Origin of the sequence: Flavobacterium aquidurense, from assembly GCF_031458035.1 — a bacterium.
In the GTDB taxonomy this organism is placed as follows: domain Bacteria; phylum Bacteroidota; class Bacteroidia; order Flavobacteriales; family Flavobacteriaceae; genus Flavobacterium; species Flavobacterium aquidurense_C.
Genome location: NZ_JAVDXR010000001.1, coordinates 1 through 57,671 on the forward strand (window position 1 = coordinate 1; position 57,671 = coordinate 57,671).

A 57,671-nucleotide genomic window follows, 5' to 3' on the forward strand; every position below is an offset into this window, starting at 1 on the left:
CCCGCTGCATCTGTAGCAGTCCAGGTTACAATTGTGTTTCCTATTGGAAAACTTGACGGTGCATTATTGGTAACTGTTACTGTTCCGGTGCAGTTATCTGAAGTTGTAGGCGTTTCCAAAACAACTCCTGCAGCTACGCATGAATTGGCATCGGCAACAGCCGTAACATTCGATGGGCAGGTAATTGTTGGCTTTTGCGTATCGCTTACTGTTACGGTTTGGGTGCAGGTTTGTGTATTTCCCGCTGCATCTGTAGCAGTCCAGGTTACAATTGTGTTTCCTATTGGAAAACTTGACGGTGCATTATTGGTAACTGTGATTGTTCCGGTGCAATTGTCGCTTGTCGTTGGAGTCCCCAAAACAACTCCTGTAGCAGTACATGAATTGGCATCGGCAACAGCCGTAACATTCGATGGGCAGGTAATTGTTGGCTTTTGGGTATCGCTTACTGTAACGGTTTGGATGCAGGTTTGTGTATTCCCCGCTGCATCTGTAGCAGTCCAGGTTACAATTGTGTTTCCTATTGGAAAACTTGACGGTGCATTATTGGTAACTGTTACTGTTCCAATACAGTTATCTGAAGTTGTAGGCGTTTCCAAAACAACTCCTGTAGCTACGCATGAATTGGTATCGGCAACAGCCGTAACATTCGATGGGCAGGTAATTGTTGGTTTTTGCGTATCGCTTACTGTAACGGTTTGGGTGCAGGTTTGTGTATTTCCCGCTGCATCTGTAGCAGTCCAGGTTACTGTGGTAACCCCGATTGGAAAACTTGACGGTGCATTATTGGTAACTGTTACTGTTCCGGTGCAATTGTCGCTTGTCGCTGGAGTTCCCAAAACAACTCCTGTAGCTACGCATGAATTGGTATCGGCAACTGCCGTAACATTCGAAGGACAGGTAATTGTTGGCTTTTGGGTATCGCTTACTGTTACGGTTTGGGTGCAGGTTTGTGTATTCCCCGCTGCATCTGTAGCAGTCCAGGTTACAATTGTGTTTCCTATTGGAAAACTTGACGGTGCATTATTCGTAACTGTTACTGTTCCAATACAGTTATCTGAAGTTGTAGGCGTTCCCAAAACAACTCCTGCAGCTACGCATGAATTGGTATCGGCAACAGCCGTAACATTCGATGGGCAGGTAATTGTTGGCTTTTGGGTATCGCTTACTGTTACGGTTTGGGTGCAGGTTTGTGTATTCCCCGCTGCATCTGTAGCAGTCCAGGTTACAATTGTGTTTCCTATTGGAAAACTTGACGGTGCATTATTGGTAACTGTTACTGTTCCAATACAGTTATCTGAAGTTGTAGGCGTTTCCAAAACAACTCCTGCAGCTACGCATGAATTGGCATCGGCAACAGCCGTAACATTCGATGGGCAGGTAATTGTTGGCTTTTGGGTATCGCTTACTGTAACGGTTTGGGTGCAGGTTTGTGTATTTCCCGCTGCATCTGTAGCAGTCCAGGTTACAATTGTGTTTCCTATTGGAAAACTTGACGGTGCATTATTGGTAACTATTACTGTTCCAATACAGTTATCTGAAGTTGTAGGCGTTTCCAAAACAACTCCTGCAGCTACGCATGAATTGGCATCGGCAACAGCCGTAACATTCGATGGGCAGGTAATTGTTGGCTTTTGGGTATCGCTTACTGTTACGGTTTGGGTGCAGGTTTGTGTATTCCCCATGCCATCTGTAGCGGTCCAGGTTACTGTGGTAACCCCGATTGGAAAACTTGACGGTGCATTATTGGTAACTGTTACTGTTCCACTACAGTTATCTGAAGTTGTAGGCGTTCCCAAGACAACTCCTGTCGCAGCGCATGAATTGGCATCGGCAATTGCCGTAACATTTGAAGGACAAGCAATTGTTGGCTTTTGGGTATCATTTACAACATCAACTATATTACTCGGAGATGAACAAGTAGTTGATGTATTGGTCCCTATCACATAATAACCATTCCCAGCTGAAAGACCTGTCCAGCTTAAGGCTGATCCTGTACCTGCTTTTGCTGTTTGAACTGCAATATTAGAAGAATTATATAATTGGTAAGTAATTCCGCTTACCGATGTCGTAGAAGTAATTTTGCCATTTCCTCCAGGTAATGTACAAATTGTACTTCCTGTTAATGAAAGTGCTACAGGTAATGAATTTACTGTAACCAAAACTGATCCGGAGAATTCTGCTGAACATATCCCATTCTTAACAATTGCTCTGAAATAGGTATTTGCAGTAAGATTTCCAATCGTTGACCCAAGTAATGTTGTTGATGTACCCGCAATGTCCACTGGAGTTGAGAATGCCACATCACTTGCTTTCTGCCATTTTACAACTGTTCCTGTATTACCATTAAGAACTAAATTTGCAGGAGAAGTTCCTGCACATATTGATGCTACCGATGCAATATTACCTCCTACTGAAGGAGAATTAACACTCAATGTAACATCTTTATTAACAATACTATTACAATTTGGAGTAGCGCTTGTTATTGTGATACCTGTTATTTTTAAAATCTTTCCATTAGCGGATGAAGGGAGGACAGCCGAATCAAATCCTACTGCTCCTGTTGCATCCGAAGAAATTCCAGAAATAGGTATTTGTGAAACTCCATCAATAGAATATGAAATTGTAAAAGTACTACTCGTCAATAAACCGGTTAAATTTATTCTTGCTGTAGAACCTGAACATACTGTAGCAGCTTGTGCAGCACTTCCTAATGTTGGATTAGGATTTATAGTTACTAAAATCGAAGGCGAATTTGTTGCTGGACAAGCACCGCTACTAACACTTGCTCTATAATAAGTATTCGCAGTAAGTACTCCCATTTGTACACTTGTCAAAGTTGGCCCTGTTGCTCCTGATATATCATTGAAGGTACTGTTATTTGCTGATGATTGCCATTGGATCGTACCCGCATATCCGCTTAAAGTAAGGTCTGCAGGCGAAGTTCCAGAACAAATTGTTTGTGGAGATGATACTGATCCGGGCACCGATCCCGAACCCACCAGAACCGTTATTGCATTTGAAGAAATAGCACTGGAACCACATGTATTTATTGCTACAACCTTATAATAATATGTAGTTCCTGTAGTCAAACCTGTAATTGAATAGGAAGTAGCAGTCGTTAAATTTCTACCATCATAATTACCCTCATGAGTAGAAAAATCAGAATTCTTGGAAACAAACAGCCCATAAGATTGCGCGTTTGAAACTGTTTTCCAATTTGCTGTAAAACCATCACAAGTTACTGTAGTGGCTGATGTCGCTGTTGGTGTGCTTGCTTGTCCAAAAATTATAGCAACCACATTACTAGTATTACTACAAGCTGCAGAAGTTACAATTCTTCTATAATAAGTGGTCGTACTCAATAAAGGCGGATCATAATTTACATTAGTTGCTCCCGAAATAGGACTAAAAGTTATATTATCTGAACTGCTTTCCCACTGATAAATTAAAGGATTAATTGTACCTCCAGTTGCTGCTAAACCATTAATAATATCCGGATTAGCCGAGCCTGAACAAAAAATTGCTTGTGAGGGTGCGGCGATAACATTGTCTGAAATTGGAGTGTAAGCAGTATATTTTATTTTAGAGCTACTTGATGTTTTTCCGTATGAATCATTAAAAGTATAGTCTATTTCAACCGGACCAACGATAGTATTATTGATTGGAGTAAAAGTAACGCTAGCTGTGGTCGAATTATAAGTAAATGTTCCCTGACCTACTAACGTTTTTGAAGTTTGAATTCCTGGAGTTAGAACATCTAAATCAACAGTTGATTTATTTATTGTTCCTAAAGTATTAACTGTCCCGTTATCATTGGCTGTTATATCCCCCGAAGTCGCCGCTAAACCAACACATCCTGAAAAAGAATCTGCAGAAGCTACCGGTGTTAGAAGTGTATTTGGGTCTACCGTAATATTCAAATTACGTATCTCATGAAAATTATTAGACCCCCCTGTTGAGGAAGAAATTGCAAATTTTAAATTCGATGGCGAAACTGTAGAATATTCATAATTATTAATAATTAAATCCCTGACACTACCATGGGTTAAGTAAACATCTATAAAGAAGCCCCCTCCTGAACGTGGTCGTAAAACCACTTCCATTTTTCTGAAACCAGCTTTAGTAATATCTGTTGCTGTTCTGTCGCCACCTGCCACGTTAAAAGGACTTGCTAAAGCTGTAGTCTGAACGGAAGTTAGATATGGATAACCTACAAGTCCTGTCCCCTTTCCTCTCAATGTAACATTACTTGAGCGGACAGCCACTCCGCCAGATTTCCCTTCATTATTAGCAGAAAAATTACCATATTCATCAATACCAATTCCTAAATATCCTTTAGAAAACCCCTCTTCTGAGTTTCTTTGTGCATAACCCAGAGAACCTCCAAATGCTCCAGCCGTTACGGGAGATGCCGTTGCATCAAATAATATAAAAGCTATACCATCGGCACCATTTCCGCCATGTGTATAATATTCAAATGAAATAGTCATGCCATAGGCTGACGGAAATGCATAAGTATCTGACCAGGTAATTCCCTTTTGATTTCCATCACTGTTCGTCAACCTCAGATATCCTGAACCAATTGGATCGTTGTAACCATTTTTTAGTCCAGCTCCGCCTGTTAAAAATGCCACAGGTGATCCTCCAAATTGAAGACCTGGTGCTGTATTATTTTTAAAAGATTGAAAAAAAGGAAATTGTGCCCTTGTTTGAGTGGTAGCAAACAATAATAAAACAATAAATATTAGTTTAAATGAATTAAACTTCCGAAAAGTAAAATTAAGCATAGGCAACAGGGATTTGGGGAATATAAATAACACCAGCCGAAAAACCGATTTCGATTTTCAGTACAAACATGATATACGATAAAAAACAAGGAATAGATTTTGACAAACAAATAAAAATCTTAGGATTTTTATTAAAATCATGTAATATTTGGACCATAGGGGCAATAGGTTCAAGACTCAAATTTGTCTTTTAGGTTAATTTCGTAGTTTTGGTGGGGCGAAAATATATAAACACCTCAATACTAGCTACATTAGTCGACGAACTACCTGTAAAATCGTTGAAATGCACTTTTATTCAGCTAAAAGGAACAATAAAGGAGACTTAAAATAATTATTTAGCAATAAAATAGAAGAAATTTCTCAATTAATTATAGATACCCCATTCTTTTGAGGTAATTATAAAGAAATGTGTAATTATTTCTTACAAAAGAAGAATACAAAAACTCACAGTTTTATAACAATTTTAAATTTTGATTTTGTTTAACTTTTGAGTTATGATTTTTATTCAAAAAAGGCAATTAAGAAAATTTACCCAGAGTACATTTCGCAAAATAAAATTGCTTTTTTTAAAGGATATATCTTTTTATTTTGAGAGATAAAAAAACAACTTAGAAAATATCAATGGCGAAAAGAAACTTCCAAAAAAAGTATTAGTACTATTATTTAAGTAGTGGTGTGTAATTCTTTCTTTTTAAATAAATATTTTAGAGTTAATCAAAAAACAACAAAATAGAATGATTAAACAATAACCGTAAAAAAATAAGAAAAGTAGTCGAATTTAGTTCATAAGTAACTGTAATACAAAATCGATACGATATTTTCATTAGATTTGAACTTATTTATCAAAATAATTGATTCCTACAAAAAAAAAGAAGAGATTATACGCAATTATTCTAAAAATTTAATATTGCGTTTTAAACCTTCAAATTTGGTTCTTTTGATTGGTGAATTTTTAAAAACTGCCCGAAAAGTTTCTTCTGTAATATCGACCCAATCCTTTTTGGAAAATGAGAGTAAATCAGGATTGGGATTAAACAAGGGTTCGGAATGCGCTTTCGAGAATCTATTCCATGGACAAACATCCTGACATGTATCACAGCCAAACATCCAATCATCAAACTTTCCTTTCACTTCATAAGGAATATTTTCCTTAAGTTCAATGGTGTAATAGGAGATGCATTTACTGCCATCAACCACGTACGGGGCAACAATTGCCTGCGTAGGGCAAGCATCTATACATGCCGTACAAGAACCGCAATGATCTGTCGTTGCATAATCATACTCTAACTCCAAATCAAGAATAAGTTCTGCAATAAAATAGAATGAACCCACTTTTTGAGTTAGCAGGTTACTGTTTTTACCGATCCAGCCCAAACCACTTTTTGCAGCCCAGGCTTTATCTAAAACTGGCGCTGAATCAACAAAGGCACGTCCGGAAACATCGCCAATATTTTCCTGAATCGAATGAAGAAATTCTTTTAATTTTTCTTTGATTACAAAATGATAGTCTTGTCCATAGGCATATTTCGATATTTTGAAACTTTCTTGATTTTGAGATTCCGCAGGGTAATAATTCAGCAATAATGAAACCACACTTTTTGAATCATCTACCAATAAAGTTGGATCTAAACGCTTATCAAAATGATTTTCCATATAAGCCATTTGCCCGTTATGATTATTCTTTAACCATTTTTCCAACCGAGGAGCTTCTTCTTCTAAAAATCCAGCTTTAGATATACCACAAGAAAGAAAACCAAGCCTTTTTGCTTCTTCTTTGATGAATTTAGAATATGTTTCTTTAGAATTGATTGTCATCGTTTTGAGAATGAAACTTCTACTCTTACTGGTTTTAAAGTAATTAAGGGATTAAACTGAATCTCATTTTTTGCAGATGTAATATGATATTTTTTGACAACATGAGAAATAGTCAGACACATTTCGTAAATGGCAAATCCAGCCCCTATACACATTCTTGGACCCGCTCCAAAAGGATAAAAATATTGCATTGAATGTTTCTTTCTTTCCCCAAGAAATCGTTCCGGATCAAAATCTTCCGGATTCTCCCAATATTTAGGATTACGATGCAATTCATAAAAAGAAACACCAATCAGAGTTCCACTTTTTATATTGTAATTTCCAACACAATCATCTTCCATATTTTGCCTGTCCGTGATCCAGGCAGGAGGATATAAGCGCATTGATTCATTTAAAACAGCATTCGTATAGGTCATTTTCTGAAGCTGTTCAACTATATCTTCTGTTTGAGATTCTATTGTAAAAATCTCATCAAAAACTTTTTGTTGAATTTCCGGATTTTTACCTAGGAGATAAAGTGTAAAAGTTAAAGCATTGGCAGTTGTTTCATGTCCGGCAATAAAAAGAATCTTTATTTCATCAATCAATTGTTTTAATGACATTCCTTCGCCAGTATCTTCATATCTGGTTTCCAAAAGCATATTAAGCAAATCATTAATTTCAATTTTAGAAGCGAGTCTATATTCAATAATTTCCTGAATAATATGATTGTTTTCTTCCGCTAATTCAAGATGTTTTTTCACCTGCCCACTTAATGAGAACCATAAGGCTTTATGAGGAAGTCTAATTTCCTTAATTAAAAAATTTTGGACTTCTTCTAAAATAAATTTAATCCGATGTAATTTTTCTTCTGAAATTGAAAGTTCAAACAAAGACTTAGCAACAACATTAAATGCCAACTGGCTCATAACCGGAAAAAGATCTAATGGTTTTTCTTCTAACAAATCATCCAATTCCGAAACAATAGTCTGATTCATGTTTTCAACCAGCTGATTCATTTTTTGTTTATGAAATGCAGGTTGAATTAATCTTCTTTGTTTCAACCAAAAATCACCATCAACCGTTAAAAGACCATTTCCAAGATATTTAGCAAGATAAACCGACTGAAACTTAGATTTATGATAATTCTTCTGATTCTTCAATAAAATATGCTGAGCAATATCATTATCTCTCGATAGAATTAGATGTTTTGAAAAACCTATTTTAAGAGAAAAAGAATCCCCTAATTTATCAAAATATCTTTTATGAAACGGAATAGGATTTCGGCGCACTCCTTCTGAATCCATAAAGAATCTAAAGATGGAGAGTTTGTTTGGATAAATATATTTTATATTCCTAGACATGATGAAAGATTAAAATAATCCGCCTTGAATATTGGTGTTTATTTTTCCTAAATGTTTATAAGCTTTGTCCGTAACTTCTCTTCCACGAGGTGTACGCATTATAAATCCTTCCTGAATTAAAAAGGGTTCATATACTTCCTCAATCGTTTCGCTGCTTTCAGAAACTGCAGTAGCCAAAGTTGAAAGTCCAACCGGACCTCCTTTAAATTTATTTATAATGGTCAATAAAATCTTGTTATCCATTTCATCAAGGCCATGGGCATCCACATTAAGCGCTTTTAAAGCATAACGAGCAATTTCCAGATCGATAGTTCCGTTACCTTTAATTTGTGCAAAATCACGAACTCGACGCAATAATGCATTGGCAATACGTGGTGTACCTCGGCTTCTTCCTGCGATTTCAATGGCAGCGTCAAGAGCAATTGGCATTTTAAGTATAGAGGAACTCCTTTCGACAATACTCGTTAAAAGTTCAGTAGTATAATACTGTAAACGTGAAGATATTCCAAAACGGGCACGCATAGGAGCGGTCAATAAACCGGAACGTGTTGTAGCGCCAATTAAAGTAAACGGATTTAAATTAATTTGAACAGTTCTGGCATTTGGTCCTGACTCAATCATGATATCAATTTTGAAATCCTCCATTGCAGAATATAAATATTCTTCAACTATAGGACTTAGACGATGAATTTCATCAATAAACAAAACATCTCTTTCGTCAAGATTAGTTAGCAAACCCGCTAAATCACCAGGTTTATCTAAAACAGGTCCAGAAGTAATTTTAATTCCAACTTCTAATTCGTTAGCTAAAATATTAGCCAAAGTAGTTTTTCCTAATCCCGGAGGTCCATGAAAAAGCGTATGATCAAGTGCTTCACCACGTTGATTGGCAGCAGCAACAAAAACTTTCAGGTTTTCTAAAACCTGATCTTGTCCGGCAAAATCATCAAATGACAGCGGACGTAATCTTTTTTCAAGATCCAGCTCTTCTGGATTGTAACCCTTGGTGGTGGGATCTAAATTTTCATTCATCTCACAAAGATATGCAAAGTAATCAGTTTGTAAAACAGTAAAATTGAACCAATAAAACTTTAACTAAAACAAAAAAGACTATCATTTCTGATAGTCTTTTTTAAAATATTTTTAGTGGTGTAAAACTTCTTCACCTTCTTTCATCGGTACATTTTGCGGTACAAAATCTACATCATGATTTGGGTTACTGTAGTCATATGGCCAACGGTATACATGAGGAATTTCACCTGGCCAGTTACCGTGGATATGTTCTACTGGAGTTGTCCACTCTAATGTCGTTGATCTCCATGGATTCTGAACAGCTTTCTTACCGTAGAAAATACTACTAAAGAAGTTGTATAAGAATACTAATTGGAACGCACCCCCTATAAGAGCAAATGTTGTAATTAAAACATTCACATTTTGCAAATCATCAAATAATGGGAAGTTTGTATTTGTATAATAACGTCTTGGCAAACCAGCTAATCCAATAAAGTGCATCGGGAAGAATACTCCGTAAGCACAAACTGCTGTTACCCAAAAGTGAATATAACCTAAGTTTTTATTTAACATTCTTCCGTACATTTTAGGGAACCAGTGGTAAATACCAGCAAACATTCCGTAAAGTGCAGAGATACCCATTACTAAGTGAAAGTGTGCAATTACAAAGTAAGTATCGTGAACGTTAATATCTAGAGTACTATCTCCTAAAATGATTCCGGTTAAACCTCCAGTGATGAAAGTAGAAACCATTCCGATAGAGAATAACATTGCAGGGTTGAATTGTAAGTTACCTTTCCATAAAGTTGTAATCCAGTTGAACGCTTTTACAGCAGATGGAATTGCAATCAATAAAGTAGTAAAAGTAAATACAGATCCTAAGAAAGGATTCATACCTGAAATAAACATATGGTGACCCCAAACAATAGTAGATAAAAATGCAATCGCAAGAATTGACATAATCATCGCTCTGTATCCAAAGATTGGTTTACGAGAGTTTGTAGCCATAATCTCAGAAACAAGACCCATTGCTGGTAATATTACGATATATACCTCAGGGTGTCCTAAGAACCAGAATAAATGTTCGAATAAAACCGGAGAACCACCTTGGTAGTGTAAAACCTCTCCCGCAATATAAATATCAGATAAGAAGAATGAAGTACCAAAACTTCTATCAAAAATCAATAATAATGCAGCTGATAATAATACTGGAAACGAAATAACACCAATAATAGCTGTTACAAAGAATGTCCAGATTGTAAGTGGAAGTCTAGTCATAGACATTCCTTTAGTTCTTAAGTTGATTACAGTAACGATGTAATTTAAAGATCCCATTAAAGAAGATGCAATAAAGATAGCCATTGAAACTAACCATAAAGTCATCCCTGTACCAGAACCTGGAATAGCCTGTGGTAAAGCACTTAATGGAGGATAAATAGTCCAACCTGCAGAAGCTGGTCCAGCCTCAACAAATAACGAACTTAACATTACTACAGCAGATAAGAAAAACAACCAATATGAAATCATATTCATAAAACCAGATGCCATATCTCTTGCTCCAATTTGAAGTGGAATAAGTAAGTTACTAAAAGTTCCACTTAAACCAGCCGTCAGTACAAAGAATACCATGATAGTACCGTGAATTGTAACTAGAGCCAAATAAATATCATTTGCCATTACACCATCAGGTGCAAATTTATCTCCTAATAAAACATTAAAAATTTTAAAAGACTCTTCTGGCCAAGCCAATTGCATTCTGAAAAGCAAAGACATTGCAATACCAATAATACCCATAATGATACCGGTAATTAAATATTGCTTAGCAATCATTTTGTGATCAATACTAAAAATGTATTTAGTAATGAACGTGTCTTTATGATGATGTTCGTGCTCGTGATCGTGTCCGTGATCGTGACCGTGCGCTTCTGCTGACATATATGTGTACTTTAAATTTTCTTAATAAATATTATTTCATAGCAACTTTAGCTACAACCGCTTTTACAGTATCAATAACTGCTTTTACAGTATCCTTAGCAGTACTATCTTTAGTAGGCTCAACTCCTTCAGCAGGTTTTTCAGCAGCAGCTGCTGCTTTTATATCCTGTGCTAAAGTTGTTTTTTCGCTTAACCATTTTTTATAATCTTCCGGAGTATCAACAACCACTTTCATTTGCATATTGTAGTGAGATGCTCCACAAATTTTATTACATAATAATAAATAATCAAATGTATAAGGATCTAAAGCTGTACCTCCTTTAGCAACTAACTCAGCACTTTTTTCAGCTCTTAGTTTATTGATATTTGCCACTTTTTCAACCATAAATGGCAACTCTCTGTATTCAGAAGTTGTGTAAGTTGGAATAAAAGCAAATTCAGTAACCATTCCAGGAACACAGTTCATTTGCGCTCTAAAGTGAGGCATATAAGCTGAGTGCAATACGTCTTGAGAACGCATCTTGAAATGTATTTTTTTACCTTTTGGAATATGTAATTCAGAAACTACAATATCATCCTGAGCATTAGGATCAGACATATCAACACCTAAAGTGTTTACACCTTCGATTAAACGAACGTTAGCTTTTCCTAAAACATTATCCTGTCCAGCATATCTTGCAGTCCATTTAAATTGTTGAGCATATAATTCAATTTCAATTACATCTTCATCTTTATCAACAAACATAATGTTGTTCCAAGCGTACAATCCGTAAAGAATTAAACAAGCTAAAACTACAGATGGAATAATACTCCAAATTGCTTCTAATTTATTGCTATCGGCAAAGAATAATGCCTTCTTATCTTTATTTCCTCTATTTTTAAAAGAAAACCAGTATAATAAACCTTGCGTAATAAATTGAACTACAAAAATTAAAACCCAAGTAATATTCATCAAATTATCTACTAAAAGACCATGCTCTGAAGCAGGAGTATGAAGCGCTAAACCACCCCATTTTAGTAAACCGTAAATAGTAAATATATAGATGAAAGCTAAAAAGCCAAACATAATATATCCCTGAACATTATTATCATTATCTGATGCAACCTGAGAATCGTCCGAAGAAGATCCTACTTGTGTAAGATCAAATATCTTGGTCAATTGCCACAATGCAACTGCTAATAAAACTAAAACTATAATTACCAACAAACTTGTCATCTGTTTACTTCTTTAAATATTAATAATGAAAATGTTTACTTTCTTCAATGAAAGGATTTCTTTTTGCTAACAGAGGTGCTTTCGTTAATGCAGTAAATACAACAAAAATAAATAAACCTAAGAAGAAAAGAATAGATGCAATTTCAGGAATACCAATAAACCATCTGTCGCCAACAGTACCAGGCATAATCATATTAAAGAAATCAACATAATGACCTAATAAGATAACAGTACCAGCCATTACAATAACCCAGCTAAGACGTTTAAAGTCAGTATTGATTAATATTAATAATGGGAACACAAAGTTCATAACTACTGCACCAAAGAATGGTAAATTGTATAATTGAATTCTTGTTACGAAGTAAGTAACCTCTTCCGGAATGTTAGCATACCAGATCAACATGAATTGAGAGAACCATAAATAAGTCCAGAAAACACTAATACCAAACATAAATTTAGCTAAATCGTGAATGTGGCTTGTATTTACATATTCTAAATATCCTTTAGATTTTAAGTATATTGTAACTAAAGCTATAGTTGTAATACCACTTACAAAGAAAGAAGCAAAAACATACCATCCAAATAATGTACTGAACCAGTGTGGGTCAAATGACATAATCCAATCCCAAGACATAATTGACTCAGATACGATAAAGAATACTAAGAATCCAGCAGATAACTTAAAGTTCTTTTTGTAATTCAAATCATCATTAGCTTCGTCTTGAGCTAAACAATTTTTTCTTGAAAAATGACGGTATAAGTTCCATCCTAACAAAAATACAAACGCTCTAGCAAGCCAAAATGGGAAATTTAAATAACCCGCTTTACCAGCTATAATTTCATCGTAATTAGCATTTGTAGGATCCGTAACACCTTCCCCTAACCAAACAAATATGTGATTAAAATGTAATCCGCAAAGAATTAAAATTATAAAGAAAATTACAGAAGCTACTGGTAAATAAGCCGTGATTCCCTGCATAACTCTAAACAAAACCGGAGACCACCCTGCCTGAGCAACTTGTTGAATAGCATAAAATGCTAAAACTCCCATAGAAAGTAGTAAAAAGAAAATACAAGCAACGTACAAAGCAGACCAAGGTTTGTTTTGCAATTGATGTAAAATATGTTCAGCATGAGCTTTAGGATCATGTTCAGCAGAAGCTTCAGCATGTTTATCCTCTTTTGCATCTTGAACAACTGCAGCTTTAGTTTCGTGCGCTTCTTCAGCTTTTACTACATGAGTAGTATCTTCATTAGCAACAACCGAATCTTTACTTACAGCCTCATCAACATTTGCATCTTTTGCTTCTTCATGATGAACTGCTTCAACTGTTTCTGCGTGTTGTGCAGCTTCAGCTTTTTCTTCATGATGTGCCGCAGCGGCCTCACCATGTCCCCCACCGTGCTCTGATGCTTCTTTTTTCAGAAGAGTTTCTACCTCTTCAATATTTTTAGGAGCAGTTAAAAAACCATATCCAATTCCTAATATACCAAGGGCCATTAGGATGATAGAAAAAGTTTTTAATTTACTTGAAAATGTATACATATCTATTACGATCAGTTTGTTCAACAATTATAATTGGCTTTTTAGTTTTAGAACATAGTCAGCAACTAACCAACGTTCGTGGGCACTTAATTGATTTGCATGTGAACCCATTGCATTTAAACCATAAGTTTCAACGTGAAAGATACTTCCTTCAGTAATTACTCTGTCTTTATAGCTAGGTACTCCAAGAAATTTCTCTCTTTCAACCAATTTACCTTTACCGTTTCCAGCTGCACCATGACAACTAATACAGTAAATTTCGAAAAGTTCTTTCCCTTTTCCAGAATTTCTATCCGCTTCAGTTAAAGGTGATTTTAAATTAGCTTTAGCCAATTCATAACCAGCAGTTGAATTTTCGTATTCATAAGGTTCAAAACCTCTATTAATAGTTCCTTCTACAGGAAGCTGTCCTTCTTTTCCACCTTTAAATATCTTTGCTTCTGAGTACGTTTCATAACCTACAGATTCATACATATTAGGGAAGTACTGATAGTTTGGTGCCGAATTATTGTGGCAAGATGAAACTAAAATAGTTATACCAACTAAAAGTGTTATTTTATATATCCTTTTCATAGCTACAATTAATTCTTTTCAATTACTTTAACTTCAACAGCTCCTGTACCTTCGAAAAAAGAAACTAGTTCCGCTTCGTTATCGTTTACAGCAACTTCCATTAAGAAATGGTCATCTGTTGTTCTTACATCAGGATTTTCAGCTTGCTTAAATGGCCATAATCTACTTCTCATGTAAAAAGTGATTACCATTAAGTGGGCAGCGAAAAATACAGTCATCTCAAACATAATTGGCACAAATGATGGCATATTCTGAATGAAACTAAAACTTGGTTTTCCACCAATATCCTGTGGCCAGTCATGAATCATGATATAACTCATCATTGTTGTTGCAACAGAAATACCAACACATCCATATAAAAAAGCACAAATTGCTAATCTTGTTGGTGCTAAACCCATAGCTTTATCCAATCCGTGAACTGGGAATGGAGTAAAAACCTCTTCAATATGATGATGAGCAGCTCTGGTTTTCTTTACTGCATCCATCAAAATATCATCGTCATTATAAATGGCGTATATTACTTTATTACTCATGATGTGAATCTTTATTTGCTCTTTCTCTAATGTAATTATCTCCTGTTCCTTTCAAAATTGTTTTTACCTCTGCCTGAGCAATTACAGGGAATGTTCTTGAGTATAATAAAAACAATACGAAGAAGAAACCAATTGTTCCGATGAAAATTCCAATATCAACAAATGTTGGTGAGAACATTGTCCAAGAAGATGGAAGGTAATCTCTATGTAAAGAAGTAACAATAATTACGAATCTTTCAAACCACATTCCGATGTTTACCACAATCGAAATAATAAAAGAGAACATGATACTTGTTCTTAATTTTTTGAACCACATAAATTGTGGAGAAAAAACGTTACAAGTCATCATTGACCAATATGCCCACCAGTAAGGTCCGGTAGCTCTGTTTAAGAAAGCATATTGCTCATACTCTACTCCTGAATACCAAGCTACAAATAACTCAGTAATATAAGCTACACCAACGATAGAACCAGTGATCATAATAATGATGTTCATCAATTCGATATGTTGTAATGTAATGTATGCTTCAAGATTAGAAACTTTTCTCATAACGATCAACAATGTGTTCACCATTGCAAATCCAGAGAATACCGCTCCAGCAACGAAGTATGGAGGGAAAATTGTGGTATGCCATCCTGGAATTACAGAAGTAGCAAAGTCCATAGATACAATCGTGTGTACAGAAAGTACAAGAGGAGTAGCTAAACCAGCTAATACCAATGATACTTCTTCAAAACGCTGCCAATCTTTAGCTCTACCGCTCCATCCGAAACTTAGGATAGAATAAACTCTTTTTGTAAAAGGAGTTACCGCTCTATCACGTAGCATTGCAAAGTCAGGTAATAAACCAGTCCACCAGAAAACTAATGATACTGAAAGATACGTTGAAATTGCGAATACGTCCCAAAGCAATGGTGAGTTAAAGTTTACCCATAAAGATCCAAATTGATTTGGAATAGGTAAAACCCAGTATGCTAACCATGGACGTCCCATGTGAATAATTGGAAATAGACCTGCTTGAACTACTGAGAAGATAGTCATTGCTTCTGCAGAACGGTTAATCGCCATTCTCCAACGTTGACGGAAAAGTAATAATACCGCAGAAATTAATGTTCCAGCGTGACCAATACCAACCCACCAAACGAAGTTCGTGATATCCCAAGCCCAACCAACTGTTTTATTTAATCCCCATGTTCCGATACCGGTAGATACGGTGTAAATGATACAACCTAACCCCCAAAGGAAGGCTATTAATGCGATTGAAAATACAATCCACCATTGTTTGTTTGCAGGCCCCTCAACAGGTGCAGCTACATCTACTGTTACATCGTGATAAGATTTATCACCTATAACTAAAGGTTTTCTAATGGGTGCTTCGTAGTGAGACGACATAATCCTTTATATTGTTTCTAATTAATAATTTTACTAAGTATTTCTAACTTTAACATGGTAAACCACATTAGGTTTTGTTCCTACATGCTCTAACAAGTGATATGATCTTTCATCAGCCGCTAATTTGGCTACTTTGCTTTCAGTATCATTCACATCACCAAATATCATTGCTCCAGAAGAACAAGCATTAGAACAAGCTGTTTGGAATTCACCATCAGCAACTGGGCGACCTTCATTTTTAGCTTTTAACTTAGTTGCTTGTGTCATTTGAATACACATAGAACATTTTTCCATAACTCCACGAGAACGAACGTTTACGTCTGGGTTTAACACCATACGTCCTAAATCGTCATTCATATGGTAATCGAATTCACTGTTTTTGTTGTACAAGAACCAGTTGAAACGACGTACTTTATATGGACAGTTGTTCGCACAGTAACGAGTACCAACACATCTGTTGTATGCCATGTGGTTTTGACCTTCACGACCGTGAGATGTAGCAGCTACAGGACATACTGTCTCACATGGTGCGTGATTACAGTGTTGGCACATAACTGGTTGGAATGAAACTTGTGGATTATCTCCAGCTTTTTCCATTTCATTAAATGTAGATAATGAACTAGATAAACCAGCAATATTTTCTTTTCTTTCATTATCTCCTTCAAAAGTACTTTCAGAAGAATAATATCTGTCAATACGCAACCAGTGCATATCACGACTTCTTCTTACCTCCGCTTTACCTACAACAGGAACGTTGTTCTCAGCGTGACAAGCAATAACACATGCACCACAACCAGTACAAGCATTTAAGTCAATTGAAAGATTAAAGTGATGCCCTGTTGTACGATCAAATGATTCCCATAAATCGACAGTTGTAGCTTCAACTTCCTGGTGATCTAAAGATACCATTGGTTTTTCGTTCCAATGTTCAGCATCTTTAGTATTAAAGATTTCAAGAGTAGTTTCTTTAATAATATCTCCTCTACCCATTAATGTTTTCTGACCCTGTACACAAGCAAACTCATGAACTCCATTTGCTTTCGCAATAGAAACAGATTGAACACTATTGAAGTTTTTATACAAAGCGTAAGCATTTAAACCTACTTGCATTTCGTCTTTTAAAGCCGCTTTACGACCATAACCAACAGCTAAACCAACTGTACCAATAGCTTGCCCTGGCTGAACAATTACTGGAACATTTTCTAATTTAGCGCCATCAGCAGTAGTAATAGTAGCATAACTACCATTCAAACCACCATTAGCCACAATTTCGTTAGTTAAGCCAAGTTTCTTAGCATCAGCATTCGAAACTGTAACATAGTTATCCCAAGAAACTCGTGTGATTGGATCTGGAAACTCTTGCAACCAAGGATTGTTTGCTTGTTGTCCATCACCCATACCCGTTTTAGTATATAATACTAATTCGAAATTTCCAGCTGATCTTGATTTAGAAACTGCACTTGCAGCAGCAGCATAATCAACAGAACCAGCAGATAAAGCTGTAGAACCAATTACAAAAACACCATCATGTAAAACTTTATTCCAAGAAGAACCTGCAATAATCCCAGCTGAAGAAGCTTTAAGATAATCGTAGAAATTTCCAGGAACGCCATTTAATGATAATAAAACGTCTTGAAATTGTTTTGTATTGAATATAGGACGAATAGTTGGCTGAGTCAAACTATAAGTACCTTTTGTAATCATAATATCCCCCCAAGATTCTAAGTAATGAGGAGCTGGAGCAGCAATAGTAGTAATTGATGCAGTTTCGTCTTCTTTTAAAGAAAAAGCAACTGAAGTTTTTACTTTTTTCAATCCAGATACAAAAGAAGCTGAATCAGCTAATGTATAAACAGGATTGACACCACTCATGATTAAAGTATGAACACTACCAGCATTCATATCTTTTATTAATTGAGATACAACCGCATTAGAACCTTTTCTAATTTGTCTTGTACCAGCAGTATTAAAAGCTTCACTAGCCAATATCTGATTGATAGCTAAAACTAGTAATTGTGCATTTTTATCTTCAATCCCAGAAACTAAAACTCCTTTAGAACCAGCAGCTTTTAACTGTTGGGCAGCTTTAACAGCTTCTGCTTTAAAGTTACCATCTAAAGTAACTGCAATAGAAGCACCTGCAACTATATTATATATTTGAACTAAAGCTTGTTTTTGATCAGCAATAGTCATTGGAACACGCTTATCAGCAGCAGCTCCAGATAATGTCATATTTGATTCAAACTGAAAGTGACGAGACATTTTTCCGTTTTGAGGAATACGTCCTTGTGCATATCCAGCATCGTATCCACCACCTTGCCAGTCTCCTAAGAAATCAGCACCAACAGAAACAATTAAAGAAGCTTTTGAGAAATCATAATCAACTAAAGCTCTTTCACCGTAAACCGTTTCAAATGCATCTAATGCGTCAGATGATGAAACTGCATCATAAACAACATGTTTTGCATTAGGGTTTTTAGCAATGAATTCACCAATTAATTTTTCAGTAGATGGACTCGCCAAAGTATTAGTCAACAATATCACTTGCCCACCTTTTGCTTTTGCATCAGCAAGACTTGATTTAATTTTTAAATCAACAGCAGACCAGCCACTATTTTTTCCTTCCAATTTAGGCTCTTTCAAACGCATGCTATCATATAATGATAATATAGACGCATGAATTCTAGCATTGGCTGAAAATTTAGCTCCAGAAATAGTATTGTTATCAATTTTAATTGGACGACCCTCACGAGTTTTCACTAATAAGTTAGCAAAATCAAAACCATCAAAAACAGTAGTTGCATAATAATCTGCAACACCAGGAATGATTTGTTCCGGTTGTAACACATAAGGGATAGACTTGTGAACAGGACCTTCGCAAGCAGCTAGTGTAACAGCTGCAGTACTAAACCCTACGTACTTTAAAAAGTCACGACGTGAAGTTCCAGATTGAGCTAAAGCATCTGCATTCCCTAAGAATTCTTCTGTAGGAATCTCTTCAACGAATTCGTTATTTCTAAGCGCCTCAACAATAGAACTATTCTCTAGTTCCTCAACACTTTTCCAGTATTTTTTGTTTGATGACATTGTATATAAATATTAAAATCTTAATAATTCGATTAATAGTGGCATTTACCGCATTCTAAACCTCCCATTTGCGCTGCAGTCAATTTTTCTACACCGTATTTTTTAGAAAGTTCAGCATGAATTTTATCATAGTATGCATTTCCTTCCATCTTAACATCAGTTTTTCTATGGCAATCAACACACCATCCCATTGTTAATTTAGAGTACTGCTTCATGATCTCAAATTCTTGCACAGGACCGTGACAAGTTTGACATTCAACTCCGGCAACATTTACGTGCTGAGAGTGATTGAAATATACAAAGTCAGGCAAGTTATGAATACGAACCCATTTTACAGGCTGTGTTTTTCCAGTATAAGCCTGTTTAGTTTTATCCCAACCAACAGCATCATATAACTTCTGGATTTGAGCATCATAAAAAGCTTTACTGTACTCAGGAGTAGCAGTAGATTCAGCAACTTCAGAAATGTTTTTATGACAGTTCATACAAACATTCAATGAAGGAATACCCGCATTTTTACTCACACGCGCAGCAGAGTGACAATATTTACAATTGATCTCATTATCACCAGCGTGAATTTTGTGAGAATAATGAATTGGCTGAATTGGCTCATAATTCTGATCAACACCAACTTGCATCAAATAAGCATACACAAAATAACCACTTGCCAACAACAAGAATATAGAAGTTACCAATACCAGAAATTGGTTTTTAGCAAAAGCCTTCCAGATTGGCAATCTGGTCTCTTTTGGACCAACCTCAATACCATTTTTACTAGCAACTTTCGTCAATACTTTATTAACCATTACCAACATGACAACTAAAATAGCCATCACAAGAGCAAGAGCACCTAAAATGATATTGTTAGAAATTCCACCTTCTTCAACTTTTGTTCCCGGAGGAGCAGCAGAACCAGGTGCGCCAGCAGCAGGCTCAGCTTTTACTTCAGAAGTATAAGCGATAATATTATCAATATCAGCTTCAGCTAATTGAGGAAAAGCAGTCATTACAGACTTATTATTTTCTTCAAAAAGTTTTACAGCAACAGGATCACCTGATTTAATTACTTCAGAACTATTGTGTACCCACTTATAGATCCAAGCCATATCATGCTTATCAGCAACACCCCTTAAAGCAGGACCTGTTGATTTAGCATCTAATTTGTGACATGCAGCGCAATTTGCATTAAAAAGTTCTTTCCCTTTTACCGGATCACCACCTGATGTTGCTGCAGGAGCAGCAGCTGCAGGTGCCGCAGGAGCAGCAGCAGGATCTTGAGCAAATGAAGTTAGGGAGAAAATCAGCGTTAGCGATAAGCTAAGCAGCAATTTTCTTGAGATCGAATTATGGTTACCCACCTTTTTCATATAGTATAATAATTATCTACTAATTTTTGGTATGATTTTTTCTGTAGTAAATCAGAGAAAACCGAACACCTTCTTTTAAAACTTGCACAAAAATACGACTTATGAACTATTCTCAAAACCTTAAAATACTCTTAAATATCAATTTATATCAATTCTAAATAATATTAAAATTTTACATACAGACTTTAAATACTATTTTTGCATAAAAACCATCACATTATGAGAATTTTAACCCCTTCAAAAAGAGTTTTATTAACATTCACAATGTTAACATTAGCCTATAACATTCATGCTCAAGACCAAAATTTAACACTTAACCAAGATCCAAAATTCGATCAGTTATTGAATGATAAACGCAAAATTAACACGTCAATCAGTACAAACGACACTTATAAAATTCAAATTTTCAGCGGCAAAAGCGACGAAGCCAAAAAAACATTATCCGATTTTAAAAAAGAGAACAACAATATTGATGGTACAATAATTTTCAATACACCAAATTACAAAGTTATTGTTGGGAATTTTAAAACCAGAATTGAAGCTGAAAGAAATTTGGCAGAAATAAAGAGAAGATATAAAAGTGTATTTTTAGTAAAACCAAGTAAATAAAAACAAGAAAAACGTATAAAAAAAGCGAGATTTAGATCTCGCTTTTTTTATGCATTAACATTTTTTTTTAAGATTTACAGGGTCATTCTTTTTTCAAAAATTAAAATACTTTTTATAAAAAACTTTCTTATCCGCAGCTGCTCTGGATGTTCTTCTGTACTCTTTCAACAATTCTTTGTTTGCAGAAAGCAAATTAACCATATATTTATTAGTCAACAACACGGGTACACCAGACACTCTATCTAAAAGCAAAGGAATTTCTGTTTCATTCAAATCAGGAAACAATAAGGACGCGAGACCTCCTCCATACAAAACTGCAATCGCAGCATAATCAACAGAATTAGTTTTAATCGAATCAATAAAATAATAATCTCCCATTACTTCGGTTTTTGCATACAATTTAACCACAGAGAAACGAAACAAATTAATATAAAAACTCTGTCCATCATTGAAACCGTAAAAACTATTTTCTAATTTTCCAGTTTTATTATTTAGAAGACACTTTCTTCCATCGTAACTAGTAACGGTAAAAGCTTCAAGATTTAATGATTTACCTTCAAATAAATCCATATAATTCACATACACCCCTTCTTTAATATCATTTGGCATTACATCATCAATCTTTTTTTCAGGATCAAATATTATATTTATTTTATCAGCATCATTTAGTTCCTTGTAAAACCTGAAACAATTATTTATCGCCTCTATCAATCTCTGACCATGTTTACTTGTAACATCTATCCCGTTCCCTTCAACAGTTGAAGAAAAATTACCTACGATAATATCCTGACCATTTCTATTTTCAATTATGTCTAAAACTACATTTGCATAACCCGTTTCTTTATTAGACTGGGTAACTTCAGAAACATATAACTCATCAATTCTAATATCGATTGCTTTCTTATTATCCGTTTTTGGATAACAGACATTCAAAAAATCACTTAATTCTTCAACAACGGGCTTTTTAAAATCAGCCAAAACTTTAGTATTAAAAAGACTTCTTTGCACTGTTCCAATATTACCTTTCACTTGTCTGCCATCATAAATTTTATTGATATAAAAATCGCCTTCGATTTGTGTATTATTTGAGCTTTCTAAAGAAATCAAAAACTTAGAATCATTTTGTGAATAAGAAACAGAAATAAGGAAGAAGAATATAAAAACGAAATTTTTCATGGGATAAAACAAAATTAACTGAGACGAAAATAAATAAAAAAGTCCCAATTTTCATTGGGACTTTAAAATATAATTATTGAATATTATTTCAATTTTTTCTTAATTGCAACTTCATGGTAAGCCTCAATAACATCTCTTTCTTCGATGTCGTTGTAACCTTTTATCTGAATACCACAATCGTAACCTTTAGAAACTTCCTTAACATCATCCTTGAAACGTTTTAATGCCACAAGTTCACCTGTATGTACTACTACTCCATCTCTGATAACTCTAATTTTAGAAGATCTCATGATTTTACCATCCATTACCATACAACCAGCGATCGAACCAACTTTAGAAATTTTGAAAATCTCACGAATTTCAGCTGTTCCTAAAATTTCTTCTTTCATCTCAGGAGCTAACATTCCTTCCATTGCATCTTTCAAGTCATCGATAGCAGCGTAGATAATAGAATAGTAACGGATATCGATTTCTTCTTTATCAGCAAGTTGTCTAGCATTTCCTGCAGGACGAACATTAAATCCGATAATGATTGCATCAGATGCAGAAGCCAACATAACGTCAGTCTCCGTAATTGCACCAACACCTTTATGGATAATATTAATTTGAATTTCTTCAGTAGAAAGTTTAGAGAACGAATCTGATAATGCCTCAACAGATCCATCAACGTCTCCTTTAAGAATTACGTTCAATTCTTTAAACTGACCAAGAGCGATACGACGACCAATCTCATCAAGTGTAATATGACGTTGTGTACGTACAGATTGTTCACGCATTAATTGAGAACGTTTAGAGGCAATTTGTTTTGCTTCTTTCTCATCTTCAAAAACGTTGAATTTATCACCTGCCGTTGCAGCTCCATCAAGACCTAAAACAGATACCGGAGTCGAAGGACCAGCTTCTTTAACAATATGCCCTCTTTCATCATGCATGGCTTTAATTTTACCATGATGCTTACCAGCCAACATATAATCTCCAACTTTTAAAGTTCCGTGTTGAACTAAAATCGTAGAAACATATCCTTTTCCTTTATCTAAGAAAGCCTCAACCACAGTTCCCTGAGCTGCTTTATTAGGATTTGATTTTAAATCTAAAATCTCTGCTTCCAATAATACTTTCTCTAATAATTCTTTTACACCTGTTCCAACTTTTGCAGAAATATCATGTGACTGAATTTTTCCACCCCAATCTTCTACAAGTAAATTCATGCTAGCTAAACGCTCTTTGATTTTCTCAACATTAGCATTTGGCTTATCAATTTTATTGATTGCAAATATAATTGGCACTCCCGCAGCTTGTGCGTGAGAAATAGCTTCTTTTGTTTGTGGCATGATATCATCATCCGCAGCAACAACAATAATAGCAATATCGGTAACCTGAGCTCCACGTGCACGCATCGCGGTAAACGCCTCGTGACCCGGTGTATCTAAGAATGCGATTTTTTGACCATTATCTAAAGTTACGCCGTATGCTCCAATATGCTGTGTAATACCTCCAGACTCACCAGCGATAACATTTTCTTTACGGATATAATCCAGTAAAGATGTTTTACCGTGATCGACGTGACCCATTACAGTAACAATTGGCGCTCTAACCACTAAGTCTTCTTCTTTATCTTCAACTACCTCGATAGCTTCTTCGATATCAACTGTGATAAACTCAACTTCGTAACCAAACTCATCAGCTACAATAGTTAATGTTTCAGCATCTAAACGCTGGTTCATGGTAACCATGATACCAAGAGACATACAAGTTCCAATTACTTTAGTAATCGGCACATCCATCATAATTGCAATTTCACCTACAGTAACAAACTCAGTAACTTTAATAGTTTTACTTCCTTCGTCAAGCGCTCTTTGCTCATCATCAGATTTCTGACGGTGTGTTTCTCTTTTATCTCTTCTGTATTTAGCAGCTTTAGATTTACCACCTTTACCCTGAAGTTTTTCAAGAGTCTCTCTAATTTGATTTTTTACTTCCTCTTCAGTAGGCTCCACTTTAGCAACAATAGCAGGACGGTTTCCTTTTACAAAACCTGGTCTTGCACTTCTGTTAGCATTAAAACCTCCGCCACCGGTATTTGGTGTAATTTTATTAGGATTTGGAGTTCCCGGTGCATTACCTGTTGCAGGTTTTGGTGCACCCGGTGCTCCTGGCTTAGGAGCAATTCTTTTACGCTTATTTTTATTAGCGTTGTTTCCAGCCCCTGGAGCTCCCGGTTTATTAGGAGTTATCTTTGGATCTTCTTTCTTTTTCTTAGGCTTGTTAAATTGAGATAAATCAATTGTTTGCCCAGTTAAAGTAGTTCCTGATAATTTTTGATATTGTGTAGTGATAGTTTCCTCAGCAGTTGCAGGGTCAGTTGAAACAACAGGTTCTTGCGCTACTTTAGGAGCTTCAGCTTTTACTTCTTTTTTCTCAGTAATAATTGGCTTTTCTACCTTTTTCTCTTCAGAAACTACAGGAGCAACTGGCTCAGGCTGTACAATTTCTTTTTGAACAGGTTCTTCTGGTTGAGTTGGAGTAACAACTGCTTTTGGCTCTTCAGTTTTAACTGGTTCCTCAGAAGGAGTAGAAACAGCTGCAGGTTTCTTCGGATTTAAATCAATTTTACCAACTTGAACAGGTCCGGTTACTACAGCTCTCGCTTTTATAATCTCTTGCTGTTTTTGGCGCTCTTCGTCTTGTCTGCGTTTGTCCTCAATTTCTTTCTCACGTTCAACACGTAATGCTTCTTTCTCTTTTCTTTTCTCTTCTCCTACCTCTTTAGAAGCTTCCTTATTCCCCTTATCGCCCGCAAATTGGCTTTGTAGGATATTAAATTCGCTATCAGAAATTTTCGCATTAGGATTTGCATCAATGGCAATTCCCTTATCTTTTAGATAATCAACAGCTCTTTCTAACGAAATATTTAATTCCCTTAAAACCTTGTTTATTCTTATTACTCTCTCTTCAGACATATAACCTTTTTATTATTACCTTTTTCGTTGTGTTGTTAGAGCAGATAATTAGTTATCAAACTCTTCTTTTAGTATTTTCATAACGTCAAGAATAGTTTCCTCTTCTAAATCCGTTCTTCTTACTAAATCTTCTACTTCTTGTTTTAAAATACTTTTTGCAGTATCCAAACCTATTTTAGCAAATTCTTCAATTACCCAGTCTTCGATTTCATCTGAAAACTCTGTTAATTCAACATCGTCTTCATCAGCCGTTGCTCCTGCAACATCTCCTTCACGAATAACATCTAATTCGTAACCTGTTAGCTGGCCCGCTAATTTAATATTGTGACCTCCTCTACCAATTGCTTTAGAAACTTCTTCTAATTTCAAGAAAACTTCAGCTCTTTTATTTTCTTCATCAATTTTGATAGAAGAAACTTTTGCAGGACTTAAAGCTCTTGTAATAAACAATTGAATATTGCTTGTATAATTGATAACGTCAATATTTTCGTTTCCTAATTCACGAACAATTCCGTGAATACGAGATCCCTTCATACCAACACAAGCTCCAACAGGATCAATTCTGTCATCATAAGAATCTACCGCTACTTTAGCTTTTTCACCAGGAATACGCACTACATTTTTAACTGTAATCAATCCGTCAAATACTTCAGGGATTTCTTGTTCAAACAATTTCTCTAAAAACTTCTCAGAAGTTCTAGACATGATAATTTGAGGTTTATTTCCTTTTAATTCAACGCTTTCAATAATTCCACGAACATTATCTCCTTTACGGAAAAAGTCAGATGGAATTTGTTTTTCTTTCGGAAGCACAATTTCGTTTCCTTCATCATCAACTAAGATAACTACTCTAGGACGTACATGGTGCACTTCGGCAGTATAAATATCACCGATAATATCTTTAAATTGCTTGTAAAGATTTGTATTATCGTGTTCGTGAATTTTAGATATTAAGTTTTGACGCAAAGCCAAAATAGCTCTTCTTCCTAAGTCAATTAATTTAACCTCTTCAGAAACTTCTTCACCAATTTCAAAATCCGCTTCGATCATTCTTGCTTCAGTCAAGGTAATTTCTTCGTTTTCAAAATCAAGATCTTCGTCAGCAACGATTACTCTTCTTCTCCATATCTCCATATCTCCTTTATCAGGATTTATAATGATGTCGAAGTTATCATCAGAACCGTATTTTTTCTTTAATGCATTTCTAAACACGTCCTCTAAAATTGCCATAAGCGTTACACGATCAATAAGTTTATTATCTTTAAACTCTGAGAATGAATCGATTAATGCTAAATTTTCCATGCGAATTCTTTAATTAAAATGTTACTGTAACAATTGCCTCTTTAATTTCTGTATAAGGTATTTGTTGCTCTTTTTGAACTGTTTCTTTTCCTTTTCCTACTTTTTTCGGTTCTCTTGCTTTCCAAGACAAAATTATAAAAACATCGTTAGCTTCTACTAATTCTGCTTCAATTTTTTCAGTATTTGTAGTAACAATCAATGTTCTACCAATATTTTTCTTGTATTGCCTTGTCATTTTCAGAGGTGATCCTACTCCCACCGATGCTACTTCAAGCGAAAAATCCTGCTCTTCACGATCCAGATTATTCTCGATTGCACGACTAACATCAATACAATCCTGCAGCGCCACTCCATTATCTCCGTCTAAACCAACACTAATTTTGAAAGAATCCGAAATAGACAAGTCAATCAAAAAGATTGATGGCTTTTCCAGAATAGCTTCTTCAATTAATCCGTTTACTTTTTCTTTAAATGTCATAATTTTATAAAAAGAGGGGACACTTAGTCCCCTCATTATTTAGATTTTAATAAATAACGGTGCAAATATAGTGTTTTTTTTATAAATCAAAATAAATAGATTGCTCTAAAAATATTTCTTATCTTTATGGAAGCATTAAAATAACGGATTTTTCAAATAATTTAACCTCAAAAAATTATGAAACGAATTTTAGTCCCTACTGACTTTTCAGAACATGCTGAAGATGCCCTAAAAGTTGCCGCCCAAATTGCCCAAAAAAATGATTCGGAAATAATCGTTTTACACCTGCTTGAGCTCCCACACCAAATGAACGATGCCATATTAGGCAGCACAAGCATTCCAGAGACAATGCTATTCATGAAAAAAGCAAACGAAATGCTGGACGAAATCTCATCAAGACCCTATTTAGATGGAATTCCAGTAACAGAAATTGTCAAAATAGATAAACCAATTCATGGAATCACACAAGTAAGCAAAGATTATGATGTTGACTTAATTATCATGGGCTCGCATGGCTCTTCTGGCGTTGAAGAATTATTAATTGGCTCTAATACCGAAAAAGTTGTTAGAAATTCGGAAATCCCAGTTTTAGTTATTAAAAAAGAAATTTCAAGTTTTAAAATAAACAACATTGTTTTTGCATCGGATTTTTCTGAGGAAACCAAAAAACCATTCGAAAAACTATTAAACTTCACTAAATTTTTTGAATCAAAAATACATCTGGTTACAATCTGTACACCCAATAGCTTTAAACCAACTCACGTAATTGAAAAAGCCATGAATGAATTCATAACTGAATTTAACATAAGCGATTACACCACCCACATCTACAACGACACTAATATTGAAAAAGGAATTATCAATTTTGCAAACAGCATAAACGCAGATATTATCGGAATGTGTACACACGGCCGAACTGGTTTTGCACATTTCTTTAACGGAAGTATTAGCGAAGGCTTAGTAAATCACGCCGTGAGACCTGTTATTACGTTAAAAATCTAAATAATTCCCTTCACTTTCGGGATTCACTTAAATTTATTGCATAAAAAAAGCCTCTCGATTGAGAGGCTTTTACGTTGGTCTACTAGGACTCGAACCTAGAAAGACTGCACCAAAAACAGTTGTGTTACCATTACACCATAGACCAGCAGCGCTGTTAAGCGAGTGCAAATTTAAAGCTTTTTTTAGTTTGCGCAAACTTTTTCAACAGAAGCATCAACAAAGATTCACAAAACATTGCTTATCAGCCTGTTCTTGCATTTATTTTTTTTTGTAAACCACAATCCGATCATCCCATACGTTTCCTTGCCTCATCTTTGTTCTACCAATCCTCCCTTTAATACTGAATCGCAAAAAAAATTAAAATTATCCAGAAAAATTAGGACATAAAAAAAGCCTCTCGATTGAGAGGCTTTCATGTTGGTCTACTAGGACTCGAACCTAGAAAGACTGCACCAAAAACAGTTGTGTTACCATTACACCATAGACCAGCAATGCTGTTAAGCGAGTGCAAATTTAAAGCTTTTTTTAGTTTACGCAAACTTTTTTGCTAAAAAAAATCTTTTTCCCTCATTTTTTTTCCTCTAAAACCCTTACTTATTCCGCAAGTATTTCACAAACAACACGTTACTTTTATCAAATAGTTTTGCAGAATTTTATGTTAATGCTCGTTTCTTTAAACAAAAAAACATTTTCTTTGTAGAACAAAAAACAAACAAAATTTTAACACCTAAATATGGCACAATTCAATTTCAATAAATGGAATACAATTATTGGTTGGTTTGCATTTGCAATCGCTCTAATTACCTATACACTAACTGTTGAACCTACCATGAGCTTTTGGGATTGCGGCGAATATATCGCAACAGCCGCTAAACTAGAAGTTGGTCACCCTCCGGGAGCGCCTTTATTCCAGATGATGGGCGCCTTTTTTGCAATGTTTGCTATAGATAATCAGCACATCGCATTAATGGTAAATATGATGTCTGTTTTTTCAAGTGCCTTTACTATTCTATTTATGTTTTGGTCATCCTCTATGATTTTGAAAAAAATCGTCGCTCGTTTTGCCGAAATTGATCAAAATAATTCAATTGTTATTTTAGGAAGTTCTTTTGTTGGTGCTTTAGCCTATACTTTCTCAGACAGTTTTTGGTTTAATGCTGTTGAAGCCGAAGTTTACGCAATGGCCTCACTATTAATTGCATTGCTTTTTTGGCTTGGTCTTCGTTGGGAACAGGACATGGATCAACCAAAAGGAAATAAATGGTTATTAATCATTTCGCTTGTTGTCGGACTTTCATTTGGAGTTCACTTCATGGCATTATTGACAATTCCCGCAATTGGTTTCTTATACTATTTTAAACACTATGAGAAAGTTACCATCAAAAATTTCATCATTGCAAATGCAGTAGTAATTGCGATTTTATTATTTATCTTCAAATTGCTTTTACCTTTAACTATGGCATTCTTTGGTAAAACTGAAGTTTTCATGGTGAACAGCATGGGATTGCCTTTTAATTCAGGAACTATTTTTGTTGGTTTAATTTTTATCGCTTTCTTTTATTTTGGATTGAAATACACAAAACAAAAAGGATTGGTTTTCTACAATACTATTATACTTTGTATTTTATTCATTCTAATTGGTTTTTCAACCTGGATAATGCTGCCTGTTCGTGCTAACGCAAACACCGTAATCAACGAAAACAAACCATCTGATGCAACTGAAGTCCTAGCATATTATAATCGTGAACAATATGGTGTAAACCCATTGTTCTACGGTCCTCAGTACACAGAAGTTTTTGCCGGTCTTGATGCAAAAACACCTTATTTGGATAAAAAACCAAACTACGAAAGAGATTATAAAACTGGTAAATATATCATTACCAATAACTACAAAAACGCAGAACAAAACTCTGACGACAATCAAAAAACGATTCTGCCAAGAATGTGGAGTACCGAAACAAACCATATTCAGAATTACATCAATTTTACAAATCCTCCAAAATTCAGAATAAATCCTGAGTATGATTATGAGCAGGAATTAGGAAAATACGGAATCGATCCAGCACAGCTAAGCGAAGAAGAATACAACAAAGCTATTGCTCAGATTCGTAATGAAGTTGAAAAAACAATTTCTGAATTCAGAACAGCTTATGCTCAAAAACAAATTGACAACGAAGGTTACGTTAAGTTTTTAAGAAGCTACAGCGACTATTTAATTATCGAAAAACCTACAACTGTAGATAATTTCAGCTTTATGTTCGAATATCAATTTGGATACATGTACTGGAGATATTTAATGTGGAATTTCGTTGGACGTCAAAGTGACGAACAAGGTAAATACGATAATTTAGATGGAAACTGGATCAGCGGAATCAAAGCTCTTGATTCGTTACACTTGGGATCTCAGGATAATTTACCTAGTGATGTTTTAAACAACAAAGGAAGAAATGTTTACTTTTTCTTGCCGTTTATTCTAGGACTTATTGGCTTAATGTATCATGCAAACAAAGACCTTAAAAGCTTTTATGTGCTTTTAGCGTTATTTTTATTTACTGGAATTGCATTAAAAATCTACCTGAACGAAAGACCTTTTGAGCCTCGTGAAAGAGATTATGCACTTGTGGGTTCATTTTATGTATTTGCCATCTGGATAGGATTTGGAGTTTATTCATTATATGAAAGCATTCAGAAATATATTGCTCCAAAAATTGCAGGACCAGTTATTATTGCGGCAAGTTTTTTAGCTGCCCCAATTTTAATGGCATCTCAAAACTGGGATGATCACGACAGATCCAATAGATATACTGCGGTTTCAATGGCAAAAGCCTATTTGAATTCATGTGATAAAAATGCTATCCTGTTTACCATTGGCGATAATGATACTTTTCCCCTATGGTATGCGCAAGAGATCGAAGGTATCAGGACAGACGTAAAAATTGTAAATACAAGTCTATTTATGACGGATTGGTATATTGATCAGATGAAAGCAAAATCGTACGAATCTGCTCCACTACCAATATCATTCCAACATGATGAATATGTAGGGGACAAATTGGACTACGTTGCTTACATTCAGAAAATAGATACTCGCTGGAACATTAATGACTTTATTAGTTTTATTAAAAACCCGAAATCGACAGTAGGTTTACAAAACGGACAAACGATCCATTTTTATCCAACTAATAAGATTAGAGTCCCAGTTGATAAAAATCTAATCATCAAAAACAAAGTTGTCAACCCTAAATACAACGATTCTATCGTTCCGTACATAGATATTGACATCAAAGGAAGTGCGATCTATAAAAATCGTTTAATGATGCTTGATATTTTAGCCAATAACAACTGGAAAAGACCAATTTATTTTAGTGGTGGTGCTTTTGACGATGAAGATTATTTATGGCTAAAAGATTATTTACAATTAGACGGAATGGTGTATAAATTAGTTCCAATTAAAAACGTTCCATCAAAAGATGGCGGACCAATGGATATGGGACAAATTGACGCCGATAAAATGTATGATATTGTAATGAAATGGGATTGGGGCAATAGTGATAGTAATAAAATATACCACGATCCTGAAACCAGAAGAAACAGCATTACATACCGCACTAATTTATCTCGCTTAACACAGGAATTGATTGCTGAAGGTAAAATAGACAAAGCAAAAAATATTATCAATTTGGCAATGACCAAATTACCTGTGGATAAATTTGGATACTATTCACTAGTTGAACCATTTGCAGATAACTATTACAAAGTCGGAGAAACTGCTAAAGCTCATGATCTGCTTAATAAACTAGTTCAAAAGTATAAAGAGAACCTAAATTATTACGCAACACTGACGCCAGGAGACCAAACCGATTTAGCAATGGATATTATTACTGATATCGAACGCTACAGAAGCCTTTTACAGGTTATGGAACACAATAAAGACAAAGCATTTTATGAAAAGCATAAAGTCACTTTTAATACTTATGTAAATGTTTTCGAACGTTTTGGAAGAGAAAAAGAATAAAATACGAAAAATATACTGATTAAAAAAATGCAACGCCTATAGTTAAATAGCGTTGCATTTTTTATTTTTACATATCTCTAAAATTATCTCATCATGAGCTTTTATTGGGTAAAAACAAATTCATTCATAAAAACGGTGTTTTCTAAATATTGTTGGGACATTCCAAACAATGAAAAGAAAATATACCTCACATTTGATGATGGGCCAACTCCTGAAATTACAGACTGGGTTTTATCAGAATTGAAAAAATTTGACGCAAAAGCTACTTTCTTTTGTATTGGAAAGAATATCAAAACTAACTTTTCATTATTTAAAAAAGTAATTACTGAAGGGCATTGTATTGGCAATCACACCATGAATCACATTAATGGATGGAAAAGTCAAAATGACGAATATATCGAAAATGTAATAAATTGTGCCAGTATTTTAGCCGAAGAAAAAAGCACTGAAACCCTATTATTTCGTCCTCCTTACGGGAAAATTAAAAAACAGCAATCTAAAATATTGCGAAATTTAGGTTACAAAATAGTAATGTGGGATGTTTTGAGTGCCGATTTCGATCAGAGTATAACTCCTGAAAAATGTCTTGAAAATGTAACTAAAAATGTGAAATCAGGAAGTGTGATTGTATTTCATGACAGTATTAAAGCATCGCAAAACTTAAAATTTGCGTTACCTAAAACTTTACATTTTTTAAAAGAAAACGGATATAAGTTTGATATTATTCATTAAAACAATACCAACTAAGAGGAAATTTTTAATTAGATACTGAATTGATCCTGAACAATTCCGATAATCGTATTGGCATCCAGTTCTCCTGATTGCCTCCAGATCATTTGCCCTTCCTTATAAATCATTAAAGTCGGAAGACCTTTTATACGCAAGGCTTCAGCAAGTTCCTGATTTTTATCTACATCAATTTTTATCACTTTAGCTTTATCGCCAAGTGCCGCAGCTACATCCTTGATAACTGGATGCATTGATACGGATGATTCGTTCCAATCTGTGTAAAAGTCTATTAACACTGGAACTTGAGCATTTATAAGTTCTCCAAATTTTGACATAAACCAAAAATTTAATTCTTTTAATCTATTAAAAAGAGATAATTAATACAAATGTAGCATTTTTAACGAATTAAGCCACATTGTTGCCTTTTTTTAGTTCAATGACTGTTATTTCAGGCATAATACCAACTCGTCCCGGATAGGCATGAAAACCAAAACCACGATTAACATAAACGTAACGACCAACATTTTCGTACAATCCAGCCCATTGTTTGTAAATATATTGTGCAAGACTCCACTTAAAATATCCCGGGATTTCGATACCAAACTGCATTCCATGCGTATGGCCTGCCAATGTTAAATGAAAGTTTTTAGGATGGTTTTTAATTTCAGCTTCCCAATGACTTGGGTCGTGGCTCATTAAAACTTTAAAATCATTCTGATGAACATCTTGAGATGCTTTATTTAGATCACCGGCTTTTTTAAAGTTAACGCCCCAATTCTCAACTCCGATCAAAGCAATTTTATCCTCACCTTTCTGAATATAAGTATGTTCGTTTAGCATTAATTTGAATCCAATTTGACCATAAAGTTTCTTGATTGCTTCAAAATTTTCTTCTTTTTTCTGTTCAGATGGCCAGGTAACATATTCTCCATAATCATGATTCCCTAAAACTGAAAATTTCCCGTATTTATAATCTTTTATGCGATTAAAAGTTTCCAGCCACGGATGCATTTCCTTCGCATGTGTATTTACGATATCTCCTGTAAACAAAATCATATCAGCTTCCTGGGCATTAATCAAATCTATTGCGTAATTGATTTTTTCAGGATTATCAAAACTGCCACTGTGAACATCAGAAATCTGAGTAATTCTAAAACCGTCAAAAGCATCTGGCAAGTCAGGAAAAAAGACCGTTTGTTTGATTACTTTAAAATTATATTTTCCTTCAAAAATTCCGTAAATCAGAGACAAAAATGGTACAGCTGCCAAACCTAACGCGATTTGACTAATAAACTTTCGTCTGTCTGGCATCATTTCTTTTCTTGGCGTATTATAAATGAAATAATTCAAAATACTTGCTCCAATTCTGAAAATATCTTCCCCAAACATTACAAGAGTAAGCACAATTTTCGGCACATAAATCATTAACATCAAACCAGTGGTAAACATGAATTGCTTTGTCTGCCCCACAGAACGATCTACTTGCGAAAAAGAATAAATGATAAAAATCAGCAGCAGTAAACTTATAACCTGATAACTGATCAAAACCCATCTTAATTTGATTAAGGTTCGGAAGGCTTGATAAGAATAAAACTCAATAAATAAGAAAAAGGTACAGAGAATTACAAAACGAAGGATCATTAGTTATATGTTTTAAGCAAAGTAACAAAGAATGAAAATTCTATTGCTTTTTATTATAAAAAATTTAACTCAAATAATACCCAATAGTCGCAAGTCAATCCCGATCCTGAAGCTTCGGGACGGGACAAAGCCAAAAGACTTTGTCAATATTGACTTTACACGCTTTTGAGTACACTTTAAGGTGAAAATAAAAATGAGCACAAGTCAGTAAGTATGGGACTTTAAAAAATTTATGACATTTGACTTGTGACTTTATGATAAAGCAAAAAAAGCTGACCGATTTCTCCGCCAGCTTTTCTCCTACCAAATTTTTTAAAACCTTTTAATCCACAACAAAGTCTACGAAGAAACTTATGCTATATTATTTTTGAGCTTTTTCCGCTGCTGGCTTAGCTTCTGCTTTTTTAGCTTTTGTGTCTGCTTTTTTGTCTTTTTTAGGAGCTTTAGCTTCTTTTACCGGAGTTGTTTGAGCTGGAGTTGTTTGAGCGCTTACCATTGCAGTTGTTCCTAAAACAGCTACTGCTAACATTACTAATTTTTTCATGATTCAAGTTTTTATGATTGTTATTATTTCATTTATTATACCTCAAAGATATAATCGTGAAATGAAGACAAGATGAAGATTGAATCTTTCAGGAAAAATTAACTTTTAATTATATTTTGCCGTTTCCGGAAACATCAATGTAAAAGTCGTTCCTTCATTAATTTGAGAATTAACTATAATTTTGATATGATGAAAAACAGCAATACTATCCGCTATCGCAAGCCCTAACCCTTGACCATCCTGATCTGAACTAATTCGTGTAAATCTGTTGAATATGTTTTCGATTTGCGAATCATTCATCCCGATACCCGAATCTTTTATTGAAATAAAATATTGATTGTTGATAAAACCATCTGCACCTATAATACTACCATTTGGTTTATTATATTTTATGGCATTGATTACCAAATTATAAATCAGAATATGAAGCAGCGTCTTATTTCCTTTAAAAATAAAATCATGTTCCATATTATTTAAGAACTGAATTCCCTTATCATCAATTCGGTCCTGCAGATCTTCTTGTAAATCGGTTATAATCTCTTGAAAATTTACATTTTCATTTGCCATATATTGATTGTTTTCGATTCTGGAAATCAACAATAAATTATTGATGATTTTCTTCAGCATATCTAATGTTTTTAGAGAACTTGCAATTTTATCCACAGCATTATCATCTAAAGAATCATTTTGAAGCAAATTCTCGAACTTGTTTTTAAGCAAAGCAATTGGAGTGAGAAGTTCGTGCGAAACATTTGATATAAATTGTTTTTCTTTTTTGAAAAGTTCCGCAATTCGATCCATCATCTGATTTAACACCAAATCAAGCTCACGAAAATCTCGTGATCTTGCATTTATTGGTGTATGATCAAAAGCTTCCGGTTCATTGACACGTCTGATTTTAGTATCAATAATTTTATAAAACGGCTTAAGCAGATATTCGATATAAAATGTATCTGCCAGAAAAGTAAACAAAAGAATGACCACCAGTACAACAATAATAAACAACCTAATAATAAATGTAAGATCATTAACCTCACTTAAACTGCTTCCAATTTCTAATTGATATCCTTGATTTTGATATGTAAATTGATATTGGAGGATTCGGTATTCATTGTCTTCACCTTCAATAGTCCTGAAGTCATTACTGAAAGTTGTTTTTTTCTCATTTGGTTTTCCTGAAATCTTCGAAAGCACTAAAAATTCGCTGTGCAGTGTTGAAAATTGCGAATATGTTTCGGTAGAATCACTGGCATTTTGGATAAAATCATTAATCTCTTCCTGATTGAGATTGTCAATGAATTTTTTCTTTTTCTCCACCAAACCATTATTGATATGCCTGTAAACAACATTTTCGACCAAAATTGGCAGCATCAGCCATAAAATCAAAATCACCAACAATCTTGTCAGTACATTAAAAATGGCCAATTGATGCTTTATCTTCACAATAATTATTTATTCATTAATGCGATATCCTACGTTTCTAACAGTTTCAAACCAATCTATTGCGGTGTGTTTATCTAATTTTTTTCGGAGATTTCGAACATGGACATCTATAAAATTTGAATCTGAATTAACTTCCAGAATATCTCCCCAAATATGCTCCGTAAGCTGTAATCGTGTAATTACCCTGTTTTTATTCAAAACAAGATATTGAAAAATGTCAAATTCCTTTTTGGTTAAATTAATTGGAACTTCATCATAACTCACTTTATAATCCTGAAGCTGTAAAAGGAATCCGTGAACTTCTAAATTGTTCAAGGTAAAACCATGAATTCTTCGAATAACAGCAAATAATCTGGCACTCAATTCTGTCAAAGCAAAAGGTTTTGTCAGATAATCATCAGCACCCAAATGCAATCCATTAATTCTGTCATCAAGTTCACCACGAGCTGTCAAAACAATTACTGCCATTTTTGATTTGGTTTTACGGATGGTTTTCAAAATTTCAAAACCATCTCCGTCAGGCAAACCAAGATCGAGCAGCATCGCATCAAAATCGTTACTGCTAAATTCTTCGAGAGCATCGCTGCAATTGTTGGCTATTTTGCATATGTAACCAACATTACACAAAAAATCATAAACCTCTACAGCAAGTTCCTTATTATCTTCAACAATTAAAACATTCATAAAACAGCGTTTAAGCGCAACTAAATTTAAGCAATTAAAAAAAGTCCTGTTGCGAATTATTAAAAAATTAACTGAATCAAAAAAAGCTGATAAATTACTTCATCAGCTTTCTTCCACCACATTCTTCATAACCATTATTCCTGTTTTGTCTCCTTCATCATAATTCGAAAACAAATCAAAAGCAATCCTTATTTTTTTTCTTTTGCGGTTTCTGTTTTTGGAGCTTCAGCTTTTTCTGATTTTGCTTTTTTGTCAGATTTGTGTTTTGGGTGTTTTGTCGCTTTTACTTCTTTTGCAGGAAGTTCTTTCACTTCTTTTGCAGGTCCAACTTTTACAGCAGGCGGAAATGCATGTACCATTACACTTGTTCCTAAAACTGCTACTAATAACATTAATAAATTTCTCATGATTTCTAAGTTTTAAATTAATACCTTTTATTTTACAGATCAAATGTACTCTCGTAAAATGAAGGTTAAATGAAGAAATCGCTCAGAAAAATACTTTAACTTGACATTAACGTTTTGTGTATTTTCCACCATATAAGTAATATAAGCTCATTTAATTTTATCATCACAAACGAGACGCACTGCTGTGCGCCTCTATAGTATGCCTCTATTGAAATGAGCTTATATTACTTATATGGTTTAAAACAAATTTCAAGAACCGAATCATTTTTAAAACCCAATTGTTTATTTTTACAGACTAATATTTTTTTTATGTCAACTCAAAAACGTCTTTTTCTTCTCGATGCGTACGCGCTAATTTTTCGTGGTTATTATGCTTTTATAAAAAACCCGCGAATTAATTCAAAAGGAATGGATACATCAGCGATCATGGGATTCATGAACTCGCTTTTGGATGTTATAAAACGTGAAAAACCAGATCATTTGGCTGTAGCTTTTGATAAAGGCGGAAGTCATGTGAGAACAGAAATGTTTGTCGAATACAAAGCCAATCGTGACGCTACTCCAGAGGCGATTAAAATTGCTGTTCCTTATATTCAGGAATTATTAAGAGCAATGCACATTCCGATTATTGAAATAGAAGGTTGTGAAGCCGATGATTTGATTGGGACAATTGCCAAACAAGCCGAAAAAGAGAACTATAAAGTTTATATGGTAACTCCTGATAAGGATTTTGCTCAATTAGTTTCTGAAAACATCTTCATGTACAAACCAGCCCGTATGGGTAACGGAATTGAAATTTGGGGCGTTCCTGAAGTTTTGGCAAAATTTGAAATCGAAAGACCAGATCAGGTTATCGATTTTCTTGGAATGATGGGAGATGCTGTCGATAATATTCCAGGATTGCCAGGTGTTGGAGAAGTTACAGCCAAAAAGTTTTTGAAAGAATTTGGTACAATGGAAAACCTTTTGGACAACACGCATTTACTGAAAGGTAAAATGAAAGAAAACATAGAAGCCAATAAAGAAAAAGGAATTTTATCTAAAAAACTGGCGACGATTATTTGTGATTGCGATGTTACTTTTAATGAAGATGATTACGAACTTTCTCGTCCTGATATCGAAAAAACGGATGCTATTTTTCAGGAATTAGAATTCAGAAGAATGGCGGAACAATTTGATAATTTATTTAAAATTGGTGGCGGAAATGAATTAGCAGCTTCTGCGCCAACAGCACCTTCGGATGCCAAATTATACAAAAAACCACAACCTAAAAATGACGATCAGTTTGATCTTTTTGGCGGAGGAAGTTCAGATGAAGGAACAGAAACCGAAAGAACTTCTTTTTACAATACTTTAGAAAACACACCTCACTCCTACCAGCTTATTCAGGGTGATTTAGGAATAAAATTGCTTTTGCAAAATTTACAAAACCAAACTGAAGTTTGTTTTGATACCGAAACTACTGGTTTAGATGCCTTACATGCTGAGTTAGTAGGAATTGCTTTCTCTTACGAAAAAGGAAAAGGATTTTACGTACCGTTTCCGGAAAGTCAGGAAGAAGCTCAGGTTTTAATTGAAAAATTCAGACCGTTTTTTGAGAATGAAAATATCGAAAAAATAGGTCAGAATTTAAAATACGATTTAAAAATCCTTTCTAATTATGGTATTAATGTAAAAGGAAAACTTTTTGACACGATGATTGCACATTATCTGATCAATCCGGATATGCGTCATAATATGGATATTTTATCTGAAACCTATTTGAAATATTCTCCAAAATCAATTGAAACTTTAATTGGTAAAAAAGGCAAAAATCAAATTACGATGCGCGATGTTGCCCTTGAAGATATTAAAGAATATGCCGCCGAAGATGCCGATGTTACTTTTCAATTAAAAGAAATCTTCACAACCGAATTAGATAAAACCGAAACTAAAAAATTATTTGACGAAATTGAGATTCCGTTAGTAAGCGTTTTGGCTGCTATGGAAACTGAAGGAATTCGCTTGGATGTTGATTTTTTAAAACAGATGTCAACTGATATGGAGGTTGAGATTAAATCATTGGAACAAAAAATCTACGAAACTGCCGGCGAGAAATTCAATTTGGCTTCTCCAAAACAATTAGGAGATATTTTATTTGATAAAATGAAAATTGGCGGTGCGAAACAAAAGAAAACCAAAACCGGACAATACGCGACTGGTGAAGATGTTTTGACGTATTTGGCCAATGACAATCCGATTATTAAAGAAATTCTGGATTGGCGCCAAATGGTGAAATTACAAAGCACTTATATTTTGGCTTTGCCGGAACAAGTAGATAAGAAAACGTTACGCGTTCATACGGACTATATGCAAACCGTTGCCGCAACAGGCCGTTTGAGTTCTAACAATCCGAACTTACAAAACATTCCGATTCGTACAGAAAGAGGTCGTCAGATTCGTAAAGCATTCGTTGCACGCGATGAAAACCACACTTTAATCTCTGCCGATTATTCTCAGATAGAATTAAGAATTATTGCTGCTTTAAGTGGTGAAGAAAATATGATTAAGGCTTTTCAGGATGGAGAAGATATTCATAAAGCAACGGCTGCCAAAGTTTTTAATGTCGCTTTAGAAGAAGTAACGCGTGAACAAAGAAGCAATGCCAAAACAGTAAACTTCGGAATTATTTACGGTGTTTCTGCTTTCGGATTGAGTAACCAGACTTCATTATCACGAAGCGAAAGTGCTGCTTTGATTGAAGCTTATTACAAAACTTACCCAAGATTGAAATCTTATATCAGTGAACAAATTGAATATGCACGCGAAAAAGGTTACGTACAAACGATTTTAGGCCGTCGTCGTTATTTAAAAGATATTAACTCGGCAAATGCTGTAGTGAGAAGTGCCGCTGAACGAAATGCCGTGAACGCACCAATTCAGGGAAGTGCTGCCGATGTTATTAAAATTGCGATGATCAACATTCACAAAAAGCTAACAGAAGAAAACTGGAAATCTAAAATGTTGCTTCAGGTTCATGATGAGCTTGTGTTTGATGTGCACAACGACGAACTAGAAAAAATCCAGCCCATGATTAAACACGAAATGGAAAACGCTTTTATGATGAGCGTTCCTTTGGATGTGGAATTAGGCATGGGTGCAGATTGGCTGGCGGCACATTAAATTTATTTTAGATTTTTGACTGTAGATTTTAGATTTTAAAAAAATAAGCTCTTAATGATAGATAATTTTAAACCTCCTATAAAAACCCGAACAACGCAGGAACTATTAAACATTGTTAGTTCTCCAAAAAAATGGAACAGGGATGCAATTTATCTTGCCAAATACGAATTAACTAACAGAAATGTTGACACATCTGAAATCGAAAATGCTATTCGAATAGCGAATGAAAAAGAAGAACAAGAAAAATTAGAAAAGGCAAACAAAAGCTATCACATTTTAGATTTTATACTAAAACCAAGACACACTTTGTTTGAATTGCTATTTACATGGGAATTGAAAAAAGATGGTTACCTATTAAAAGCTCAGCAACAAAAGTCTTTTAGAATTGCCCTTATTCTTGTGATACTTTTTGTATACTTAATAAAATTCATTCAGGAGAATTAAAATAAAAAACCATCAGTTTTAGCTGATGGTTTTTTAAATCTTATTTTTTTCTAGTAGACTCTCGTTCTTTCAACTTCGTCTTAATAACGATGGTTTCGTAATCAGAAGTTTCATCTTCAGATTCTTCGAGTCTTTCGATTAGTTTTTTTGCAGCTACTTCTCCAATTTCAATTCCGTGTTGACTTACGGTTGTTAAACTTGGCGATAAACGTCTTGATGCTAAAATTCCATCGGCAAAACCAATTATCGAAATATCTTCAGGAACCTTGTATCCTTTTTTCAAACTTACGCGTAAAGCGGCAACTGAATCATTTTCATCCAAAGCAAAAATTCCGTCAATTTTATTGTCAAAAAGAGCATCGATTTTACTTTTCATATCATCTTCAGAATCGGTACGAAGAATAATCTTTTCGTTAACCGGAATATTATTGTCTTTTAAAGCCTGCAAATATCCATCAGCTCTCAATTTACCAACGCTTAAATTATCTACTGAAGAAATCAAAGCGATATTTTTACATCCCAAATTAATCAAATGCTGCGTAGAATTTAAAGCCGAATCAAAATCATCAACTACAACTTTGTCACATTCTACTTCATCTGCGATTCTGTCAAACATTACAATTGGAGTTCCATCACTAATGATAGCTGAAAAATGGCTGTAATCTTGTAGTTTTTGTGCTTCCTCAGAAACTGAAAGAATAAATCCGTCAATAGTTCCGTTGCTCAGCATTTCAAGCGTATGAATTTCTTTCTCTAAAGATTCATTGGAGATACACGTAATTACATTATATCCTTTTTTATCGGCTACTTTTTCGATACCGCTAAAAACCTTTGCAAAAAAGGAGTTTAATATATTAGGTATAATAACACCGATTGTTTTGGTTTTACGATTTTTCAAATTCAAACCAATAACATTAGGCTTATAATTTTTGAGTTTGGCATACTCCTTAATCTTGACCTTCGTTTGCTCACTGATTTCCGGGCTATCATTCAATGCCTTAGACACTGTAGACACAGAAACACCAAGTTCTTTCGCAATTTGTTTTAGAGTTGCTTTAGCTTTCATTTAATAAAATTTTATCTAATTAATACAAATATAGTAGAATTACCTAAAATAAAACAAAAAACAGCTACCAGTATTTAAAATTATACTGCTTTTTAGAATAAATTTAAAAATACATTGGTTTTTCAAAACCGCACCTCTTTAAATCTCGTTAATACCTTAATATATGTTATTAACCTTTTAAAAGACCTTGATTATGAAAAACGAAGTTAAAATTCAGGAGGTTGACCCTTCCTTGAATAACAGAAGGAGCTTTCTAAAGCTCAGCGGCTTAACATTAGTTAGCGCAGGTTTGGTTTTAGCTGGCTGCAGCAATAATGATAATGAAGATGACATGCAGGACAATACCCTGCCCGGAATAAAAAATGGTGTATTTGATTTAGGCTCCGGAGATTTTGGAGTTTTGACTTATGCCTATGCTTTAGAACAATTAGAAGCTGATTTTTATACTAAAGTTGTAAATGCCTCCACTTTCAATACTACTTTTAATGATATCGAACGTCAGGTTTTGACTGACTTATATCATCACGAAGTTATTCACAGAGATTTTTTCAAAGCCGCTTTGACCGGAGCGCTTCCTGATCCAGGTTCACAATTGCTTCCTTCATTAGCTTTCAATTATGGATCAATGAATTTTAACAGCCGTACCGAAGTTCTTGCTACTGCAAAAGCTTTGGAAGATACTGGAGTTGCCGCTTACAACGGAGCCGGAAAACTAATTAAAAGTGCCGACTATTTATTATTGGCCGGAAAAATCGTTTCGGTTGAAGCCAGACACGCATCTGCGATAAGAAGTTTGATAAACCCGAATTCTAGCGATTTTGCGGGTGATGACATTGTCAACTCTACTACAGGTTTAGATGTTGCCAAAGATCCTTCAAAAATTCTTCCTATTGCAGGCGGTTTCATTACAACAAAATTCACTGCCAAATATTTACCTTAATCCTAACCAGTTAAAACTTAGAAATTATGAATATTTTAAAATTTATAGAAACCTTCACTGATGATAGTTTAATGAGAAGTACTGGTTCACGAAGAGACAGTTTTAATCAGTTTGGAAATATCGGTAAAAATCTGGCAATGGCCTCCATCCCATTCGGATTATCGGCTTTCGCCAATAAAGCACTGGCAAAAGACATCACTGCGACACCGGCAACTCCCATTGGAGCATTGCAATTTGCATTGACCTTAGAATATCTTGAAAATGAATTTTATGCTATGGCGCTAGATTCAGGAGTAATTCCGGCATCAGAAAACGGTGGGCGTGACAGAAAAGTATTTCAGCAAATCGCAGCACACGAATCAGATCACGTGAAATTTTTAATTGCAGGCTTGGGCGGAACGATGAGCGCGAATTTTGTTCCGAAACCAACTTTTGACTTTACCGTTGGCGGTGCATTTAACCCTTTTGGAGATTATCCAACCTTTTTAGCTTTGGCGCAAGCTTTTGAAGATACAGGCGTAAGAGCTTACAAAGGACAGGCCGCTAACTTAATTACAACTCCCGATTTATTAACAGCTGCTTTGCAGATACATTCTGTAGAAGCACGACATGCGTCAGAAGTTCGCAGATTGCGTGGATTAAAAGGATGGATCTCAAATGCCGAAAGAGGAACGGGAATGCCGCCAGCAACACAAGGTGTTTATGATGGTGAAGGCGTTACCGTGCAGGCAGGTTACAATACCGCGAGTTTATTTGGAGCTGCCGCAGGATCAGAAGCTTATGATGAGCCACTTACAACACAACAAGTTGTAGATATCGCAAATTTATTTATTGTTTAATAAAACAATTCTAAATATTGAACCACCTTCGCGTTATTGTGAAGGTGGTTTTTTTTTATTCATTTAAATAAAAAACTGAAGGCCTGATTTTCAACAGATAAAATATTCTTTTCAGGTATTTGGTTTTAAAATAATTAATTGTACTTTTGCATCCCCTTTATTGGGGATGGAATGTTTAATTAAAATAATATTATGGACGCATTAAGCTACAAGACAATTTCAGCTAGCAAAGCCACTGTAACTAAAGAGTGGATTGTTGTTGATGCTGAAGGGCATAACTTAGGACGTCTTGCTTCAAAGGTTGCGATGATCTTAAGAGGTAAGTACAAACCAAGTTACACACCGCACGTTGACTGTGGAGATAACGTAATTGTTATCAACTCAGAAAAAATTAACCTTACAGGTACAAAAATGAATGACAAAATTTACATGCGTCATACAGGTTACCCAGGAGGACAAAGAACTTTAACTGCTAAAGTATTGCAATCTAAAAATCCTGCATTATTAGTAGAAAAAGCTGTAAAAGGAATGTTACCTAAAAACAAATTAGGAGCTGAACTTTTTAGAAATCTAAATGTTGTTGTAGGTGCTGAGCATACTCACGGAGCTCAAAAACCTAGAACTGTTAACCTAAACGATCTTAAGTAATGGGAGTTATTCACAAAATCGGTAGAAGAAAAACCGCTGTTGCACGTGTATATGTTTCTGAAGGAACAGGAAAAATCACTGTAAACAAAAAAGAATTCGCAACTTACTTTCCAACTGCAACTTTACAATACAAAGTTTTACAACCAATGTCTATGACAGAAAATGTAAACAACTTTGACGTAAAAGTAAACGTTTACGGAGGTGGTTCAACTGGTCAGGCAGAAGCTGTAAGAATGGCATTAGCACGCGTTATGTGTGAAGTAAATGCTGAAAACAGAGCTATCTTAAAACCAGAAGGTTTATTAACAAGAGATCCAAGAATGGTTGAACGTAAGAAATTCGGTCAGAAGAAAGCTCGTAAGAGATTCCAATTCTCTAAACGTTAATATTACCTGTCTTGTACATTTGGTACAAGACACGATCAATTATTTATTGAAATTAAAAAACACAGTTGTTGTTGCTCTCCTATCGAGGTAGGAAATAGTTTAGCATCTAAATGAAACTGGGATTGAAATATTAAAAGATTGAATAATTTAAAAATTACATACTGAAATTTTTAAATCTTTGAATTTTTAAATCATTGAATCCAAAACGGGACATTGCTAATCAACAGAACGTAAACTAGTACAAAAATGGCAAACAAAATAGAAGTAAAAGACTTACTAGAAGCAGGTGTTCACTTTGGACACATGACTAGAAAATGGGATCCAAACATGGCTCCTTACATTTATATGGAGCGTAATGGTATTCACATTATCAATCTATATAAAACTGCAGCAAAAATTGAAGAGGCTAATGAAGCTTTGAAAAAAATCGCTGCATCAGGTAGAAAAATCTTATTCGTAGCTACCAAAAAACAAGCTAAAGACATCGTTGCTGAAAAAGCAAAGGCTGCAAACATGCCTTACATCACTGAAAGATGGCCTGGTGGAATGCTAACTAACTTCGTAACTATCAGAAAGGCAGTGAAAAAAATGTCTTCTATTGATAAAATGAAGAAAGATGGTACTTTCATGACTCTTTCTAAAAAAGAGCGTTTGCAAGTTGATCGTCTACGTGCTAAATTAGAGAAAAACTTAGGTTCAATTGCTGATATGTCTAGACTACCAGCTGCATTGTTCGTAGTAGATATCAAAGCTGAACACATCGCAATAAAAGAAGCTCAAAAATTAAACATTCCAGTTTTCGCAATGGTTGATACGAATTCTGACCCAAGAGAGGTTGATTACGTTATTCCTGCAAATGATGATGCTTCTAAATCAATTGACAAAATTTTATCTTTAGTTACTGCTGCTGTAATCGACGGTCTTTCTGACAGAGGTTCTGATAAAGAAGCTGAAGTTTTCACAGAAGAAGCTCCAGCTACTGAAGCTGCTGCTCCAGCTGTTGAAGCTGCACCGGCTGTTGAAGCTGCTGCTCCTGCAACTGAAGAATAAATCAAATTTAAATTCCAAATTTTAAATTCTAAAATCCAACCACAAATTAAAAACGTTATGTTGATAATTTAATAAAATTGGAGTTTAGAATTTAAAAGATGGAATTTTTACTTTTAACATTAAAATTCAAAATATTATGGCAACAATTACTGCTGCAGACGTAAATAAATTAAGACAAACTACAGGTGCCGGAATGATGGACTGTAAAAAAGCTTTAGTTGAAGCTGATGGAGATTTCGATAAAGCTATACAAAACCTTAGAGAAAAAGGACAAAAAGTTGCTGCTAACCGTTCTGACCGTGAGTCTTCTGAAGGAGCTGCTGTTTCTTTTGTTAATGCTGAAAAAACTAAAGGAGCTATCATCACTTTAAACTGCGAAACAGATTTCGTAGGTAAAAATGAGGCTTTCGTAACTTTGGCTAAAGAATTAGTAGAAAGAGCTATCAACTTCTCTTCTAAAGAAGAATTTTTAGCTTCAGATTTCAACGGAATTACTGTTGCTGAAAAATTAATCGAGCAAACTGGTGTTATCGGTGAAAAAATCGAAATCGGTGGTTTTGAAATTTTAGAAGGCGCTTTCGTTGGATCTTATGTTCACGTTAACAAAATTGCTGCATTAACTGCAATTTCTGCACCAATTGCTAACGCTGACGTTTTAACTAAAGACGTTTCTATGCAAGTTGCTTCTATGGGAGCTGATACATTATCTTACAAAGATTTTGATCCTGCTTTTGTTGAATCTGAACTTGCTGCTCGTATTGCTGTAATCGAAAAAGATAATGAAGAAGCAAAACGTTTAGGAAAAACTTTAAAAAATGTTCCTAAATATATTTCTTACTCTCAATTGACTGAAGAAGTTTTAAAACAAGCTGAAGAAGATGCTAAAGCTGAATTAAAAGCTGAAGGCAAACCAGAGCAAATTTGGGATAAAATTATTCCAGGAAAAGTTCAGCGTTTCATCTCTGACAACACTACTTTAGATCAGGAAAAAGCTTTGTTAGATCAAAACTTTATCAAAGATGATAGTAAAAAAGTTGGTGATTATGTTAAAGGATTCAACGTTGAAATCACAGGTTTCAAAAGAGTTACTCTAGGTTAATATATTATTTCAATATAAAAAGCCCGAATATTAATTTATTCGGGCTTTTTTTATGCAATCAATTATTGAGAGTGAGACGCACCGCAGTGTGTCTCAACTTATTATTTTTTCTTCGCTACAATTGGAAAATTTCTCGCACGCATTAAGGCATCAGATTTAGGAGCTCTTCCTCTAAAGTTCTCATAAGCTTTCTCCTGATCAATTGTATTTCCTACGCTAAAAACTGTTTCATAAAGTTTTTTGGCGACGGCTTTATCATAAGGTCCTTTTCCTTCCGCAAAAGCTTCATAAGCATCTGCATTGATAACATCAGCCCATAAATAACTGTAATATCCTGCTGCGTATCCATCACTTGAGAAAATATGCCCAAATTGAGGAATACGGTGACGCATTACAATTTCTGAAGGCATATGAAGCGCATCTAAAGTTTCTTTTTCAAATTTATGAGGATCAATAGGTGTTGTTGTCAAATGCAGCTTCATATCAATTAAAGAACTTGAAATGGTTTCTACAGTAGAAAATCCTTCATTAAAATTAGCCGCTTTTTCAATTCTATCAACCAAAGACTGCGGTAAAGGCTCACCTGTTTTATAATGCAAGGCAAACTTATTTAAAACCTCCGGAGTTGAAAGCCAATGCTCTAATAATTGAGAAGGGAATTCAACATAATCTCTGGCAACAGAAGTTCCTGCTAAACTTGGGTATGTAACATTTGAACATAAGCCGTGAAGTGCGTGTCCAAATTCATGAAACAAAGTTGATGCATCCTCCCAAGAAATTAAAATTGGCTCATTTTCCGCTCCTTTGATAAAGTTACAGTTATTAGATACAATAGTTAAAACATCTCCACCTAATTTCTGCTGGTCTCGATACGAGTTCATCCATGCACCTGAGCGCTTTCCTGCACGCGCATAAGGGTCAAAATACCATAATCCTACAACTTTACCAGTTACCTTATTGCTTACTTCCCAAACACGAACATCTGGATGGTAAACAGGTACATTTGTAATTTGTTTAAAGCTCAAATTAAACAATTCACCCGCAACCCAAAACATTCCTTCACGCAATTTTTCTAATTGCAAATAAGGCTTCACCTCATTTTGATCTAAATCATATTTTGCTTTTCGAACTTTTTCTGCATAATAACGATAATCCCAAGGTTGGATTTTGAAGTTCCCTCCTTCAGCATCCACGATTTTTTGCATTTCTGCCACATCCTGATGTACTTTTTCTACTGCCGGTTCCCAAACTGACATCATTAAATCTAATGTCTTTTGAGGATCTTTTGCCATTTTATTCGACAAACTCCAATGAGCAAAGGTTGGATACCCAAGTAATTTTGCCTTCTTAGTTCGCAATTCTAAAATAGAAACAAGCGTCGAGTTATTGTCATTTGCATTACCGTTATCACCTCGTTTTACGAAAATTTCAAATGCTTTTTCTCTTAAATCCCTACGGGTAGAAAAAGTTAAAAACGGCTCGATCGATGATCGTGTATTTGCGATACATCCTAAAACATCCAATTTTCTTTCTTTTGCTTCAGCAATTGCAGCATTTTTAACTTCTGCAGGTAATCCGTCAAAATCACTTTCTGTTTTTAAAGGCAGGTATTGATTGTGTTCTTCTGCCAATAAATTTTGACTAAAACGAGTAAATAAAGTTGCTAATTCCTGATTAATTTTGGCTACTTCTGCTTTATCTTTCTCATTTAATTTAGCGCCTTCACGCACTAGATCAGTGTAATATAACCAGATTAAACGTTGTTGTTCGCCAGTCAGTTTTTTACTTTCTTTTGAATTATAAAGCGTTTCTATTCTTGTGAATAATTTCTTGTTTTGATTAACCTTATCGCTGAATTCAGAAAACTTTGGTGACATTTCGCGATCAATCACATTAAATTCAGGACTACTCAAATTAGACCTGTAAATCCCATAAACCGTGGCAATTCTGTTAATTGTTTTCCCCGAAAGTTCCATCGCAGCAATTGTATTATCAAAAGTTGGTGCTTTCGGATTATTTGCAATCGCATCGACTTCATTTAATTTTTCCTGAATAGCAAATTCAATTGCCGGTTTAAAATCCGATACCTTGTATTCATTAAAAGCCGGAACTCCTCCGTAAGGCCCGACCCATGGTTTTAACAACGGATTATCAGAATTGTTTTGTGCGTTTGCCGCAAAAAAAGTTGTCCCCATGATAAAAATTGACATTAATTTTTTCATTCTTATTAATTTTAAATAACAGAATATGTTCTTATTCCAAATGTACCGAAAAATTGTCATTCAAATGTAAATCTGCTATCTATAAAAGAATTTCGCTTAATTCCAAAATAACATACACAATAACTATTTTTTTAAGAAATTTATCTCACAAACACATGGAAAAAACTTAATCACACAAACGATTTGATGTTTTTCTACTCTATATTTGTTAAAACAACCCTCTAAATCAATTACATTGAAAAACCTATTTTACATTTCATTGTTCTTAACTTCAATTATTCACGCACAAAACAAGAGTTTATTTTGGGAAATATCCGGAAACGGTTTAACCAAAAATTCCTATTTGTACGGGACGATGCATGTTAATGATAAGATTTCTTTTCATTTATCGGATTCGTTTTTTAAAAATCTTTTGGGTTCAGATATTGTTGCCAATGAAAGCAATCCGGAAACTTGGGGTGATTTGAACGATCTTATGAAAAAGAGCGATTACAATTCTAATAGAAAATTTTATACTGAATTCTACCTGTTTCCTACAACCAAAGAAAATATTCAGAGCCTTTTTATTAATGACAATGCCAAATATTTCAGAAACATGCTTTCCGGAGCCGAAGGAGAACAAGCAGATTATCAAGAAGATACTGTTTTAGATATGTTTATTTTTCAAACCGGAAAAAAATATAAGAAAAGAATTGTCGGACTTGAAGATGCAAAAGAATCGATGTTGTCAATATTACAAGTTGTTGATGAAGAAGCAAAACCAAAAGAAGAAAACAAAATTGCTTTAATAAAAATCTTAAAAAACAGAAACCCACAAGAAGTTTTAAAGGAATATTACAGAGAGAAAGACATTATCATGCTTGACTCGATCTATAAATTAATCTTCTCAAAAAAAGCGCATGATGCCCTGATCGTCAACCGAAATAAAATAATGACCAAAAGCATTGACTCCATTGCTAAAACAGGTAGTTTATTTTCCGCAGTAGGCGCGGCACATCTTGCGGGAAATGATGGCATTATAGAACTTTTAAGACAAAAAGGTTATACGGTAAAACCCATAATTGATACTTTCACTGAAAACGGAAAAAATCAAAAGAAAACTATTGAGGCTTACTTTCCTAACCCTAATTTTACAACATCGAGCACGAAGGATAAAATGGTGCAATTGCCATTGTACAAAAATACAATCGAAGAAAACGAAAGCATGGGATCGCCTGATTTTACAAACGGGGGCGCGATTACCATTAAAAGAATTCCATTAAATTATTATCTAAAAAGAAGCAATACTACTTATAATCCAAAATCATTGGATAGTTTGTTTTTTGAAAAAATTCCCGGGGATATTATTGAAAAAAAATATGCTGAACAAACTAATTATTCAAGTTACGATATCAAAAATGTCACAAAAACTGGAAACAGTCAACATTCGAAATTTTACATAACACCGTTAGAAATCATTTCTATTACCATGACCGGACCAGCAAATTATGTTCGCCAATATGAAAATGAAGTCTTTGAAAACATCAAAATAAAACCCTTTAAAAATGAATGGGAAAAGATCAAACCTGTAAAAGGCGGTTTTGAAGCAGAAATTCCTTCCTTTAATTTTGTGTTTGGAAATAGTGTGGAAAAAGGAACCGATATCGATATTCAAGCATACGATAATCAGGAAAAAGGATATTACTTTTTAAGAGAAAAAACATTGAATGACACCAATTTGCTTGAAAATTCTGAATATGAGCAAAAACAAATTCACTATCAATTTTATTTACAGCAAAATCAGGATTCAACTGCTACAAAATACAATAAAACCGAAAACTCTTTTGTTTCTTCCACAAAAATTGGCGATCGAAATATCAGATTAAAGACCATGGTTGCAGGTAACAAATATTATTTATTAGGTGCGGTAAATGCCTCTGAAGCAAATACAAATCGATTTTTCAATTCGTTTGTTGTTACTCCTTTTGATTATAAATCGAAATCTAAAACTTTAACAGATTCAACGGCAAATTACAAAATAGAGATTCCGGAAAAGGAAAATGAAAATCTATTTTTAAAATTAAACAAGAATAAACGGGAAGCAAAAAATGCTTTTCGAGCAGTAAATCAATTTCAGACTTTTAACTCAGAAACGGGTAAAAAAATTAAATTAGAATATTATAAATTCCCGAAATACGAACGAAAATTATCTATTGACTCTATTCAAAATTTACTTAAAAAAGAATTCTTAAAGCAATACGAAGTAGATTTTGGAGATGATTATTTTGAACCCGAAGAAGATGAGGATTACGAAACTGTAACTTCATTATTGAGCCCGGAATTAAATACTAAAAAAGGTTTTTCAAGATCACTTTGGGATGAAATTCTTTCGGATAAAAAAGACAATTATGAGTTTTTATCTGAAAGCACCACATTCAATAAAGAGCAAAACAGCTATACTATTAACGCACTTGTTTCTAAGCCAAACGCTACGCAGGCCATAAAATATAAGGCACTTTACAAAAACAACACCTATTATTTACTAAAAACTTTGGTAGAGAAAAACTATAAAAATGATGATCCATTTATCGAAAAAACTTTTAACTCATTGGATTTAGTAGACAATAGTAAAACTGACACTTCAGAAGATAAGGTCAAACTTTTTATTGAAGACGCCAAAAGCGAAAAGGACACGATACGTTACTCGGCTTTAAACTCGGTAAATACACTGGATATTACTAAAAATGATTTTGATTCTGTCACAAATTTCATCAACACTTTTAATTTTAAAGAAAGTGAAACTGATGCCATAACTTCATTGTTTGAAAAAATTGGCGAAATAGAGGACGAAAGAGTAATTCCGTTTCTGGAAAGCTGCTACAAAAAAGAATCCACTAAAACAGATGTACAAATCAGCATCTTAAAAAGTATTTCGTACCAAAAATCAAAAGCAGCCTACAAAAAAATCAACGAATTACTAGAATATGATTTGCCGGTTTCTGATGCGACTTATGAAATTGGAAGCCTTTTTTATGCATTTGAAAAAGACCCGGAAAACAGCAAAGAATTGTTTCCTGAGATTTTTCAGTATTACAGCATCAAAGAATATAACAAGCCTATTATTAGTTTCTGCAATTCGTTATTAGAACAGAAATTAATTTCGGTGAAAAAACTAAAAGCATTCAAAAAAATAATCCTTACCAACACAAAACTTGAATACAAAAGAGTAGCAAGTTGGAATGAAAAAAACAAAGTAGCAGACGATGCAACAGCACAGGAAGATGAAGTGGCTTTGTATGCTGAAACATCAAAATCACTTACAGATTTGCTAAACTATACCACTTTGATTTACAATTATGCCGATGATAGTGCCGTACAGGAAATTTTGAAGAAAATAAAAAACCTTGAAATTCCAGAACTAAATATAGAATTAGCCCGACTAGGAATTATACACAATAGATTGACTTCAAATGAAATCGAAGAATTCTTAAATGATCCTAAAACTCAATTTGTTACCGTAAATTTATTATTAAATCAAAACAAGAAAAATTTTATACATCTTACAGATGATGAAATTGCAAAATCTGCAGTTATGAATTTTCAAAATCTTTCTAAGAATGACTCTATATCCTTGTTAAAAAAGAAAATCATTGAATATAGCAACAAAGAAATTTCATTTTATTTTTATGAAATTCAAAGAAAAAAGCAAGAAACCAACAGGTTAAAAAAACAATTATTTACCGTTGCGTTTATTAATGAGAACAAAAAAATAAATCCGTTGGCCTACACGATTTTTCCTTTAAAAACGATTAATGCAGAGGAAGATTTAGAGAAAAATTATGATCTAATTATCAATGAGACTTTAAATGGGGAGCATATCAGAGCGAGTTTTGAGAAAGAAAAAGAGGAAGAAGAACTATCGCTTGAAGAAGAATATTAAACCTAATTACAGGTAAAATAGTTAACTTTGATGTATCAGAAATTATAGTCGTATTTATGTTCAAAACCAAAAAAGAAGTTGTTTTTGTAATTCTAGCAGGTATTTTTATAACAAATGCAGTTGTTGCGGAGCTTATTGGAGGAAAATTAATTCAGATTGGACCATTCGTCATGAGTATTGGAATTTTGCCTTGGCCGGTGGTTTTCCTGACAACCGATCTTATAAATGAATATTTTGGCGAAAAAGGAGTGAAAAAACTCTCCTTTATAACTGCCTGTTTAATCGCTTATGCTTTTATATTACTATTTATGGCAATTGCAATTCCTGCAGCTAAGGGAATAAGCCCTGTAAATGACGATCAATTTCAAGCGGTTTTTGGACAAAGTATGTGGATTATTGTGGGAAGCATTATCGCATTCATGGTATCGCAACTTATTGATGTAAGCATTTTTTGGTTTTTTAAAAACAGGACCGGCGATAAAAAAATATGGCTTAGAACAACAGGTTCAACAGTAATTTCACAATTATTTGATTCGTTTATTGTACTTGGAATAGCTTTTTGGCTGCCTGGAAAAATCAACTTTGATACGTTCCTTTCGTCAGCATTGATTGGATATACGTTTAAATTATCAATAGCCGTTTTATTGACACCATTGATATATGCCGGACATCATTTAATTAAAAAATATTTAGAAGAAGACATTACTCATAAGGATTAAAAGGATTTATTGTTATGAAAAAAACTACTTTAATATTATTATTTTCAGTAAGCTATTTCATTTATAGCTGTGGCAGCGACGACAAAAAGCAAGCTGCCGAAAAAATAGAACCTGTCAGCAGCTTAAAACCTGTTGCAGCAAAAACGTTCGACACAATGTCACTAGAAACCAGTGTAATAACTTCTGAAAATCTTATCCCTACTACTTCAACAAATAAAAAAACCGTTTTTGTTGTCAAAAAAACTGTTGCGCCTGTTACTGTCGTACCTTCTCAGGTTACGCAACAAAAACCCATAACTACTCCAGCTGTTGTTGCGGTAAAAAAAGAAAACAACGAAGATTTAATGACCTTTGTTAACTTGAGAAAAATCCTGACTGGTACTAAAATTGGTCAAACCATGAGCCAAAAAGACCTGACGAATAATTTTAAAATTCCGGAAGAAGCTGTTAAACTGGTAAAGAGCGTTACTAGAACTGCCCATGATGAATTAGCTGTAAAATGGCGCTCAACGTGGCTTGTTGAAAAAGTATCTGATGCTGAACTTGAAGACGGTAAAATGAAAATTAGATTTCAAGCTAATAAAATGTTCATGTCCGGAGGCGCAATTGGCATTAAATACAATAGAAAAGTCTATAGCGATTTAATAATTATTGGACACTCTGCCTATATTCCAAGTGTAAAAGGTTATCATTGGCAAATTGGCAAATAATGGAAAGCGAAGATTTAGTTCGATGCGGCTGGTGCACTTCCAGCGATTTATATAAAAAATATCACGATGAGGAATGGGGCGTTCCTGTTTATGACGATCCGACTTTGTTTGAATTTTTAATTTTGGAAACTTTTCAGGCAGGTTTAAGCTGGATCACCATTTTAAACAAAAGAGAAAATTTCAGAAATGCTTTTGATTATTTCGATTATAAAAAAATCGCCAATTATTCTGAAGATAAAATCGAAGAATTAATGCAAAATACAGGAATCATCCGTAATAAATTAAAAATAAAAGCGGCCGTTTCCAACGCACAGGCTTTTATGAAAGTACAGGATGAGTTTGGGAGTTTCTCTGATTATATCTGGAAATTTACCAACGGAAAACCCATCATCAACAATCCGAAAACTTCAAAAGAAGTTCCTGCCACTACTCCACTTTCTGATGAAATCAGCAAAGATTTAAAAAAAAGAGGTTTCAAATTTGTTGGCTCGACAGTGATTTACGCACACATGCAAGCCACCGGAATGATTGATGACCACGCCGAAGATTGCTGGAAAAGAGCGAAGTAAACAGTCGCAGTTTTCAGTCGTAGTTTTCAGTCGTAGTTTTCAGTTTTCCAAAAACTTGAAACCTGAAACTTGAAACTTTTTTAAACAACCAAACAAAATTTTATTACATTTGCTTCACACTTTAGGGGTGTCTGCTAAATAAGCAGGCTGAGATTTTACCCTCTGAACCTGATCTAGTTCATACTAGCGTAGGGAAAAGTAAGATGACTTCTGCGCGCATTTTTATGCGTTTTTGTAGCCATTCCTAAGGTAGAGATTCACAGCAGTGAATCTTTATAATCTCTAAATCAGATGGAATGGAACTAAAAATCAACCAACAAATCAAAAAGTTCAATGCTGAATCGCTAAGCGTTCAATCATTGCTCGATCTCGAAATTCCAAACAAACAAAACGGAATTGCCGTTGCCATTAACAATACCGTCGTTCCAAAAATTAATTGGAACCAACATCTCGTACAAGAAACCGACGAAATTCTGATTATTTCTGCTACACAAGGAGGTTGAGAATTAAATTCCAATAAAAAAATACCAAATTCCAATTTCGTATAGGACGTAGACGCACTGCTGTGCGCCTCTACCGGAACATCTTTCATTTTACATCTAACATTCAACACAATCAAGATCAACCTGAAACCTGAAACTTGAAACTTGAAACCTGAAACAAAAAAACTATGACAACAGAAGAACAAATTTCCAGAACCCCTTTTCCGAATTCAAAAAAAATTTACGTCAATGGTGAAATTCATCCCATAAAAGTGGCGATGCGCGAAGTCATTTTAAGCGACACCAAACTATCAAATGGCGGAATTGAGAAAAATCCGCCGGTAACTGTTTACGATACTTCCGGCGCTTATACAGATCCAAACATCGAAATCGACATTAGAAAAGGATTACCACGCTTACGCGAAAGCTGGATCCTGGATCGAAATGATGTTGAAATTCTAAATGAAATAACTTCTGATTACGGACAAACCCGTTTGAAAGACGAAAGCCTAAATCATCTTCGATTTGAATATTTACATCAGCCAAAACGTGCTAAAAAAGGTGCAAACGTAACACAGTTATATTACGCCAAACAAGGAATTATAACTCCTGAAATGGAATATATCGCGATTCGTGAAAACCAACGCATCGAACTTTTAAATGAGCAAACCAAGGCAATGCAATGCCAGCATGCCGGACATAGTTTTGGGGCAAATACACCAAAAAGCAAAATTACTCCTGAATTTGTGCGATCGGAAGTTGCCTGCGGAAGAGCCATTATTCCAAACAACATCAACCATCCTGAAAGTGAACCAATGATTGTGGGGCGTAATTTTTTGGTCAAAATAAACGCCAATATCGGTAACAGTGCTGTGACTTCAAGCATTGAAGAAGAAGTTGAAAAAGCAGTTTGGGCCTGTCGTTGGGGTGCCGACACGATTATGGATTTATCAACCGGAAAAAATATTCACGAAACCAGAGAATGGATTATTCGTAATTCACCTGTTCCCATTGGTACGGTTCCAATTTATCAGGCATTGGAAAAAGTAAAAGGAATTGCCGAAGATTTAACCTGGGAGGTTTTTCGCGATACTTTAATCGAACAGGCTGAGCAAGGTGTCTCCTATTTTACGATTCACGCCGGAGTTTTATTGCGCTACATCCATTTAACCGCTGATCGCGTTACCGGAATTGTTTCGCGTGGCGGATCGATTATGGCAAAATGGTGTTTATTTCATCATAAAGAAAATTTCTTATACACCCATTTTGAGGAAATCTGCGAAATCATGAAACAATATGACGTTACATTTTCTTTAGGAGATGGTTTACGTCCAGGTTCGATTGCAGATGCCAATGATGCGGCACAATTTGCCGAATTGGAAACGCTTGGAGAATTAACCAAAATTGCATGGAAACATGATGTGCAGGTTTTTATTGAAGGTCCGGGTCACGTACCAATGCACATGATTAAAGAAAATATGGACAAGCAATTGGAGCATTGCAGCGAAGCGCCATTTTACACTCTTGGGCCATTAACGACAGATATTGCTCCTGGTTACGATCATATTACTTCAGCAATTGGAGCCGCCATGATTGGTTGGTACGGCTGCGCGATGTTATGCTATGTAACGCCAAAAGAGCATCTTGGCTTACCAAACAAAAAAGACGTAAAAGATGGTGTAATCACCTATAAAATTTCAGCTCATGCCGCGGATTTAGCCAAAGGTCATCCCGGTGCGCAATATCGAGACAATGCGTTAAGTAAAGCCCGTTTTGAATTCCGTTGGGAAGATCAGTTTAACTTATCACTTGATCCT

General features: G+C 34.6%; 42 protein-coding genes, 2 tRNA genes and 1 riboswitch (1 of these 45 running past the window's edge). Of the genes, 18 read left to right on the forward strand and 26 right to left on the reverse strand.

Annotated elements, in window-relative coordinates; translation table 11 throughout:
• The 12 genes from J2X17_RS00005 to J2X17_RS00060 all read right to left on the reverse strand — a co-directional run.
• Positions 1-4,790 (reverse strand): HYR domain-containing protein (locus tag J2X17_RS00005; protein WP_310293487.1); only part of this gene is annotated, 4,790 nt, incomplete at its 3' end.
• A gap of 888 nt (positions 4,791-5,678) precedes the next feature.
• Complete coding sequence (queG, locus tag J2X17_RS00010) at positions 5,679-6,605, reverse strand: tRNA epoxyqueuosine(34) reductase QueG (protein ID WP_310293489.1); 927 nt, start codon at positions 6,603-6,605, stop codon at positions 5,679-5,681.
• Complete coding sequence (locus J2X17_RS00015) at positions 6,602-7,948, reverse strand: cytochrome P450 (RefSeq protein ID WP_310293491.1); 1,347 nt, start codon at positions 7,946-7,948, stop codon at positions 6,602-6,604. Before J2X17_RS00015 ends, queG begins: the two co-directional genes overlap by 4 nt.
• 9 nt (positions 7,949-7,957) lie before the next feature.
• A complete protein-coding gene (gene ruvB, locus J2X17_RS00020; RefSeq protein WP_310293493.1) occupies positions 7,958-8,980 on the reverse strand; it encodes a Holliday junction branch migration DNA helicase RuvB in 1,023 nt (340 codons plus the stop codon).
• 111 nt (positions 8,981-9,091) lie between these two features.
• Positions 9,092-10,894, reverse strand: a complete 1,803-nt coding sequence (locus tag J2X17_RS00025; protein ID WP_310293496.1) for a cytochrome c oxidase subunit I — start codon at positions 10,892-10,894, stop codon at positions 9,092-9,094.
• A gap of 31 nt (positions 10,895-10,925) precedes the next feature.
• Positions 10,926-12,110 carry a cytochrome c oxidase subunit II gene (locus J2X17_RS00030; RefSeq protein ID WP_310293500.1) on the reverse strand — a complete coding sequence of 395 codons (1,185 nt, stop codon included), beginning with the start codon at positions 12,108-12,110 and terminating at the stop codon, positions 10,926-10,928.
• 19 nt (positions 12,111-12,129) lie between these two features.
• On the reverse strand, positions 12,130-13,656 hold the full coding sequence (locus J2X17_RS00035; RefSeq protein ID WP_310293504.1) for a quinol:cytochrome C oxidoreductase: 1,527 nt from the start codon (positions 13,654-13,656) through the stop codon (positions 12,130-12,132).
• A 27-nt stretch (positions 13,657-13,683) separates the two neighbouring features.
• Complete coding sequence (locus J2X17_RS00040) at positions 13,684-14,229, reverse strand: c-type cytochrome (protein ID WP_026983715.1); 546 nt, start codon at positions 14,227-14,229, stop codon at positions 13,684-13,686.
• Between the two features lie 8 nt (positions 14,230-14,237).
• Entirely contained in the window at positions 14,238-14,762 is a 525-nt protein-coding gene (locus J2X17_RS00045; RefSeq protein WP_025572651.1) for a DUF3341 domain-containing protein, read from the reverse strand.
• A complete protein-coding gene (nrfD, locus tag J2X17_RS00050; protein ID WP_026983716.1) occupies positions 14,755-16,155 on the reverse strand; it encodes an NrfD/PsrC family molybdoenzyme membrane anchor subunit in 1,401 nt (466 codons plus the stop codon). The genes J2X17_RS00045 and nrfD overlap by 8 nt, the downstream gene beginning before the upstream one ends.
• Positions 16,156-16,188: 33 nt before the next feature.
• Complete coding sequence (locus tag J2X17_RS00055) at positions 16,189-19,242, reverse strand: TAT-variant-translocated molybdopterin oxidoreductase (RefSeq protein ID WP_310293515.1); 3,054 nt, start codon at positions 19,240-19,242, stop codon at positions 16,189-16,191.
• 32 nt (positions 19,243-19,274) lie between these two features.
• Positions 19,275-20,609 carry a c-type cytochrome gene (locus J2X17_RS00060; protein ID WP_310293517.1) on the reverse strand — a complete coding sequence of 445 codons (1,335 nt, stop codon included), beginning with the start codon at positions 20,607-20,609 and terminating at the stop codon, positions 19,275-19,277.
• Positions 20,610-20,828: 219 nt separating this feature from the next.
• Here J2X17_RS00060 and J2X17_RS00065 point away from each other — a divergent pair, with 219 nt between their 5' ends.
• Positions 20,829-21,218, forward strand: coding sequence for an SPOR domain-containing protein (locus J2X17_RS00065; protein WP_310293520.1), 390 nt, complete (start codon positions 20,829-20,831; stop codon positions 21,216-21,218).
• A gap of 93 nt (positions 21,219-21,311) precedes the next feature.
• Here the strand turns inward: J2X17_RS00065 and J2X17_RS00070 are convergent, their stop codons facing one another.
• The 4 genes from J2X17_RS00070 to rimP all read right to left on the reverse strand — a co-directional run bounded on the left by J2X17_RS00070 (position 21,312) and on the right by rimP (position 27,134).
• Positions 21,312-22,394, reverse strand: a complete 1,083-nt coding sequence (locus J2X17_RS00070; protein ID WP_310293523.1) for a hypothetical protein — start codon at positions 22,392-22,394, stop codon at positions 21,312-21,314.
• A gap of 83 nt (positions 22,395-22,477) precedes the next feature.
• Entirely contained in the window at positions 22,478-25,354 is a 2,877-nt protein-coding gene (gene infB, locus J2X17_RS00075) for a translation initiation factor IF-2 (protein ID WP_310293525.1), read from the reverse strand.
• Between the two features lie 48 nt (positions 25,355-25,402).
• Positions 25,403-26,656 (reverse strand): transcription termination factor NusA, encoded by a 1,254-nt coding sequence (nusA, locus tag J2X17_RS00080; protein WP_056190461.1) that lies wholly within the window; start codon positions 26,654-26,656, stop codon positions 25,403-25,405.
• 13 nt (positions 26,657-26,669) lie between these two features.
• Positions 26,670-27,134 carry a ribosome assembly cofactor RimP gene (gene rimP, locus J2X17_RS00085; protein WP_310293529.1) on the reverse strand — a complete coding sequence of 155 codons (465 nt, stop codon included), beginning with the start codon at positions 27,132-27,134 and terminating at the stop codon, positions 26,670-26,672.
• A 177-nt stretch (positions 27,135-27,311) separates the two neighbouring features.
• Between rimP and J2X17_RS00090 the strand changes: the two genes are divergently transcribed.
• Positions 27,312-28,136 (forward strand): universal stress protein, encoded by an 825-nt coding sequence (locus J2X17_RS00090; RefSeq protein WP_310293532.1) that lies wholly within the window; start codon positions 27,312-27,314, stop codon positions 28,134-28,136.
• A gap of 74 nt (positions 28,137-28,210) precedes the next feature.
• Here J2X17_RS00090 and J2X17_RS00095 read toward each other — a convergent pair.
• Together J2X17_RS00095 and J2X17_RS00100 are read right to left on the reverse strand one after the other, a co-directional pair.
• Positions 28,211-28,281: transfer RNA gene (locus J2X17_RS00095), tRNA-Gln, on the reverse strand.
• 272 nt (positions 28,282-28,553) lie between these two features.
• Positions 28,554-28,624, reverse strand: a tRNA-Gln gene (locus J2X17_RS00100).
• 245 nt (positions 28,625-28,869) lie between these two features.
• On the opposite strand from J2X17_RS00100, the gene J2X17_RS00105 reads away from it, so the two are divergent.
• Together J2X17_RS00105 and J2X17_RS00110 are read left to right on the forward strand one after the other, a co-directional pair.
• The gene (locus tag J2X17_RS00105) at positions 28,870-32,151 is read left to right on the forward strand and encodes a glycosyltransferase family 117 protein (protein ID WP_310293535.1); all 3,282 of its coding nucleotides are present in this window, start codon (positions 28,870-28,872) and stop codon (positions 32,149-32,151) included.
• Positions 32,152-32,244: 93 nt separating this feature from the next.
• Positions 32,245-32,883, forward strand: a complete 639-nt coding sequence (locus J2X17_RS00110) for a polysaccharide deacetylase family protein (protein ID WP_310293537.1) — start codon at positions 32,245-32,247, stop codon at positions 32,881-32,883.
• A gap of 29 nt (positions 32,884-32,912) precedes the next feature.
• Here the strand turns inward: J2X17_RS00110 and J2X17_RS00115 are convergent, their stop codons facing one another.
• From J2X17_RS00115 to J2X17_RS00140, 6 genes are all read right to left on the reverse strand, one after another.
• Complete coding sequence (locus J2X17_RS00115; RefSeq protein WP_056190453.1) at positions 32,913-33,215, reverse strand: thioredoxin family protein; 303 nt, start codon at positions 33,213-33,215, stop codon at positions 32,913-32,915.
• Positions 33,216-33,285: 70 nt separating this feature from the next.
• Positions 33,286-34,521: a metallophosphoesterase gene (locus J2X17_RS00120; RefSeq protein ID WP_310293541.1), complete on the reverse strand. Its 1,236-nt coding sequence runs from the start codon at positions 34,519-34,521 to the stop codon at positions 33,286-33,288.
• Between the two features lie 361 nt (positions 34,522-34,882).
• Complete coding sequence (locus J2X17_RS00125; RefSeq protein ID WP_310293544.1) at positions 34,883-35,065, reverse strand: hypothetical protein; 183 nt, start codon at positions 35,063-35,065, stop codon at positions 34,883-34,885.
• A gap of 105 nt (positions 35,066-35,170) precedes the next feature.
• Positions 35,171-36,508, reverse strand: a complete 1,338-nt coding sequence (locus J2X17_RS00130; protein WP_310293546.1) for a sensor histidine kinase — start codon at positions 36,506-36,508, stop codon at positions 35,171-35,173.
• A 9-nt stretch (positions 36,509-36,517) separates the two neighbouring features.
• Positions 36,518-37,192, reverse strand: coding sequence for a response regulator transcription factor (locus J2X17_RS00135; protein ID WP_310293549.1), 675 nt, complete (start codon positions 37,190-37,192; stop codon positions 36,518-36,520).
• A gap of 188 nt (positions 37,193-37,380) precedes the next feature.
• Positions 37,381-37,599, reverse strand: coding sequence for a hypothetical protein (locus J2X17_RS00140; protein WP_310293552.1), 219 nt, complete (start codon positions 37,597-37,599; stop codon positions 37,381-37,383).
• A 309-nt stretch (positions 37,600-37,908) separates the two neighbouring features.
• Between J2X17_RS00140 and polA the strand changes: the two genes are divergently transcribed.
• The gene (polA, locus tag J2X17_RS00145; protein ID WP_310293554.1) at positions 37,909-40,761 is read left to right on the forward strand and encodes a DNA polymerase I; all 2,853 of its coding nucleotides are present in this window, start codon (positions 37,909-37,911) and stop codon (positions 40,759-40,761) included.
• Between the two features lie 54 nt (positions 40,762-40,815).
• Positions 40,816-41,205 carry a hypothetical protein gene (locus J2X17_RS00150; protein ID WP_310293557.1) on the forward strand — a complete coding sequence of 130 codons (390 nt, stop codon included), beginning with the start codon at positions 40,816-40,818 and terminating at the stop codon, positions 41,203-41,205.
• A 40-nt stretch (positions 41,206-41,245) separates the two neighbouring features.
• On the opposite strand, the gene J2X17_RS00155 is transcribed toward J2X17_RS00150, so the two are convergent.
• On the reverse strand, positions 41,246-42,271 hold the full coding sequence (locus J2X17_RS00155) for a LacI family DNA-binding transcriptional regulator (protein WP_310293560.1): 1,026 nt from the start codon (positions 42,269-42,271) through the stop codon (positions 41,246-41,248).
• Positions 42,272-42,464: 193 nt separating this feature from the next.
• Between J2X17_RS00155 and J2X17_RS00160 the strand changes: the two genes are divergently transcribed.
• From J2X17_RS00160 to tsf, 6 genes are all read left to right on the forward strand, one after another.
• A complete protein-coding gene (locus J2X17_RS00160) occupies positions 42,465-43,211 on the forward strand; it encodes a ferritin-like domain-containing protein (RefSeq protein WP_310293562.1) in 747 nt (248 codons plus the stop codon).
• Between the two features lie 26 nt (positions 43,212-43,237).
• A complete protein-coding gene (locus tag J2X17_RS00165; RefSeq protein ID WP_310293563.1) occupies positions 43,238-44,050 on the forward strand; it encodes a ferritin-like domain-containing protein in 813 nt (270 codons plus the stop codon).
• A 192-nt stretch (positions 44,051-44,242) separates the two neighbouring features.
• Positions 44,243-44,698 carry a 50S ribosomal protein L13 gene (gene rplM, locus J2X17_RS00170; protein WP_026983738.1) on the forward strand — a complete coding sequence of 152 codons (456 nt, stop codon included), beginning with the start codon at positions 44,243-44,245 and terminating at the stop codon, positions 44,696-44,698.
• Positions 44,698-45,084, forward strand: a complete 387-nt coding sequence (gene rpsI / locus J2X17_RS00175) for a 30S ribosomal protein S9 (RefSeq protein WP_007808909.1) — start codon at positions 44,698-44,700, stop codon at positions 45,082-45,084. The genes rplM and rpsI overlap by 1 nt, the downstream gene beginning before the upstream one ends.
• 246 nt (positions 45,085-45,330) lie before the next feature.
• Positions 45,331-46,134, forward strand: a complete 804-nt coding sequence (rpsB, locus tag J2X17_RS00180) for a 30S ribosomal protein S2 (RefSeq protein WP_026983739.1) — start codon at positions 45,331-45,333, stop codon at positions 46,132-46,134.
• Between the two features lie 136 nt (positions 46,135-46,270).
• A complete protein-coding gene (tsf, locus tag J2X17_RS00185; protein WP_310293568.1) occupies positions 46,271-47,233 on the forward strand; it encodes a translation elongation factor Ts in 963 nt (320 codons plus the stop codon).
• 101 nt (positions 47,234-47,334) lie between these two features.
• Here the strand turns inward: tsf and J2X17_RS00190 are convergent, their stop codons facing one another.
• Positions 47,335-49,455, reverse strand: a complete 2,121-nt coding sequence (locus tag J2X17_RS00190) for a M3 family metallopeptidase (RefSeq protein ID WP_310293570.1) — start codon at positions 49,453-49,455, stop codon at positions 47,335-47,337.
• A gap of 235 nt (positions 49,456-49,690) precedes the next feature.
• Between J2X17_RS00190 and J2X17_RS00195 the strand changes: the two genes are divergently transcribed.
• From J2X17_RS00195 to thiC, 6 genes are all read left to right on the forward strand, one after another.
• Complete coding sequence (locus tag J2X17_RS00195; RefSeq protein ID WP_310293571.1) at positions 49,691-53,374, forward strand: TraB/GumN family protein; 3,684 nt, start codon at positions 49,691-49,693, stop codon at positions 53,372-53,374.
• Between the two features lie 56 nt (positions 53,375-53,430).
• Positions 53,431-54,093, forward strand: a complete 663-nt coding sequence (locus J2X17_RS00200; RefSeq protein ID WP_310293573.1) for a queuosine precursor transporter — start codon at positions 53,431-53,433, stop codon at positions 54,091-54,093.
• 14 nt (positions 54,094-54,107) lie between these two features.
• Entirely contained in the window at positions 54,108-54,803 is a 696-nt protein-coding gene (locus J2X17_RS00205) for a hypothetical protein (protein WP_310293575.1), read from the forward strand.
• Positions 54,803-55,372: a DNA-3-methyladenine glycosylase I gene (locus J2X17_RS00210; protein WP_310293577.1), complete on the forward strand. Its 570-nt coding sequence runs from the start codon at positions 54,803-54,805 to the stop codon at positions 55,370-55,372. Before J2X17_RS00205 ends, J2X17_RS00210 begins: the two co-directional genes overlap by 1 nt.
• 113 nt (positions 55,373-55,485) lie before the next feature.
• Positions 55,486-55,584: riboswitch (TPP riboswitch) on the forward strand.
• Between the two features lie 84 nt (positions 55,585-55,668).
• Entirely contained in the window at positions 55,669-55,875 is a 207-nt protein-coding gene (gene thiS / locus J2X17_RS00215; RefSeq protein ID WP_310293579.1) for a sulfur carrier protein ThiS, read from the forward strand.
• A gap of 167 nt (positions 55,876-56,042) precedes the next feature.
• Positions 56,043-57,671 carry the 5' portion of a phosphomethylpyrimidine synthase ThiC gene (gene thiC / locus J2X17_RS00220; RefSeq protein WP_310293581.1) on the forward strand. The gene runs 195 nt beyond the window's last position, so the window shows 1,629 of its 1,824 coding nt (coding positions 1-1,629); the start codon lies at positions 56,043-56,045; the stop codon falls past the right edge of the window.

Coding starts and splice junctions, on each gene's coding strand:
- queG (WP_310293489.1), bottom strand. CDS start 6,605: ATGACAATCAATTCTAAAGAAACATATTCTAAATTCATCAAAGAAGAA.
- J2X17_RS00015 (WP_310293491.1), bottom strand. CDS start 7,948: ATGTCTAGGAATATAAAATATATTTATCCAAACAAACTCTCCATCTTT.
- ruvB (WP_310293493.1), bottom strand. CDS start 8,980: ATGAATGAAAATTTAGATCCCACCACCAAGGGTTACAATCCAGAAGAG.
- J2X17_RS00025 (WP_310293496.1), bottom strand. CDS start 10,894: ATGTCAGCAGAAGCGCACGGTCACGATCACGGACACGATCACGAGCAC.
- J2X17_RS00030 (WP_310293500.1), bottom strand. CDS start 12,110: ATGACAAGTTTGTTGGTAATTATAGTTTTAGTTTTATTAGCAGTTGCA.
- J2X17_RS00035 (WP_310293504.1), bottom strand. CDS start 13,656: ATGTATACATTTTCAAGTAAATTAAAAACTTTTTCTATCATCCTAATG.
- J2X17_RS00040 (WP_026983715.1), bottom strand. CDS start 14,229: ATGAAAAGGATATATAAAATAACACTTTTAGTTGGTATAACTATTTTA.
- J2X17_RS00045 (WP_025572651.1), bottom strand. CDS start 14,762: ATGAGTAATAAAGTAATATACGCCATTTATAATGACGATGATATTTTG.
- nrfD (WP_026983716.1), bottom strand. CDS start 16,155: ATGTCGTCTCACTACGAAGCACCCATTAGAAAACCTTTAGTTATAGGT.
- J2X17_RS00055 (WP_310293515.1), bottom strand. CDS start 19,242: ATGTCATCAAACAAAAAATACTGGAAAAGTGTTGAGGAACTAGAGAAT.
- J2X17_RS00060 (WP_310293517.1), bottom strand. CDS start 20,609: ATGAAAAAGGTGGGTAACCATAATTCGATCTCAAGAAAATTGCTGCTT.
- J2X17_RS00065 (WP_310293520.1), top strand. CDS start 20,829: ATGAGAATTTTAACCCCTTCAAAAAGAGTTTTATTAACATTCACAATG.
- J2X17_RS00070 (WP_310293523.1), bottom strand. CDS start 22,394: ATGAAAAATTTCGTTTTTATATTCTTCTTCCTTATTTCTGTTTCTTAT.
- infB (WP_310293525.1), bottom strand. CDS start 25,354: ATGTCTGAAGAGAGAGTAATAAGAATAAACAAGGTTTTAAGGGAATTA.
- nusA (WP_056190461.1), bottom strand. CDS start 26,656: ATGGAAAATTTAGCATTAATCGATTCATTCTCAGAGTTTAAAGATAAT.
- rimP (WP_310293529.1), bottom strand. CDS start 27,134: ATGACATTTAAAGAAAAAGTAAACGGATTAATTGAAGAAGCTATTCTG.
- J2X17_RS00090 (WP_310293532.1), top strand. CDS start 27,312: ATGAAACGAATTTTAGTCCCTACTGACTTTTCAGAACATGCTGAAGAT.
- J2X17_RS00105 (WP_310293535.1), top strand. CDS start 28,870: ATGGCACAATTCAATTTCAATAAATGGAATACAATTATTGGTTGGTTT.
- J2X17_RS00110 (WP_310293537.1), top strand. CDS start 32,245: ATGAGCTTTTATTGGGTAAAAACAAATTCATTCATAAAAACGGTGTTT.
- J2X17_RS00115 (WP_056190453.1), bottom strand. CDS start 33,215: ATGTCAAAATTTGGAGAACTTATAAATGCTCAAGTTCCAGTGTTAATA.
- J2X17_RS00120 (WP_310293541.1), bottom strand. CDS start 34,521: ATGATCCTTCGTTTTGTAATTCTCTGTACCTTTTTCTTATTTATTGAG.
- J2X17_RS00125 (WP_310293544.1), bottom strand. CDS start 35,065: ATGAAAAAATTAGTAATGTTAGCAGTAGCTGTTTTAGGAACAACTGCA.
- J2X17_RS00135 (WP_310293549.1), bottom strand. CDS start 37,192: ATGAATGTTTTAATTGTTGAAGATAATAAGGAACTTGCTGTAGAGGTT.
- J2X17_RS00140 (WP_310293552.1), bottom strand. CDS start 37,599: ATGAGAAATTTATTAATGTTATTAGTAGCAGTTTTAGGAACAAGTGTA.
- polA (WP_310293554.1), top strand. CDS start 37,909: ATGTCAACTCAAAAACGTCTTTTTCTTCTCGATGCGTACGCGCTAATT.
- J2X17_RS00150 (WP_310293557.1), top strand. CDS start 40,816: ATGATAGATAATTTTAAACCTCCTATAAAAACCCGAACAACGCAGGAA.
- J2X17_RS00155 (WP_310293560.1), bottom strand. CDS start 42,271: ATGAAAGCTAAAGCAACTCTAAAACAAATTGCGAAAGAACTTGGTGTT.
- J2X17_RS00160 (WP_310293562.1), top strand. CDS start 42,465: ATGAAAAACGAAGTTAAAATTCAGGAGGTTGACCCTTCCTTGAATAAC.
- J2X17_RS00165 (WP_310293563.1), top strand. CDS start 43,238: ATGAATATTTTAAAATTTATAGAAACCTTCACTGATGATAGTTTAATG.
- rplM (WP_026983738.1), top strand. CDS start 44,243: ATGGACGCATTAAGCTACAAGACAATTTCAGCTAGCAAAGCCACTGTA.
- rpsI (WP_007808909.1), top strand. CDS start 44,698: ATGGGAGTTATTCACAAAATCGGTAGAAGAAAAACCGCTGTTGCACGT.
- rpsB (WP_026983739.1), top strand. CDS start 45,331: ATGGCAAACAAAATAGAAGTAAAAGACTTACTAGAAGCAGGTGTTCAC.
- tsf (WP_310293568.1), top strand. CDS start 46,271: ATGGCAACAATTACTGCTGCAGACGTAAATAAATTAAGACAAACTACA.
- J2X17_RS00190 (WP_310293570.1), bottom strand. CDS start 49,455: ATGAAAAAATTAATGTCAATTTTTATCATGGGGACAACTTTTTTTGCG.
- J2X17_RS00200 (WP_310293573.1), top strand. CDS start 53,431: ATGTTCAAAACCAAAAAAGAAGTTGTTTTTGTAATTCTAGCAGGTATT.
- J2X17_RS00205 (WP_310293575.1), top strand. CDS start 54,108: ATGAAAAAAACTACTTTAATATTATTATTTTCAGTAAGCTATTTCATT.
- J2X17_RS00210 (WP_310293577.1), top strand. CDS start 54,803: ATGGAAAGCGAAGATTTAGTTCGATGCGGCTGGTGCACTTCCAGCGAT.
- thiS (WP_310293579.1), top strand. CDS start 55,669: ATGGAACTAAAAATCAACCAACAAATCAAAAAGTTCAATGCTGAATCG.